The sequence below is a fragment of the Amycolatopsis xylanica genome, from assembly GCF_900107045.1.
GTDB classification, from domain to species: Bacteria; Actinomycetota; Actinomycetes; order Mycobacteriales; family Pseudonocardiaceae; genus Amycolatopsis; species Amycolatopsis xylanica.
The window spans coordinates 1087026-1144696 of record NZ_FNON01000001.1 but is presented as its reverse complement, the minus strand read 5'-3'; the positions used below and the strand labels follow the sequence as shown (position 1 = coordinate 1144696).

Annotated in this window: 37 protein-coding genes (2 of these 37 cut by a window edge); 9 read left to right on the top strand and 28 right to left on the bottom strand. The window is 69.2% G+C overall.

The annotated features are described in order from the left end of the window. On the top strand, positions 1 to 559 hold the 3' portion of the coding sequence (locus BLV57_RS04955) for a hypothetical protein (RefSeq protein ID WP_091287089.1). The gene continues 329 nt to the left of window position 1, outside the view; the window shows 559 of its 888 coding nt (coding positions 330-888); its start codon lies beyond the left edge, outside the window; it ends in the stop codon at positions 557 to 559. A gap of 262 nt (positions 560 to 821) precedes the next feature. On the opposite strand, the gene BLV57_RS04950 is transcribed toward BLV57_RS04955, so the two are convergent. From BLV57_RS04950 to mppP, 7 genes are all read right to left on the bottom strand, one after another. Beyond that, the gene (locus BLV57_RS04950) at positions 822 to 1379 is read right to left on the bottom strand and encodes an AAA family ATPase (protein ID WP_091287088.1); all 558 of its coding nucleotides are present in this window, start codon (positions 1377 to 1379) and stop codon (positions 822 to 824) included. A 47-nt stretch (positions 1380 to 1426) separates the two neighbouring features. Next, positions 1427 to 1690 (bottom strand): hypothetical protein, encoded by a 264-nt coding sequence (locus BLV57_RS04945; protein WP_143046984.1) that lies wholly within the window; start codon positions 1688 to 1690, stop codon positions 1427 to 1429. Positions 1691 to 1787: 97 nt separating this feature from the next. After that, complete coding sequence (locus tag BLV57_RS04940) at positions 1788 to 2402, bottom strand: hypothetical protein (protein ID WP_091287083.1); 615 nt, start codon at positions 2400 to 2402, stop codon at positions 1788 to 1790. A 1-nt stretch (position 2403) separates the two neighbouring features. Further along, complete coding sequence (locus BLV57_RS04935) at positions 2404 to 2754, bottom strand: hypothetical protein (protein ID WP_091287080.1); 351 nt, start codon at positions 2752 to 2754, stop codon at positions 2404 to 2406. Positions 2755 to 3046: 292 nt separating this feature from the next. Continuing rightward, the gene (gene mppR, locus BLV57_RS04930) at positions 3047 to 3838 is read right to left on the bottom strand and encodes an enduracididine biosynthesis enzyme MppR (protein ID WP_091287078.1); all 792 of its coding nucleotides are present in this window, start codon (positions 3836 to 3838) and stop codon (positions 3047 to 3049) included. After that, the gene (locus tag BLV57_RS04925; RefSeq protein ID WP_091287076.1) at positions 3835 to 4965 is read right to left on the bottom strand and encodes an aminotransferase-like domain-containing protein; all 1131 of its coding nucleotides are present in this window, start codon (positions 4963 to 4965) and stop codon (positions 3835 to 3837) included. The genes mppR and BLV57_RS04925 overlap by 4 nt, the downstream gene beginning before the upstream one ends. After that, positions 4965 to 6095, bottom strand: a complete 1131-nt coding sequence (gene mppP, locus BLV57_RS04920; RefSeq protein WP_091287074.1) for an enduracididine biosynthesis enzyme MppP — start codon at positions 6093 to 6095, stop codon at positions 4965 to 4967. Before mppP ends, BLV57_RS04925 begins: the two co-directional genes overlap by 1 nt. A gap of 292 nt (positions 6096 to 6387) precedes the next feature. On the opposite strand from mppP, the gene BLV57_RS04915 reads away from it, so the two are divergent. Then, positions 6388 to 7899 carry a glycosyltransferase family 39 protein gene (locus BLV57_RS04915; RefSeq protein WP_176968493.1) on the top strand — a complete coding sequence of 504 codons (1512 nt, stop codon included), beginning with the start codon at positions 6388 to 6390 and terminating at the stop codon, positions 7897 to 7899. 236 nt (positions 7900 to 8135) lie between these two features. On the opposite strand, the gene BLV57_RS04910 is transcribed toward BLV57_RS04915, so the two are convergent. The 10 genes from BLV57_RS04910 to BLV57_RS04865 all read right to left on the bottom strand — a co-directional run bounded on the left by BLV57_RS04910 (position 8136) and on the right by BLV57_RS04865 (position 36114). Further along, positions 8136 to 8792: a response regulator gene (locus BLV57_RS04910; protein WP_218134682.1), complete on the bottom strand. Its 657-nt coding sequence runs from the start codon at positions 8790 to 8792 to the stop codon at positions 8136 to 8138. After that, positions 8783 to 9973, bottom strand: coding sequence for a sensor histidine kinase (locus BLV57_RS04905; RefSeq protein ID WP_245757154.1), 1191 nt, complete (start codon positions 9971 to 9973; stop codon positions 8783 to 8785). The genes BLV57_RS04910 and BLV57_RS04905 overlap by 10 nt, the downstream gene beginning before the upstream one ends. Beyond that, on the bottom strand, positions 9970 to 11175 hold the full coding sequence (locus tag BLV57_RS04900) for an MFS transporter (RefSeq protein ID WP_218134595.1): 1206 nt from the start codon (positions 11173 to 11175) through the stop codon (positions 9970 to 9972). Before BLV57_RS04900 ends, BLV57_RS04905 begins: the two co-directional genes overlap by 4 nt. After that, positions 11172 to 12257 (bottom strand): serine hydrolase domain-containing protein, encoded by a 1086-nt coding sequence (locus tag BLV57_RS43610; RefSeq protein ID WP_091287067.1) that lies wholly within the window; start codon positions 12255 to 12257, stop codon positions 11172 to 11174. The genes BLV57_RS04900 and BLV57_RS43610 overlap by 4 nt, the downstream gene beginning before the upstream one ends. Beyond that, positions 12257 to 24016: a non-ribosomal peptide synthetase gene (locus BLV57_RS04890; protein WP_091287065.1), complete on the bottom strand. Its 11760-nt coding sequence runs from the start codon at positions 24014 to 24016 to the stop codon at positions 12257 to 12259. The genes BLV57_RS43610 and BLV57_RS04890 overlap by 1 nt, the downstream gene beginning before the upstream one ends. Next, entirely contained in the window at positions 24013 to 32985 is an 8973-nt protein-coding gene (locus tag BLV57_RS04885) for a non-ribosomal peptide synthetase (RefSeq protein WP_091287062.1), read from the bottom strand. Before BLV57_RS04885 ends, BLV57_RS04890 begins: the two co-directional genes overlap by 4 nt. 13 nt (positions 32986 to 32998) lie before the next feature. Beyond that, positions 32999 to 34027, bottom strand: a complete 1029-nt coding sequence (gene gntD / locus BLV57_RS04880; RefSeq protein ID WP_091287060.1) for a guanitoxin biosynthesis L-enduracididine beta-hydroxylase GntD — start codon at positions 34025 to 34027, stop codon at positions 32999 to 33001. A gap of 84 nt (positions 34028 to 34111) precedes the next feature. After that, entirely contained in the window at positions 34112 to 35035 is a 924-nt protein-coding gene (locus BLV57_RS04875) for a TauD/TfdA family dioxygenase (protein WP_091287058.1), read from the bottom strand. Continuing rightward, a complete protein-coding gene (locus tag BLV57_RS04870; protein WP_091287056.1) occupies positions 35032 to 35244 on the bottom strand; it encodes an MbtH family protein in 213 nt (70 codons plus the stop codon). Before BLV57_RS04870 ends, BLV57_RS04875 begins: the two co-directional genes overlap by 4 nt. 27 nt (positions 35245 to 35271) lie before the next feature. Beyond that, positions 35272 to 36114, bottom strand: a complete 843-nt coding sequence (locus BLV57_RS04865) for an ArsR/SmtB family transcription factor (protein WP_091287053.1) — start codon at positions 36112 to 36114, stop codon at positions 35272 to 35274. A 381-nt stretch (positions 36115 to 36495) separates the two neighbouring features. Here BLV57_RS04865 and BLV57_RS04860 point away from each other — a divergent pair, with 381 nt between their 5' ends. After that, complete coding sequence (locus tag BLV57_RS04860) at positions 36496 to 40206, top strand: nSTAND1 domain-containing NTPase (protein ID WP_143046983.1); 3711 nt, start codon at positions 36496 to 36498, stop codon at positions 40204 to 40206. A gap of 445 nt (positions 40207 to 40651) precedes the next feature. Here BLV57_RS04860 and BLV57_RS04855 read toward each other — a convergent pair whose 3' ends face one another. The 6 genes from BLV57_RS04855 to BLV57_RS04830 all read right to left on the bottom strand — a co-directional run bounded on the left by BLV57_RS04855 (position 40652) and on the right by BLV57_RS04830 (position 45198). After that, complete coding sequence (locus tag BLV57_RS04855) at positions 40652 to 41851, bottom strand: styrene monooxygenase/indole monooxygenase family protein (protein WP_091287049.1); 1200 nt, start codon at positions 41849 to 41851, stop codon at positions 40652 to 40654. A 204-nt stretch (positions 41852 to 42055) separates the two neighbouring features. After that, positions 42056 to 43303 (bottom strand): NAD(P)/FAD-dependent oxidoreductase, encoded by a 1248-nt coding sequence (locus tag BLV57_RS04850; RefSeq protein ID WP_091287047.1) that lies wholly within the window; start codon positions 43301 to 43303, stop codon positions 42056 to 42058. Beyond that, entirely contained in the window at positions 43296 to 43520 is a 225-nt protein-coding gene (locus BLV57_RS04845; RefSeq protein WP_091287044.1) for a ferredoxin, read from the bottom strand. Before BLV57_RS04845 ends, BLV57_RS04850 begins: the two co-directional genes overlap by 8 nt. Further along, positions 43517 to 44077 carry a ferric reductase-like transmembrane domain-containing protein gene (locus tag BLV57_RS04840; RefSeq protein ID WP_091287041.1) on the bottom strand — a complete coding sequence of 187 codons (561 nt, stop codon included), beginning with the start codon at positions 44075 to 44077 and terminating at the stop codon, positions 43517 to 43519. Before BLV57_RS04840 ends, BLV57_RS04845 begins: the two co-directional genes overlap by 4 nt. Continuing rightward, on the bottom strand, positions 44070 to 44798 hold the full coding sequence (locus BLV57_RS04835) for a DUF4142 domain-containing protein (RefSeq protein ID WP_091287039.1): 729 nt from the start codon (positions 44796 to 44798) through the stop codon (positions 44070 to 44072). Before BLV57_RS04835 ends, BLV57_RS04840 begins: the two co-directional genes overlap by 8 nt. Beyond that, the gene (locus BLV57_RS04830; protein ID WP_245757153.1) at positions 44782 to 45198 is read right to left on the bottom strand and encodes a hypothetical protein; all 417 of its coding nucleotides are present in this window, start codon (positions 45196 to 45198) and stop codon (positions 44782 to 44784) included. The genes BLV57_RS04835 and BLV57_RS04830 overlap by 17 nt, the downstream gene beginning before the upstream one ends. A gap of 371 nt (positions 45199 to 45569) precedes the next feature. On the opposite strand from BLV57_RS04830, the gene BLV57_RS04825 reads away from it, so the two are divergent. The 4 genes from BLV57_RS04825 (at position 45570) to BLV57_RS04810 (ending at position 49613) form a co-directional block, all read left to right on the top strand. Then, a complete protein-coding gene (locus BLV57_RS04825) occupies positions 45570 to 46130 on the top strand; it encodes a sigma-70 family RNA polymerase sigma factor (RefSeq protein WP_091287033.1) in 561 nt (186 codons plus the stop codon). A gap of 6 nt (positions 46131 to 46136) precedes the next feature. Beyond that, a complete protein-coding gene (locus tag BLV57_RS04820) occupies positions 46137 to 46880 on the top strand; it encodes a zf-HC2 domain-containing protein (protein ID WP_091287030.1) in 744 nt (247 codons plus the stop codon). 280 nt (positions 46881 to 47160) lie between these two features. Further along, complete coding sequence (locus BLV57_RS04815) at positions 47161 to 48624, top strand: DUF1996 domain-containing protein (protein WP_091287027.1); 1464 nt, start codon at positions 47161 to 47163, stop codon at positions 48622 to 48624. A gap of 47 nt (positions 48625 to 48671) precedes the next feature. Next, on the top strand, positions 48672 to 49613 hold the full coding sequence (locus BLV57_RS04810) for an SCO0930 family lipoprotein (protein ID WP_091287880.1): 942 nt from the start codon (positions 48672 to 48674) through the stop codon (positions 49611 to 49613). 604 nt (positions 49614 to 50217) lie between these two features. Here BLV57_RS04810 and BLV57_RS04805 read toward each other — a convergent pair. Continuing rightward, positions 50218 to 52035 carry a flavin-containing monooxygenase gene (locus tag BLV57_RS04805; RefSeq protein ID WP_091287024.1) on the bottom strand — a complete coding sequence of 606 codons (1818 nt, stop codon included), beginning with the start codon at positions 52033 to 52035 and terminating at the stop codon, positions 50218 to 50220. A 148-nt stretch (positions 52036 to 52183) separates the two neighbouring features. Here BLV57_RS04805 and BLV57_RS04800 point away from each other — a divergent pair, with 148 nt between their 5' ends. Further along, positions 52184 to 53359: a sigma-54-dependent transcriptional regulator family protein gene (locus tag BLV57_RS04800; RefSeq protein ID WP_091287021.1), complete on the top strand. Its 1176-nt coding sequence runs from the start codon at positions 52184 to 52186 to the stop codon at positions 53357 to 53359. Between the two features lie 49 nt (positions 53360 to 53408). Here the strand turns inward: BLV57_RS04800 and BLV57_RS04795 are convergent, their stop codons facing one another. Genes BLV57_RS04795 through BLV57_RS04780 form a run of 4 tightly spaced genes read right to left on the bottom strand, consistent with a single transcriptional unit; the run spans position 53409 to position 56836 of the window. Beyond that, positions 53409 to 53945, bottom strand: coding sequence for a hypothetical protein (locus tag BLV57_RS04795; protein WP_091287018.1), 537 nt, complete (start codon positions 53943 to 53945; stop codon positions 53409 to 53411). Between the two features lie 13 nt (positions 53946 to 53958). Continuing rightward, on the bottom strand, positions 53959 to 55128 hold the full coding sequence (locus BLV57_RS04790) for an ABC transporter permease (RefSeq protein WP_091287015.1): 1170 nt from the start codon (positions 55126 to 55128) through the stop codon (positions 53959 to 53961). Beyond that, positions 55125 to 55784 carry an ABC transporter ATP-binding protein gene (locus tag BLV57_RS04785; protein WP_091287013.1) on the bottom strand — a complete coding sequence of 220 codons (660 nt, stop codon included), beginning with the start codon at positions 55782 to 55784 and terminating at the stop codon, positions 55125 to 55127. Before BLV57_RS04785 ends, BLV57_RS04790 begins: the two co-directional genes overlap by 4 nt. Further along, positions 55781 to 56836 (bottom strand): efflux RND transporter periplasmic adaptor subunit, encoded by a 1056-nt coding sequence (locus BLV57_RS04780; RefSeq protein WP_091287010.1) that lies wholly within the window; start codon positions 56834 to 56836, stop codon positions 55781 to 55783. The genes BLV57_RS04785 and BLV57_RS04780 overlap by 4 nt, the downstream gene beginning before the upstream one ends. A 242-nt stretch (positions 56837 to 57078) precedes the next feature. Between BLV57_RS04780 and BLV57_RS04775 the strand changes: the two genes are divergently transcribed. After that, positions 57079 to 57671, top strand: partial view of a response regulator transcription factor gene (locus BLV57_RS04775; RefSeq protein WP_091287007.1) — the 5' portion only. The gene runs 109 nt beyond the window's last position; only the first 593 of its 702 coding nucleotides appear in the window; the start codon lies at positions 57079 to 57081; its stop codon lies beyond the right edge, outside the window.

Sequence of the window (57671 nt, the reverse complement as noted above, 5' to 3'; positions counted from 1 at the left end):
TGTGTACGACTCGTCCCACGACTACCGCAACGTCAGCGACGTCGGCGGCAACAACTGGGCGCAGCCCCAGTACGAGGTCGCGACGCACGAGGCGGGGCACGTGGTGGAGAGCATCGCGGCGGGCAAGCACGGGTCGCCCGCGTTCGGGCTGTGGCAGGACAGCAAGTGGATGGAGTTCTTCATCTACGACGTCTATGTCTCGCTCGGCATGACCGCTGAGGCTCAGTCGTTCTACAACCGGATGATGTCGGCGGATCACGTCGACGGGTTCCCCCGTGCGGGGACGCATTGGTTCCGCGACTGGTTCTACCCGCTGTGGCGTGACCGGGGGCACGCGCAGATCATGGTGAAGTTCTATGGGTTGCTCGGGCAGTACTTCCCGCGCAGTGGCAACGACTTCTCGCGCGGGATGAACTGGGGCGAGTTCGTGCACTTCATGAGCGGGGCGGCTGGGGTGAATCTGAAGTCGTTGGCTGCTAACGCTTTTGGGTGGCCTTCGTCGTGGGAGAGCCAGTTCCAGGCGGCTCGGGCGGCGTTTCCGGGGATCAAGTACCCGTGAGTGTTCCGGCCGGTTCTAACCGGCCGGAACACTCACGACCCCGGTCTCCGTGACCGGACCGTGGGCGAGGGGATCCCCGGCTGCACCCAACGCAGCAGGGGATCCCCTCGCCCAGGCGCGAAAAGCCTGCGCGAGTGGTAACACCGCTCCGTTGGATGCAGCAGAGGTACCACTCGCACATCGCCCGCGACTGCTCCGCCGCAGCGAAGGTGCCCCTGAGCGCCTACTACGCACTCGAGGGTCGTGAGTGTTCCGGCCGGTTCTAACCGCCCGCAACGCTCACGAGCCCTTCACGCCGAACCCGCAATCCGACGCCACGCGCGGTCACGCGCGCGGAGCTCCAGCCACGCGGAACCCCTTGCGCGAGCAGGAATCGGCGGAACCTCGAAGCCCGCCGGACATGCCGGGCGAACGAGCGCGGCCGGATCACCCGGCCGCGCGCCCGCTGCCCGGCCAACGCCTCTTCCGCGGTGACATCCAGCCACAGCAGGTGAATCCGGCGGCCGGTCAAGACGGCGACCACCGCGAGCAGCGCTCTCGTCGATGCCCGGGTCGACGGTTCGTGCACGATCACCGGGCCGCCCGCGCCGGCCGCGTGACCGACGACCCGCAGCCGGTGCCAGCCGTGCACCAACGGCCGGTACAGCCGATACGGCACCCGCGCGGGCAACAGCGCGCGCAGCCGGGCGCGGACCTGGTCGGAGTCGAGCACGGGTGGGTCGCGGACCTCGCGCAGCATCGTGGTCTTGCCCGCACCGGGCAGACCGGCGACGACCAGCAGGTCACGAGGGCCGAGCTCCAGCGTCAGCGGCTCCGTCATACCCCGGTCAACGTACGGCCGATGGTAAAGGTTCCTTTACCTCACCGCTAGCGGCGCGCCAGCCGGAACGCGAGCAGCACCAGACCCGCCAGGCCGACCAATACCGCGAGCCACACCCAGGGCGGCGTCGGGCCTGGAAGGTCCACGGTGAAGCGATATGAGCCAGTCAACGCGGCCTTGCCGGGCGGCGTCACCTGATACTCGACCTCGTAGACCCCGCTGCCCGGCGACTCGCGCAGCGGCACGGTCACCACGTTCCCGTCGACCGCGGCCATCGACCGATCCCAGCTTTCGCCGGTCTCGCTGGTCACGTGCACCCGGTAGGGCCCTCCGCCCCCTTTCGGATACGCAAAGATGCCCTAGTCATCGGATGATGACTAGGGCATCGGGCGGACTAAGGCAGTTTCGCTACCCGAGTGCCGCCTCGGCTCGCGCCGCGAAGTCGAGAACGGCCTTCGAGCTGAGTACCCACCCGCCGGGGCTCGGGCGGTGCAGGGTGCGCACGACAAGAAGTGCGCCCTGAGGCAACGGCTCGATCGCCAGCAGGCGCTCCACCTGCCAGGTGTGGTTCAGGTCGGGCCCGGCTTTCGTGACGGCCAGCGCGTCGGCCGTGGCCAGCAAGGGGGTCAGGAGGCCGGTGATCGCGGGCTCGCCTTCAAACCCCGACGCACCCAGCGAAACTCTGGACGGCACTGAAATCGCCAGCGGCACGGCGTAGAGCAACTGTCCTAAGCCGACACTCCGGCGAAGGCCCGAGCGTCCGCTCATGATCGAGGCGCGCAGTTCGAACGGCCTCGGCGCCGGTGCGTCCACGTAGACGAAACAGTGGGTCGGCGCGGGCATTCCGCTGAAACGCTCGCGAGGTGGCAGCAGGCTTCCGGCCGGGACACCGTCGCTCTCGGCTGACAGGGTCACGGCCAGCGGGGAAGAACCGAGGCCGAGTTCGGTGGCGAGTGCTCGGGAAATGTCGGCCGTGACCATGTCGAGGTCGCTGTTCCGGCCGGTCCAGACGGCTGCGGGCATCTCAGGCGTGCCCGGCCGTTTCCAGTTCGCTGAGGCGTTTCAAGGCCGCCCGCTCCTCGGCTTGGAAGCGCCCAGGCCTGGCCTGGGTGAGCTCGTGCCAGTGCTGAGCCGCCGCGTGCGCGTGGGTCATCGCTTCCGCCAGGCGACCTTGGGCGGCCATTTCGTCCCGGCTCCGGTCGAACTGCTGTGCCTGGCGCAGCAGTGCCTGCGAGCGATCCTCGACCGGCGCGGGCGCGGCGGCCTCCGCCTTGGCGACCTTCTTCTTGCGGACCGTGACGCTCAGCCAGCCGACCAGGCCGATCAGTGCCCCCGTCAGCACCAGTGAGACCAGCTTGTGCAACACATCGGACATGCGTGTACCCGTTCATTCGCAGCTCCGCCGGACGTGACCGGCATTCGGAGACCGCAGAGTAGAGAGCACGCATGAAATCTCGATGACACGTTTGGCGGAAAGGCTGGCACTACCTTCGATCGTCCACTGTCCACTACTGCTCGCGGAGGCATCCGATGCTTCACTTATGTGCAGGAGCTACCCCCCAAGCCAGCTCCCCCAGGTTCCCCAACGGCACGGGGAACGGGAGGGCTGCCCGCACCACGCTGTGAATCAGGCCCGGCGTCTGTGCGGGCAGCCCGATGGGGAAACTTCAGAGGAGCTTGCCGCCGCGCAACGTCTCCGCGTACGAGAACACATAGCCGGAGCCGATCTCGACGGGTGCGAGGCTCGCGAAGTCGGGATCCAGTGCGTCGAACAGGCGCAGATCCGCCGCTCCCGACCAGATTTCGGAGAACTCGACGTCCGTCACTTCGGACATGACGAGTTGCGTGAGCGGTGTCTCGCCGGGGATCCAGCCGGGGAAGAACCGGGTGTGCACCAGCGGCACGTCGTGCAGCAGCGGCGGCTTTTCGATCCGGCTCGCGGGACGCACGGTCACCTCCGCGACTCGCTTGCCGTGTACGGAAAGCGTCCCGTCGAACCGGCCGGGCGCGCCCGGACGGGGGCCCGCGCGGCCGACGGTCTTGGGCCGGATCTGGTGGATGTCGCCGATCTGCTTGGGCATGCCCTGGATCCAGCCGCGGACCATCGGCACCGGCGCGTCCACCCACGCGTACGGGCAGCGCGCGAGCGTGCGGCCCTCGTACTCGCAGGCGATCAGGATCAGGAACTCGGTGAACTGGCAGCGCGCCGGGTCGGCCAGCTCGGCGCCGTCGTCGGAGCACCACTGCCAGTCCGCGAAGACGGCCGCCGCGGCGCCCGGGTCGTCGCCCAGGCTCAGCTCCGGTGGCAGGAAACGCCTGGCGACCTCGGGGTCGATCCGGTAATCGACCATGATCACGTCGCCCGCGAAATGCCACGGCGGCGGGGTGATCATCGACGCGTCGCCGGTCGGGGAAAGCGGCAGGCTGTATCCGACGGGGCCCGCGATCGTGCTGGTCATGTCCGCTCCAAACTGGGGATCCACGAACCGGCCAGCGCGCGTCCCGCGGCGGCCAGTCGGTCAGGTGAGTTGAGGCTGTACGCCAGCCGGACGGCCGAGCCGGGACCGTCGCCGAACCGCGCACCCGCCGCGACGGTGACCTCGGCCGGGACGCGCGCCTCCTCCGCAAAGCGCAACCAGAGGAAATAGCCGCCGGCGGGCACGTCGAACTCGAACGGCCCGGTGAGGTTGCCGACGAGCGCGTCACGCCGCGCCTTCAGCTGAGCACGCAGCCAAGCCAGGTGCCGGTCGTAGTCGCCGGACTCCAGGAGGGTCGCGACAGCCAGCGACGTGACGTGGTTCGCGGACCCGCCGCTGGCGAACAAACCGTGATGTACCAAGCGTTTCACGGTCCGGGGATCGGCGATCAGGAAGCCGAGGCGCAGTCCGGGCGCGATCGTCTTGGAGAACGTCCGGAGGCGGATCACGCCCTCGTATCCGGCGAGTTCCGCCATCGACGGGGGCACCACGCCGTCGAGCGTGAGGTCGGCGTACGCGTCGTCCTCGACGACGAGCACCCCGTGCCTGGCGGCGACTTCGAGCAGCGCCCGCCTGCGTGCCTCGGGCACGACGATGCCGGTCGGGTTGTGGAACGTCGGGTTCAAATAGACGAACGCGACCCTTCCCCGCTCGGCGACGATCGCGTCGTGCAGCGCCTCCGGGTCCATGCCGTCGGCGTCCATCGCGACCGCTCGCGTGCGCAGACCGCGGTCGGTGAGGATCTTGCGGCCCAGGTCGTAGGCGTAGCGCTCGACCAGTACGACGTCCTCTTTGGACGCGAACATCGTCGCGATGAGGTACAGCGCGTGTGAAGTGCCCGCCGTGACAAGCACCTGCGCTTCGGTGCAGCCCGCGCGGCGCGCCGCCGCCGCCCGGAACGGCAGCGCGCCTTGATCATCACCGTACGCCAGCGCGGCGGAGCCGAACTCGCTGAGCGCCTCGCGGTAAGCCTTCGCTAAGAGATCGACAGGAAGCAGCCCGGGCTCGAGGTAGCCCGGCCCGAGGTCGGTCACCTCGGCCGGGCTGACCTGCTGGACGACCCCCTGGCTCCACCGTCGCCGATGAGACAGTGGTCCGGCGGAGTTCATCAGCCGAGCACGGCCCGCAGCGCGTTGGTGGCCTTGGTGACCGCTTCCGCCGAGCGGGACAGCGCGATGCGCAGCGAGTGCTCGCCTTCCTGCGGGCGCGCCCAGTGGAACTGGTGGCACGGCAGCGCGAAGACGTTGTGCTCGCGCAGTGCGGTCCAGACCTCAAGCCCGGTCCGCGAGCCGACGTCGAGCCGCTCGACGCTCGCGCGACTGTCCGGGTCGGGGAAGCTGATGTCCGGAATGCCCGCGAGTCCATTGCGGAGGGTCGCGCGGTTGGTCGCGATGAACCGGTGCAGCTCGGCGAGCCCGCCGCCTGCGGCGTCCTCCGAGAAACGCTTCACCATCGAGAGGACCAGCGGCGAAACACCGAGCAGGATGTCCGAGTAGACCTTGGCCAGCGGCAGGCCGACGTTCGCCGACGACGCGAGCCAGCCGATCTTGAGCTCCAGCGTCGGCCACAGCTTTCCGGTGTCCTCGATGACCACCCAGCGGCATCCGGACTGCTCGAGTATCGCGTAGTGGTCGTAGTGGGCGCGGGTGTCGAAGCCGCGGAAGGAAGTGTCCAAAGTGAGCACGACGCCGTATTCGGCGCACTGCTCGGCGAGGCGGCGCAGGCGCTCCTCGCTCACGACCTTGCCGGTGGGGTTGTTCGGCGTGGTGACGAACAGGCAGCCGAGCGAGCGGAGCAGGTCGGCGGGCAGGTCGTCGTCGTGCAGCCAGTGCTCCTCGACCGGCACCAGCCGCATGCCGACACCGCGCAGGATGTCCGGGATGTTGTCGAAGGTCGGGTGCACCAGCCCGATCGCGTCGGTCGTGGTGGCCAGCGCGCGGGCGAAGATCTCCATCGCCACCGAAGACGAGTAGCAAGCGAGCACCCGGCCGTCGGCGCCGGGGTGGCTGTGCTGGCCCAGCAGTTCGAAGTAGGCCCGCTGCGCGGAGCGTTCCACCTCTTCGACCGGGCGCTTGACCGCGTCCGCCCACAGGCTCGGCAGTTCGTCGATGATCCCGGCCTGGGCCGGGGTGAGGGCCTGGCGGGCGTGGCCGTCGGAAAGGTTCAACGGGCTGTTCAGCGCCAGGTATTCGAACTGGGTGAGGTTTCCGGGGCTGGTCGCGATTTTACTGTCCTGCATTCGGATCACAAGCACCTTTACGTTGGAGGTTTAGGTTTTGTCGTGCTTGGAGCCCACCGGTCACCGAATGTCCATTGGTATTCGGCCGGGAAACTCACCGGCGACGCATTCGGTCACCGGGACGTTTCCGAGGCTAGCAGGAAAATAATCAACAGCAATCAAATCTCACAGAGCACACCGTCAACTTCGCGCTGACCTGCACGTTTTACCTAGAAATCAAGACCATTGCGCATTTCGGTGACAGTGGAGGATCCTGCCGGACAGACAATTTTCGTTCCGGAGGTGCATGCCCGTGTCGGCCACCACAGCGATTCCCGATACATCCGCCGAGGCCGTCACCGGTATCCCGAGATTCCACTGGCGGGCGGTGCTCGGCGTGAGCGTCGCACTGACCGCCGGATTACTCGCGCTGGCGAGCCGCTACGGCTATTACATGGACGAGCTGTACTTCCGCGTCGCCGGTCGCAACCTCGCCTGGGGCTACATCGATCAGCCGCCGCTGGTCCCGCTGCTCTCGCGGGTGCAGACGTTCCTGTTCGGCGACACGCTGTTCGCGATCCGCGTGATTCCCGCGCTGCTGACCGGCTTGTCGGTGTTCGTCGCCGCCTTGATCGCCCGCGAACTCGGTGGCGGCGGCCGCGCGCAGGTGCTCGCCTCGATCGCCGCGTCGGCTTCGCTCGCGACCATGGCCGCCGGGCACGTGCTGCACCCGACCGCGGTGGACCACGTCGTCTGGGTGACGGTCTGCTGGCTGCTGATCCGCCTGCTCCGCACCCGCGACACCCGGCTGTGGCTCGCGATCGGCGCGGTCGTCGGCGTCGGCATGCTCGCGAAGTATCTGGTGGTACTGCTGGTGATCGGCCTGTTCGCCGGACTCCTGATCGCCGGTCCGCGCCAGGTGCTGCGCAGCCGGCACCTGCTGGGTGGGCTCGCGGTCGGGCTGGTCATCGCGGCGCCCGTGTTGATCTGGCAGGGCGCGAACGGCTGGCCGCAGTTTTCGATGGCGTCGGAGCTTTCCGGCTCATTCGGGCTGGACACCGCGATCGGCTTCGCGATCGGGCAGCTGATCATGATCGGGTTGTTCCTGACCCCGCTGTGGGTGACCGGGCTGGTCTGGCTCTTCCGGCGCCCGGCGTACCGGTCGCTCGGCGTGGCGTACCTCGTGCTCGTGGTGCTGCTGATCGCGATCGGCGGTTTCGCGCGGTACACCGAGGGTCTGCTGACCGTTTCGCTCGCCGCCGGCTGCGTGCCCGCGGTCGCCTGGCTGAAGTCGTTGCCCCGGCGCGTGCTGATGACCGTCGCGATCGTCGCCAACGCCATTCTCGCGGCGGTCATGTCCGTGCCGGTACTGCCGATCGACGCCTATGGCGCCGATTCGCCGCTCGGCGGGGTCGGCGACGCCCAGCTCGGCCAAGCGGGTTGGGACCGGCTCACCGACCAGGTCGCGGACGTCTACCTCTCGCTGCCCGAATCGGACCGCGCGCACACGGCTTTGCTGGGCTGGAACTACGCGGAGGCGGGCGCTTTGGACCGCTACGGCCCGGCCTCGGGGCTGCCCGCGGCGTACAGCCCGCACAACTCGTACTACGACTTCGGGTTCCCGGCGCAGGACAAGACCGTCGTGATCGCGGTCGGCACCGACGCGGCGACGCTGGCCCCGCACTTCGCCCAGTGCGCGGTCGCGGCTTCCCTCAAGTTCGACCTGCCCCACCTCGACGAGGGCAAGCCCGTCCTCGTCTGCCGGACGCCGGCCGAGCCCTGGTCCGCACTCTGGCCCAAGCTCCGCTGGGTCGGCACCTTTTAGGGCTCGTGCGCGTTGCGGGCGGTTAGAACCGCCCGCAACGCGCACGACCCCCTTTGACCACGTCAAATCCCACCCCGCCCCCGTACCCGAAGGGTCGGCGCGCGTGCCTGCAGAGTCGGCGCGCCTGCCGCCCCTCCAGGTCCGCGCGCCGACTCGTCGCGTACGCGTGCCGACCCTTCGGGTACGCGGTTGCGAGGGTCGTGAGTGGCGCGGCCGGTTCTAACCGGCCTAAACACTCACGAGCCTCGGAGGTAGGTGAGGACGGCTAGGACTCGGTGGTGGCCTTCGGAGCGGGAGAGGTCGAGCTTGGTGAAGATCGCGTTGATGTACTTCGCGACCGCCGCTTGGCTTACGCAGAGGGACTCCGCGATCGCCGCGTTCGCGCGGCCCTCGGCCATCAGCGCGAGGACCTCGCGTTCACGGGTCGTCAGCCGGGTCAGCGGCTGGTCTTTCTGCTCGCGCCGCAGCAGCTGCCGGACGACCTCGGGGTCGATGATCGTCCCGCCCGCCGCGATGCGCTCGACCGCGTCGACGAACTCGCGTACCGCGCCGACCCGATCCTTCAGCAGGTAGCCCAGACCGCCCGCGCGGCCGCGGCCGTCCGCTTCGAGCAGCTCGAAGGCGTAGGTCGTCGCGACGTACTGGGTGAGGACGAGTACCGCGAGATCCGGATGGCGGGCGCGGAGGTTGACGGCAGCGCGGAGGCCTTCGTCGGTGAAGTCCGGGGGCATGCGGACGTCGGTGACCATGATGTCGGGCTTGATCTCGTCGACCACCTCGGTCAGCTCCTCGGCGTCGCCGACGGCGGCGACCACCTGGTGGCCGAAGCGTTCGAGCAAGGCCACGAGGCCTTCGCGCAGGAGGACGGCGTCCTCGGCGATGGCTATGCGCAGGCCCATGGCAACTCCACTCGCAGTTCGGTCGGTCCGCCCGGTGGGCTGGACAAGGTCAGCCTGCCGCCGACGACCGCCACCCGGTCGGCGAGGCCTTGCAGGCCGGTGCCGTTGGCGGGGTTCGCGCCGCCGACGCCGTCGTCGCGCACGGTCACGACCGCCGTGCCCGGGGCGAAGACGCCGGTGACGTCGACGCGTTCGGCGTGGCTGTGCTTGACGACGTTCGTCAGCGCCTCGCTGACGGCGAAGTAGGCCACCGCCTCGACCGCGGACGAAGCACGCGGGAGGTCGAGGTGGACTTCGACCGGGATCGGGCAGCGGTCGGCGATCTCGGCGACGGCCGCTTCGACGCCTCGGTCGGTGAGGACCTGCGGGTGGATGCCGCGGATGAGCTCGCGGAGTTCGGCGAGCACACATTCGGCTTCAGCACGGGCTTTTGACACCAGGCGCGGCCCTTCGCCACCCAGGCCGGCGAGGTCGAGTTCCGCGATCCCGAGTGTCATGGTGAGCGCGACGAGACGTTGCTGCGCGCCGTCGTGCAGGTCGCGCTCGATGCGCTTGCGCTCGGCTTCGAAGGCGTCGACCAGGCGGGTGCGGGACCGGGTCAGTTCCGCGACGCGATCCGCGAGACCGGTGTCCGGCTCGGTCAGCAGCCGCCGCGCGAACGCCGCCTGGGTGCGGGCGACCATGCTGATCAGGTAGGCGGCCACCGGCATCAGCGCGATGCCGACCAGCACCACGATCGGGCTGGGCACCGGGCCGTCGTCGAGGTTCACGATCGAGCCGAGGTCGAGCACGAACTCGAGCAGCGGTGACAGCGGCACGATCAGCACGCTCAGCGCGACGATCACGACCAGGAAGTCGAGCACCGCGATGACCGCGGTGAACGCGACCGCGTAGCCGAGCTCGCGCCACAGCCGGTTCTTGCCGAGCGGCGCCCGCGACCCCGACCGCCGGTCGATCACCTTGAGCCGCCGCCGTTCCATGGCCGCCAAAGGCGCGGACAGCAGCACGTTCACCATGACGATCAGCACCACGCCGGTCAGGTAGCCGATCGGCGTGTTCGTCTTGAGCACCCATTTGACCAGCGCCAGCATCGGCAGGGCGCCCACCGCGCCGACCCCGAGGTACCACAACGAACGCCATGGCCTGGTGGAGCCGAGACAGCGCAGCACGGTCACGCGAGTGCTGCCTCCGGGAACCGCCGGAACACCGGGCTCACCGTGGTGCCGGCCGCGACCAGGCCCAGCGCGCCCGCGCACACGAGCACCCCGGTGGTCGTGCCCGTCGAAGCCAGGAATCCGCCGAGCAACGGGCCGAGCGCGCCCGCGCCGCCGGAACAGAAACCGGCGATGCTGCTCAGCCGTCCGCGCAGCGCGTCGGGCGTCGTCACCAGCTGATACGTCATCACCGTCGTGTTCGCCACCGGTACCACGAACATCGCCGCGCCCAGCAGCACGCCGAGCAGGATTCCCGGTGGCACAAACGCCATCGCGACGATCAGGGCCGTGGCGACCCAGCCGAAGCCGATCAGGATCACCGGCGCGGTGAGCAGGCTACGCAGCCGGTCCGCGAAAATCCCGCCGAGCAGGCCGCCCGCGCCGAGGCACGCCATGGTCAGGCCGATCTCGCCTGGCCCCACCTTCTCCTCACCGGACACCGCCAAGATGATAATGATCAACGCGCTGAAAACGAGGTTCACGAAGATCATCCACACCAATGTCGTACGGATCAGCCGCTGGCCGAGCACCCAGCGGACGCCCTCGGCGATGTCGCCGCCCACACTCCGGTCTTCGGCAGGCGGGACTGGCCGGTGCGGCAGGCGCAGGAAACACAGCGCGACGAACGACCCGCCGAGCATGATCGCGTCGGCGGCGAACGGGTTGACATGGTGGACGGTGAACAGCAGCCCGGCCGCGGCGGGCCCGACCAATGTCGCGATGAACGGCCGAGCGGTATTGCGCGCGACCGCCTGTTCCAGCTGCTCGGCGGGCACGACCTGCGGCAGCGCGGCGTGCTCGGCCGGATCGAACACCGAGCCGAGGAACCCTTCGAGCACCGCGACAACCAGCACCAGCTGGAACGAGGCCGCGTCCAGCAGCACGGCGACGGTCAGCGCGGTCATCACGGCGGCCCGGATTCCCTGGCACACCACCATGACCTTCTTGCGGTCCCAGCGGTCGGCGATCACCCCGGCGGGCACGATCGCCGCCATGTGCGCGGCCATCAGCACCGACGACACGAGCCCGAGCTGCAGCGGCGACCCGGCCATCGCGATGATCAGCAGCGGGAACGCGACCTGCGTGATCTCAGTGGCCAGCTCCGAGAACAGCTGGCTGCTCCACAGGATGTTGTAGTCGCGGTTGCGCGAAAGCGGGATCACGCCCGCCTCCGCGCCAAGCGGCCGGTGACCTGCAGCAAGTCGCCGGGCAGGAACCGGCCGCCGAAAGCCGTGCCGGAGTTGTCGCGGATCTGAAAGGTCAAGTCCTCGTAGCAGGTGAGCGGAACGCCGCCCATGGACAATTGCCCGTCTGCGGCTTCGATGACGAATTCCGCGTCGCCATTGAGGTAGACGCCCGCGCGGTCGAGCGGCGCGGCAACCGGAACGCGTTCGACCTTCGGCTGGGCGAAATCGAGTTCGGCGAGCACGTCGGCCCACAAAGCAGGCGCGGTTCCCGCGTTCGCGGTCAACGCGACCGCGAGATCGCCGGAAAACCGCAGGTGCGCGGACGTGCCGTCGCCGGTTCCGTCGTGACCCCAGCATGAACCGAAACGGGCCCAGCCAAGGCCCCAGCCGTCCGCCAGCCCGAACGGCCCGATTTCGACATCATCGAGTTGTTCGTCGCACATCTCGGCATTGATGTCGTTTTCTAGGAACTTCACTAGATTCGACGCGCTGAGCGCGAGCCCGCCATTCGGCGCCTCCAAAGCCGACATGACCTGCTCGACCGGGATTCGCCCGCTGTGCCCGCTGACCGTGGGGTCCTCGGCCGCGACGCCGAGAATCGCCGTCAAGGCCTCGGCCCAGTCCATCCCGGTGACCTCTTCCGCGAGGTGCCCGGCGAGGACGTATCCGACGTTCGAGTACGAGAACACCGTCCCAGGCGGGAAATCCGGCTGCCGCCGGTACTTCGCCGCCCAGCGCGACCGTGCCCCCTCCTCGTCCACATTGGACTCCAGGCCGCTGGTGTGACTGAGCAGCTGCCGCAATGTCACCGGAAGCCCGGTCAGCGGTTCGTCGAGATCGAGGTCCTCGTCGGCGACCAGCGTCATCGCCAAGGCGGCCGTGAACGGCTTGGTCAGCGATCCGAGCGGGAACCGCGACTCGGCGGTGACCGCGCGCCCCGAACCGAGCCGCTCCTCCCCCGCCGCCAGCGAGAGGGTCTCATCGCCGCGGCGGACGACGAGCTGCGCGCCGGGAACGCCGTGTTTGGCGAGCAGGCCGGTGAAGGTCTCGGTGTCCATCAGCGTCCCGTCACGTAGCCGGCCATGGCGCGCAGCGCGTCCCGGAAGTCGGCGGCGACCCGCTCGACCGTCTCGGCCGTGTGCACGTTTTCCGAGTAGTACCAGGTGAATTCGAGCTTGCCGCCGACCGCGGCGCCGACCACCTCGAGCAGGTGCGCGACCCGTTCGTCCGGGCTCTGCTCGCGGCCGAGCGGCCCGGTCTCGTCCGCTTCGCCGACCTGGCCGTGGTAGTTGAACACCACTTCCGACCGGCGTTCCGGCAGCGACCCGAGGTAGCGCAGCGCGCCGTAGCCGAGCCCGTTGCCGGGCACCGCGCGCACCTGCCGCCGCACGGCCTTGACCAGCGACGGCCAGTCCTTCGCCGCGGCGGGCAGCACGACCGGGTACAGCGTCGTGAACCAGCCGGCGGTGCGGGACAGGTCGATGTCGTCGAAGATCTCCTCGCGCCCGTGGCCTTCGAGATCGATCGACACCTGCTCGTGGCCCGTCCATTTGCCCAGTGCCGAGGCGAGCCCGGCCAACAGGATGTCGTTGACCCGGGTCCGGAACTTCCCGGCGGCCTGGTGCAGCAGGACCTCGGTGTCCTCTTCGGACAGCGTGACCTTGACCGTGCGCGTCGACGCGACGATGTTCGGCCCGGTGCCGTCGACCGGCAGCAGACCCGTTTCGGGCAGCGAAGTCCAATGCGAGACCTCGTCGTCGAACCCACCGTCGGCCACGTGCTGCGCGAGCCGTTCGGCCCAGGCCTTGAACGACGAGGTCTTCGGCGCCAGCTTCTCGCCCTTGAGCAGCAGCTCCAGGTCTTCGAGCAGGATGCGCCACGACACGCCGTCGACCACGAGGTGATGCGCGGTGAGGAAGAGCTGCTTGCGCGTGCCGAGGTCGAACAGCAGCGCGCGCAGCAGCGGACCGTGCTCCAGGTCCAAAGTGGAGTCGGCTTCGGCGGCCAGCTCGTTCATCGCCAGGTACTGGTCGTCCGCCTCGGCCAGATCGTGCTGGGCCAGCGCGATCGGCTCGACCGGGCCGTAGTGCTGACGCCAGCCGTCACCGTCGCGGACGAACCGCATCCGCAGCGCGTCGTGATGCTCGACCAGCGCCGAAAGCGCGGCCTGGACGTCGTCCGCGGAGGCGGTGACGTCGATCAGCATCGACTGGGTCAGGTGATGCGGCGCGACCGGGTCGTTGTCGAGGAAGTCGCGCTGGATCGGGATCAGCGGCACCGGTCCTTCGATCGGGCCCTGGTCCGCGCTCGCGTCGACCGCCGGGACGACGACCGTGCCGAGCTGCGCGATCGTCTGGTTGAGGAACAGGTCCTTCGAGGTCATCGCCAGTCCGGCCTGCCGGATCTTGGACACGACCTGGATGCTCAGTATCGAGTCGCCGCCGAGGTCGAAGAAGTTGTCCTCGACCCCGACCCGCTCCAGCCCGAGCACCTCCGCCCAGACGCCCGCGAGCGTCGACTCGACGTCCGACCGCGGCGCGACGTAGCCGTCGTCCGGCTCGGCGTCGGCCTCCGGGGCCGGGAGCGCGTTCCGGTCGACCTTGCCGCTCGAGGTCACCGGGAACTCGTCCAGCACCACGAAAGCCGACGGCACCATGTAGTTCGGCAGCGACTGCCGCGCGAAGTCACGCAGCTCCGGCACCGCCGGGGCGTCACCGGTCACGTACGCGACGATCCGCGGGACACCGGCCGGACCGGTGCGGACCACGGCCGTCGCCTGCGCGACACCGGGATGCGCGGCGAGCACGACCTCGATCTCGCCGAGTTCGATCCGGTACCCCCGCACCTTGACCTGGTCGTCGACCCGCCCGAGGTACTCGATCGCGCCGTCGGCCGTCCACCGCGCGAGGTCGCCGGTCCGGTACATCCGGCCGGGCCCGAACGGATCCGCGACGAACCTCTCGGCCGTCAGCGCGGGCCGGTTCAGGTACCCACGAGCCAGCTGGACGCCCGCGAAGTACAGGTCGCCGGGCACACCGACCGGCACCGGCCGCAGCCAGCGGTCGAGCACGTAGACCTGGGTGTTCCAGACCGGCTTGCCTATCAGCGGCCGTTCGGTGGCGCCGACCTGGCAGTACAGAGTGTCCACAGTGCACTCGGTCGGCCCGTAGAAGTTGTAGCCGGTGCTGCCGGACGCGCGCAGGTCGCGCCAGAGCTGCTCGCCTGCCGCCTCGCCGCCGAGCATGACCACCTTGGGGTTGTGCTTCGGCGAGTCGACGAGCCCGGCCGGGACCAGCTGCTCGGCGTAGGACGGCGTGAGGTCGAGCAGGTCGATCCGGTGCGACTCGACGTACGCGACCAGCGCTTCGGGGTCGCGCCGGGTGAGATCGTCGATCACGTGCAGCTCGTGACCGTCGACCATGGCCAGCACGCCTTCGAGCGAGGTGTCGAACGAGAACGCCGCGGTCAGCGCGACGCGGAACCGTTCGCCCGCGCTCTCGGGCCGGAAGAAGTCCCTGGTGTGGTTGAAGAACAGGTTCGTCAGGCCGCGATGCGGCAGGACGACACCCTTGGGCTTCCCGGTCGAGCCGGACGTGTAGATCACATACGCCGGGTTCTCCGGATGCGGCCGGACACCCGGGTTCGTGCTCGGGCCATCCGACGGCAGATCGTCGCCCAGCACCAACGCCGGAGCCGCGTCGCGGATCATGTAGTCGAGCCGCTCGTCGGGCAGATCGGGGTCGAGCGGCAGGTAAGCGGCGCCTGCCTTGAGGACGGCGAGCATCGCGATGACCGTGGTCAGCGACCGCGACGAGGTCAGCCCGACCACCTGCTCCGGGCCGACGTCTCGGGCGATCAGGTGATGGGCGACCTGGTTCGCGTGGGCGTTCAGCTCGGCGAAGGTGAGTGAATTCCCTTCGCACACGACCGCGGTCGCGTCCGGCGTCGCCTCGGCCTGATGCTCGAACAGCTCGGACAGGGTGATCCGCGGGACCTCGCGCTCCGGTCCGTGCCACGCGGGCAGGTCCACTGTGGAGAGTTCACTGAGCCGCGTGTCCGGGGCGGCCACGACTGTGGCGAGCAACGCCTCCAGGTGACCGGTCATCCGCGAGATGGTGCTGTCGTCGAACAACGCGGTGCTGTAGCCGATCGCGAGCAGCAGCTCGCCCTGGCGCTCGAAGAAGTCGAACGTGAGGTCGTGGCTGACGTCGCCGCTGACGATCGGCAGCTCCTCGGCCTCCAAGCCCGGCATCGCGAGACCACTGGACTGGCTGGTCTCCAGGCCGACCATGACCTCGACGAGCGCGTTGCGGCTCGGGTCGCGTTCGGGCTTGAGCACCTCGACCAGCCGCTCGAACGGCACCTCTTCGTGGGTGAACGCCTCCAGCGCGGTGTCACGCACCTGGCCGAGCAGTTCGCCGAACGAGACCGACTCGTCCACTGTGGACCGCAGGACGACCGTGTTGACGAAGAACCCGATCAAGCCTTCCAGCTCGGCCCGGTTGCGGCCCGAGGTCGCGGTGCCGACCGTGATGTCCTGCTGACCCGAGTACCGCGCGAGCAGCAGCTGCACGGCTGCGGTCAGCACCATGAACAGTGTCGCGTCGTGCCTGCGCGCCAACGCTTTCAGTGACCCGGTCAGCTCCGGCGAGAACTCGATCATGCGCATCTCGCCTGCCGCCTCGCGGACGGCGGGACGCGGGCGGTCGATCGGCAGCTCCAGTGGGACAATGCCGTCGAGACGGCCGCGCCAGTACTCGATGTGGTCGTCGAGCGCGAGGTGTTCCCGTTGCCAGACCGCGTAGTCCGCGTACTGCACGGGCAGCTCGGGCAGTTCGGCGCGGGCGCCGGTCAGTGCCGCCGCGTAGCAGGCGCTCAGCTCGTTCGCGAGGATGCCCATGGACCAGCCGTCGGTGGCGATGTGGTGCATGACCAGCGCGAGCACGTGCTCGTCCGGCCCGGTCTCGAACACCGTGGCCCGGAAGACGCCCTCGTGCAGGTCGAACGGCCGCGACACCTCGGCTTGCAGGTCGCCGTCGCTGACCACGAGTTCCACCGTGGCGGGCTGGATGATTTGTACGCCCAGGCCGTCGACCGTGCCGAAGGTGGTCCGGAGTGGTTCGTGGCGTTCGACGAGCTGGGTCAACGCCGACCGCAGCGCGCCGAGGTCGAGCTTGCCCTTGAGCTTGAGCGCGAACGTCGTGTTGTACTCGGTGCTGTCCGGCTCGAACTCGCTGAGGAACCACAGCCGCTGCTGCGCGAACGAGAGCGGCAACGGGCCATCCCGGTCGACTCGCACGAGCGTGGTGTCCGCTGTGGACGGTTCGACGACCTCGGCCAGAGCGGCCACGGTCGGCGTGTCGAACAGCTGCCGGGGTGACGGCGCCGCGCCCAGGCGGGACCGGACGCGCGAGATCACCTGGATGCTCAGGATCGAGTCGCCGCCGAGATCGAAGAAGTTGTCGTGCACACCGACACGCTCGGCCTTGAGCACCTCGGCCCAGATCTCGGCGAGCACGGTCTCGGTCGCGTTGCGGGGCGCGACATAGGGTTCGCCGGTCTCGATCGCCTTGTCGGGCGCGGGCAGCGCACGCCGGTTGACCGTCCCACTCGGACTCAACGGCAACGCGTCCAGCACGACGAACGCCGACGGCACCGCGTGGACCGGCAGGTTCTCGGCCGCGAACGCACGCAGTTCCCGCACCTCGGGCGCCTCATCCCGAGCCACGATATAGCCGACGAGCCGCGCGGGACCGTCGTCCTTGCGGGCCGCGACCGCGACTTCGGCGACCGCGGGATGCCGGGCGAGCGCCGACTCGACGTCACCGAGTTCGACACGGAAGCCACGGATCTTCACCTGGTCGTCGGCGCGGCCGAGGCATTCGAGGTTCCCGTCGGCACGCCAGCGCACCAAGTCACCGGTCCGGTACAGCCTGCCGGGTCCGAACGGGTTGTCCAGGAAACGCTCTGCGCTCAGCTGCGGCCGGTTCCAATAACCGCGCGCGATGCCGTCGCCGCCGATGTAGCACTCCCCCGCGACACCGACGGGCACCGGGCGCATGTTCGCGTCGAGCACGTAAATGCTGGTGTTGCGGAACGGCTTCCCGACCGGGACGTAGGCCGCATCGCCGAGTGGCTCGGCGCCGACCTGGAACACGGTCGAGTCCACTGTGGTCTCGGTGGCGCCATAGGCGTTGACCAGAACGGTGTCCTCGCCGACGGCGTCGAGGATCTTCAGCGCGTCGGCGGCGGGCCAGCCTTCGGAGCCGACCATGAGCACCTTCAGCGTGTCCAAACCGCCCTCGGCGGCCAGTGCCTTCGCGAGGGTGGGCACGGTGACCATCAGCTCGGCCCGGCTCGACCGGATCAAGTCGAGCAGCGCGGGCGGATCGGCGACCAGCTCGGTCGGGCAGACGATCATCGTGCCGCCGAACAGCGCCGAGAGTACGAAGTCGCCGAAGAACAGGTCCACCGACAGGCTCGACACCGACAGCGCACGCGGCTTCAGCTCGGTGAGGCCATACCGCGCGTCCCAGGCCCGCATCATGTGGCAGAGGTGGCGGTGTTCGACCATGACGCCCTTGGGCTTGCCGGTCGACCCCGAGGTGTACACCACATACGCGAGATCCTCGGTCGTGACCGCGGTCTGAGGCGGTGTGTCCGGGTGGTCGAACTCGCCGTCGACGTCCACGAGCACCGCGCCGGACACCCGGTCCGCCAGGTGCTCCTGCGTGATCACGACCGGAGCGGCCGCGTCTTCGAGCATCGTGCTCAGCATCTTCGGCGGATAATCGGGATCGAGCGGCACGAACGCGCTGCCCGACTTGAGCACGGCCAGCAGCGCGACGATCGCTTCGACGCCGCGTTCGACACAGACGCCGATCAGCACGTCCGGGCCCGCGCCGAGTTCGACGAGCCGATGGGCGAGGCGGTTCGCGCGCACGTCCAGCTCGGCGAAGGTCAACGCCTTCTCACCGCGGTTGACGGCGACCGCATCGGGGTTCAGCGCGGCCTGCTCAGCGAACAGCTCGTGGATCAGCCGCGCCGGCGGGAATTCCGCGGCGGTGTCGTTCCAGTCGAGCAGCAGCTGGTCCCGCTCGGGTTCGGTCAGCAGCTCCAGCTCGCCGAGAGAGACGTCGTCCGCGATCGAGACGAGCAGCGTCTCCAGGTGCCCCATCATCCGGTCCACAGTGGACTCGTCGAACAACTCGGGGTCATAACCCAGCAGCAGCTGCAACTCCTCCGCCGCGAAGGCGGACAACGTGAGCGCGTAGTTCGTGTTCTCGTCGCCGGAGTAGTCGCTGACGCCCAGCCCGTACCGGGCGGCCGCGTCGTCGTCATACGGGTAGTTCTCGAAGACGACGATGCTGTCGAACGGCGTCGTGCCGCGCGGGACGTCGCTGAAGGCCTGGATCTGCGCCAGCGAAAGGTATTCGTACTGCCGCGACTCGACCTGCGTGTCCTGCAGCCTCCGCAGCCACGGGATCACGGCGTCGCCCGCGGGGACGTCGACGCGCACTGGGACCATGTTGATGAACAGGCCGACGATCGACTCGGAGCCGGGCAGGTCGGCTGGCCGCCCGGACACGGTCGAGCCGAAGCAGACGTCGCGTTCGCCGGTGTAGCGCGACAGCAGGATCGCCCACGCGCCTTGGACCAGCGTGTTCATGGTGAGCCGCGCCTTGCGGGCCCGCTCGAACAGCCGCTGCGATCGCTCGGGCGAGATCGTCAGGCGGACATCGCGCGACGACCGGCTGCGGTGGGCCTTGACCGGGGATCGGTCGAACGGCAGCGGGGTCGGCGCGGCGAAACCGGACATCAGGCCACGCCAGTACGACTCGGCCGCGTCCTGGTCCTGCTCGGCGAGCCAGGCCACGTAATCGCGATACGGCCGCCTGATCACCGGGGACAGCGTGCGGTCGCCCGCCAGGATCGCGTGCTCGGTGAAGACGTCGGTCAGGACCTGCGCGAAGCTCCAGCCGTCGGCGAGCAGGTGATGCGCGGTCCAGAACAGCTGGACGCGGTCGTTCGTGAGACGAACCATCGTCATCCGCAGCAGCGGCGCGGTGCCGAGGTCGAGCCGTTCGCCGGTCCGGTTCGCCCACAACTCGGCCAGCGCTTCGGCCTGGTCGGTCCGGTCACGCCAGTCGAGATGGGTTATCGGCAGCCGGACACCCGAATGCACGACCTGCAAGGGCTCGGGGACGTCCTCCCAGACCACGGCCGTCCGCAGCGCCGGCGTGCGGTCGAGCACCCGCTGCCAGGCTTCGGCCAGCAATGCCGGGTCCTTGACGCCGTCGAGTACGGCGCCGAAATGTCCCGCGTAGACGTCGGTTCCCGACTCCGCCAGCGAGTGGAACAGCATGCCGCTCTGCATCGGGGTGAGCGGGTAGACGTCCTCAATGGACTTGCCGAGCCGGTCGACGGTGGCCTGGTCGAGCTTGGCCAGCGGGAAGTCCGACGGCGTGCAGCCGCCCGCTTCGGGCCGCGCGCAGTGCTCGACGATCTCTTCGAGCGCCGCGATGAGCCGCTCGGCCAGGCGGATGATCGTGTCCTCGTGGTGCACCTCGGCCGAGTACGCCCAGCGGAACTCCAGCTGCCCGTCGAGCACGACGCTGTTGATCTCGATGAGGTGCTGCCTCGTCTGGTGCGGCACGCGCTCGGCGCCGCCCGGGTCCGGGCAGCGGCCGGCGTACAGCGCGCCGTCGATCGAGTTGTCCATCCGCCCGAGGTAGTTGAACGCGACCTGCGGTTGCGGCCCCTCGATGCCGAGGTAGCCGTAGCCGATCCCGTGCCGGGGCACGGCACGCAGCTGCTCTTTGACGGACTTGAGCACGTCACCCCAGTCACCCTGCGGGAGCGTGAGCGCGCACGGGTACATGGTGGTGAACCAGCCGACCGTGCGGGACAGGTCGACGTCGTCGAACAGCTCTTCGCGGCCGTGGCCCTCGAGTTCGACGAGCGCGGTCTCCCCGTCCGCCCAGTCGGTCAGCACGCGGGCGAGCGCGCTGAGCAGCACGTCGTTGACCTGCGTGCGGTAGACCTCGGGGACCCTGCGCAGCACCGCGTCCGCGTCCATTCGCTTGGTCACGGTCCGCATGGAGCCGACGGTGTTGGCTCCGGTGCCGTCCACAGGCAAGTCCACTGTGGACGGCACCGACGTCCAGTATTCGCGTTCCGCTTCGAAGTCGTGGGTGGTGATGCGGTGTGCCCAATCGCGGAACGAGGTCGTCTTCGGGCCGAGGTCGATGCGGTGACCGCGGCTCGCCTGCTGATAAGCCCGGTCCAGATCACCGAGCAGGATCCGCCACGACACGCCGTCGACGACCAGGTGATGCACCACCAAGTACAGCCGCTTGCCGCCGAACAGCAGCGCCCTGATCAACGGCCCACGGCCGAGCTGGAACCCTTGCTGCGCCTGGAGAATCGCGTCTTCATCGACCTCGTCGAAGCTGGTCAGCAGCTCGACGGGCTCGGGTGCCGCGTTGTACTGCCTGCCGTTCTCGACCCGCAGACGAAGCGCGTCGTGGTGTTCGTACAGCGCGTTCAACGCCTTGCCGAGCGCCGACTCGTCCAGGTCGTCGATCAGTTCCAAGTAGACAGACTGGTGGAACCGGTCGACGCTGTCGGCCAGCTGGTCGAAGAACCAGTGCTGGATGGCCGTCAGCGGAACATCGCCGGTCACCGGCCGCTGGTCGACCTCCGTCGCGACCTCGGACACGGCTTCGGTCGCGAGTTCGGCGACGGTCTGGCGCAGGAACATCTGCTTGGGCGTCAGCTTCAGCCCGGCCGTCCGCGCGCGGGCCACGACCTGCAAGCCGAGGATCGAGTCGCCGCCGAGGTCGAAGAAGTTGTCGTGCACGCCGACCCGGTCGACACCGAGCAGCTCCGACCAGACCTCGGACAGGATTTTCTCGTTCAGCGTGCGGGGTTCGACGTAGCCGTCGGCCTCGCGGACACCGGTCGGCTCCGGCAGCGCGCGGCGGTCGATCTTGCCGTTGACCGTCAGCGGCAGCTTGTCGAGCAGCACGAACGCGGCGGGCACCATGTGCTCCGGCAGCCGGTCACGCAAGTAGCCGCGCAGCTCGGCCAGATCCGGCGAGCCGACGACGTACCCGACGAGGCGGCGATCCTTGACCGCGGTCGCGGCCTGGCTCACCTCGGGATGCTGGGACAGCACGGCCTCGATCTCGCCCAGCTCGATACGGAAACCACGCAGTTTGACCTGGTCATCGGCGCGGCCCGCGAACTCCAGCCTGCCGTCGGCGAGCCAGCGCGCGCGGTCGCCCGTGCGGTACATGCGCGATCCGGGCGGCCCGAACGGGTCGGCCACGAACCGGGTCGCGGTCAGCCCGAGCTGATGCAGATAGCCCCGCGCCAGGCGGGTTCCGGCGAGATACAGCTCGCCGGGCACACCGACCGGCGCGGGCCGCAGGTGGTCGTCGAGCACATAGGTGCGCACGCTCGGGATCGGACGGCCGATCGAGACGACGCCGGTCCGCGCGTCGGCCGGAGTCAGCGGTTCGCTCAGGGTGGCGCAGACGGTGGACTCGGTCGGGCCGTAGCCGTTGAACATCCGCCTGCCGGTCGACCAGTCCTCGGCGAGCCCCGGCGGGCACGCCTCACCGCAGACGACGAGGTTCGCACCAGCCGGGATCGCGTGCTGGGGCAGCGCGGCGACCGCGGTCGGCGGCAGGTTCAGGTGGGTGATCCGCTGGTCGGCGATCAGCTCGACCATGGCGTCGCCGGGCAGGCGCTGCTCGGCCGTCGCGAGCACGAGCGTCCCGCCCGACAGCAACGCCATCGCGATTTCCCAGAAGGCGCCGTCGAAACTGAGCGACGCGAACTGCAGCACCCGCGCGTCAGGCCCGGCACCCATGCGTTCCCGCTGCGTGAGCACCATGTCGTGCACCCCGGCATGACTGACGACCACCGCCTTCGGCCGCCCCGTCGAGCCCGACGTATAGATGACATACGCCGCGTTCTCCGGCCTGACCCCAGACGGGATAAAGCGGGCTTTATCCCGCACTGGCATAAAGCCCGCTTTATCCCGTTCTGAGATAAAGCCCGCTTTATCCCGGTCGTCGAGGACGAGGATGGGCTGGGCGTCGTCGGTCATCATGCGGAGGCGGTCGGCCGGGTAGTCCGGGTCGAGCGGGAGGTACGCGGCGCCCGCCTTGTGGACGGCGAGCACCGCGATGATCATCTCGAGCGAGCGTGGCAGCGCGATGCCGACGAAACGTTCCGGCCCGGCGCCCTGGTCGCGCAGGTAGGCGGCGAGGTGATCGGAACGTTCGTCCAGCTCGGCGTAGGTGAGCGATTCGCCTTGGAAGACAACGGCTTGCGCGCCAGGGTTCGCCGCGACCTGCTCGGCGAACAGCTCCGGCACCGTCTTGGTCTCCGGGCCGATGCCGTCGCCCGGCCAGCCGCGGGTCAGCGTCTCGCGGTCGGTGAGCATGTCCAGGTCGGCGAGTTTGGCCTGCGGGTTCGCGGCGATCGCGGTCAGCAGCGTGAGCAGCTGGGCCACGACGCGGTCGGCGGTCGCGTCCGTGAACAGGCTCGTGTTGTAGCGCAGGTACGCCGTGAGCCCGCCGTCCACCTCGGTGAAGTCGAACCCGAGGTCCAGGCCGGACACGACCGTGGGCGGCTCGATCTCCTCGACCCGCAGGCCGGGCAACCTGGTGGTCACCGCGGGCGTGTTCTGCAGGTTGACGATCACGTCGACCAGTGGCGGGCGGCTCGGATCACGGTCGGGACGCAGCGCCTCGACCAGCCGCTGGAACGGGACGTCCTCGTGTGCGGACGCGTCCAGCACGGTCTCCCTGACCGAGTCGAGCAGCTCGGTGAACGTCGTGCGCTCGTCCACTGTGGACCGCAGGACGAGCGTGTTGACGAAGAACCCGACCAGGTTCTCCAGCTCGACCCTGGTCCGGCCCGAAGTCGCGGTGCCGACCGCGACATCGGTCTGCCCGGAGTAGCGGGCCAGCAGCACCTGCGCGGCGGCGACCAGCGTCATGAACAACGTCGCGCCGCGCTGCCCGCCCACCGCCTTGAGGCGGGAGACGACCCGTTCCGGCACCTCGAAGGAGCGTGCCGCGCCGATCGGGTTGCGCACCGCCGGACGCGGCAGGTCGGTCGGCAGCTCCAACGGCGACAACCCGTCGAGCCGGTTCTTCCAGTACGTCAGATCGACGTCCTGGTCCCGTTGCCAGGACGCGAAATCCACATACCTCAGCGGTGTCGGCGCGAGCAGGCCACCGGTGTAGAGCGTGTTCAGCTCGTCGACGAGCACGCCCATGGACCAGCCGTCGGTGACGATGTGATGCATCGCCAGCACGAGCACGTGTTCCTGCTCGGCAAGCCGCAGCAGCCGCGCGCGGAACACGCTCACCCGGAGATCGAACGGCTTCTGGACCTCGGCGAGCAGCTCGGCCGCGAGATCACTCGTCGAGGTGACCGGGATGTCCACTTCGGACGGCGCGTGGATGAACTGGACACCTTGGCCGTCGACCGCGTCGAACGTGGTGCGCAGCGAAGCGTGCCGCGCCACCAGCCGGTTGATCGCGAGCTTCAGCGCTTCGACGTCGAGGTCGCCGGTGAGCCGGAGCACGCGCGGGACCAGGTACTCGATGCTGTCCGGGTCCAGCTCGTACATGAACCAAAGTCGTTGCTGCGCCGAGGAAAGCGGCAGCGGCCCGTCACCGTCGACCGGGGTGATCTCGTCGTCGATCTCCTCCGGAGCCTCGCCGGCCAGCCGGGCGAGCAGCTGCTCGCGCAGGTGCTCGGGTATCGCGGCCATCCGGTCGTCGATGCTCATCGAGCGTCCCCAATCGTGGCGAGAATGCGGTCTTGCACGGTCATGGCCAGGTCACCGATGGTCGGCGCGTCGAACAGCTCGCGCGGCGAGACCTCGACGCCGAACGCCCGCCGGACCCGGGAGACCAGCCGGAGCGCGGTGATCGAGTCGCCGCCGAGCGCGAAAAAGCTGTCGTGCACGCCGATCCGGTCGGCCTGGAGCAGTTCGGCCCAGATCCGGCCGATGGCCTTCTCGGTCGGGTTGCGCGGCGCGACGAACTCGGTCGCCGCTTGCAGCGTCGGCTCCGGCAGCGCCTTCCGGTCGACCTTTCCGTTGCTGGTCAACGGCATCCGGTCGAGCTGGACGAACACGGACGGGATCATGTACTCGGGCAGCACGCCGGACAGGTCCGGCGCCTCGCCCACGACATAGGCGGCGAGGTACTTGCGGCCGTTGTCCTCGCGGGCGACGACGACACCTTGCTGCTCGCTCAGCGCGGCCTCGATCTCGCCGAGTTCGATCCGGAACCCGCGGATCTTGACCTGACCGTCCGCGCGGCCCACGAACTCGAGCTGACCGTCGGCGGTCCAGCGCACGATGTCACCCGTGCGATAGAGCCTGCCACCGGTGCCGAACGGGTCGGCGACGAACCGTTCGGCCGTCAGCGCGGGCCTGCCGTAGTAGCCGCGTGCGAGGCCCTCACCGGCGAGATACAACTCCCCCGGCACGCCCGGCGGCACCGGATTGAGGTGCGCGTCGAGCACATAGGTCCTGGTGTTGTCCATCGGACGGCCGATGGGCGCCGTGGCGCCGCCCAGCTCCCCGCAGGTGGCGAAGGTCGTGTTCTCGGTCGGGCCGTAACCGTTCAGCACCGTCGTGTTCGGACAGTGCGCGAGGACTCGCTCGACCGCCGCTGGCGAGACCACGTCACCACCGGCGAACACCTCGCGCATGCCCGCGAAGCAGTCCGGTGCTTCCTCGGCCAGTAGCGCGAACAGGGCCGCAGTGATGAACGTCGAGGTGACGTCGTGCTCGGTCACCAGCGCGCGCAGCGTCGCCGCGTCCAGCTCACCGGGTGCGACGATCACCCGGCCGCCGGTCAGCAGCGGCACCCAGATCTCGTAGGTGGCGGCGTCGAAGGCGTGCGGCGAGTGGAACAGGATCCGCTGGGGCTCGTGCCAGCGGCGGTCGGCCGCGAGGCTCACGATGTTGCGGTGACTGATGGCCACGCCCTTCGGCGTCCCGGTCGACCCCGAGGTGAACATGATGTACGCCAGCCGGTCCGGGCCGACCGGGACGCCGGGGTTTTCGGCGGTGCCCGGCCCGACCGTGAGCAGCGGCAGCCCGGTCGCCCCGGCCTGCGTGGTCAGCTCGCGATCGGTCAGCACGAGTTCCGCGCCGATGTCCCGCACGACCCAGCGAAGCCGGTCCGGTGGGTAGCTCGGGTGCAGTGGCACGTAGACCGCACCCGCCTTGAGCACGCCGAGCATCGCGATCACCGCGTCGGCCGACCTGCCCAGCAGCAGGGCGACCCGCGACTCGGCTGTCACCCCGCGCTCGATCAGCTCACGCGCGACGGCGTTGGCCCGCCCGTTCACCTCGGCGTAAGTGAGGTCGTCCACGGCGAGCGCGTCGGGCGTCTCGAGCGCTTGCTGCTCGAACAGCCCGTGGACCGTCCCGGCCGTGTACTCCGCCGTGGTGTCGTTCCACTCCGCCAAGGCGGCCCGGTCGGCCTCGGTGAGCATCGGAATCGTGCCGATCCGGCCGCTCGGGTTGTCCGCGATGCCGGTCAGCAGCGCGACCAGGTTCTCACCGAGCCGCTCCAGCGTGGCCGCGTCGAACAGCGCCGGGTCGAACCGGAACTCGAAGGACAACCGCTCGCCGGGGTAAACGACGAGGTTGAGCGGATAACCGTTGATCTCCTTGGCGCTGACCTCACGCACATGGGCCGCGGAGGTCACCCGCTCGATCGGATAGTTCTCGAACACCACGATGCTGTCGAACAGCTGCGCGCCCGTGCTCCACGCCTGGATCTGCGGCAGCGAGACGGACTCGAACGCCCGCGACTGCGCCTGGGCGTCCTGCAGCGCGAGCAGCCACGGCACGACTTCCCGCGCACCGTCGACGTCCGCGCGCACCGGCAGGGTGTTGATGAAGATCCCGGCGATGTCCTCGGCGCCGGTCAGCTCGGGCGGCCTGCCGGACACGGTCGCGCCGAAGCAGACGTCACGGTCACCCGTGTACCGGGACAGTGTCATCGCCCAGGCGCCTTGGACCAGCGTGTTCATCGTGAACTTGTGCGTGCGGGCCAGTTCGGACAAGCGTCGCGTGACCGGTTCGGGCACCTTGACGGCGACGCCGTCGGTCGAGCGCGGCCGGTAGGTCGCGGCGGGCAGCCGGTCGAACGGGAGTTTCGTCGGCGCCGAGAACCCGTCGAGCGCGGACCGCCAATGTGCTTCGGCGACCGTCTGGTCCTGAGCGGCCAGCCATTCGACGTAATCACGGAACGGGCGCCGCGCCGGGCCCGCCGGAAGTCCGGAGTAGGCCGCGCAGACATCGCCGAGCAGGCGATGCCCGCTCCAGCCGTCGAGCAGGATGTGGTGCGAGGTCCAGATCATCCGGACTTCGTTGTCCGGCAACGGGATCAGCGCGACCCGCAGCAGTGGCCGGTCGGTCGGCCTCATGCCTCGCGCCCAGTCCTGTTCCAGGACGCCCTCGGCCGACTCGTGGTGCGTGATCGGCACGCGAACCTCGCGCCGGACCAGCTGCAACGGCTCGTCCACGCCTTCGGTGACGAGTTCCGTGCGCAGCACCGGGGTCCGGTCGACGACCCGTTGCCAGGCCTCGCCCAGCGCCACCGGGTCGGTGACCCCGGCGACGACGACATCGAACTGCGCCACGTAGGCGCCCGAGTCCGGCGCCATCATCGAGTCATAGAGGATGCCGCTCTGCATTGGCGTGAGCGGGTAGATGTCCTCGACCTCGCGGCCGTCGCCGACCAGGCGGTCCACTGTGGACTGGTCGAGCTGCGCCAGCGGGAAGTCGGACGGTGTCCGGCCACCCGCGCCGGGCCGGAGGCAATGCTCGACCAGCGCCGCGACCTGCGCGGCGAAGGCGGTCGCGAGCCGTTCGACCGTGGCGGCGTCGTGCAGGTTCGCCGAGTAGCTCCAAGTGAAATCGAGCCGCCCGTCCTTGACCAGGCCGACGATTTCGAGCGCGTGCACCCTGACCTCGGCCGGGTCCTGCGCCAGTCCGATCGCGGTGTCGAGCTGACCGAGGTAGTTGAAGCTCACCTGGGGACGCGGGCCGTCGCCGAGCGCGCCGAGGTAGCGGAGCGCGCCGTGGCCGATGCCCTTGCGCGGGATCGCTCGCAGCTGCTCCTTGACCGACTTCAGCAGGTCGCCGGGTTCGCCGCGCTCATCGGCGAGCGAGACCGGGAAGTAGCTGGTGAACCAGCCGACCGTGCGGCCGAGGTCGACGTCGTCGAACAGCTCCTCGCGGCCGTGCCCCTCCATCGCGAGCAGCACGCGATCGCCGTCGGTCCACTCCGATAGCACGCGGGTGAGTGCGGCCACGAGGACGTCGTTGATTTCCGTGCGGTAGACGTCCGGCACGTCACGCAGCAGCGCGCGGGTGGTTTCGGCGTCGAGCCCGGCGGTGGCGATGCGAACGCTGTCGACGGTGTTCGGGCCGTCGTTGTCCTGGGGCAGTGCCGGGCCGTTCCCGATCGTGGTCCAGTGCACGAGTTCGTCGTCGAAGCCGCCGTTCTTGACGTACTCGGTCAGCCGCAGCGCCCACTCGCGGAACGAGGTGCTCTTCGGGCCGAGGTCGACCGGCCTGCCCGCACGGATCTGGTCGTAGGCGGTACGCAGGTCTTCGAGCAGCACTCGCCACGAGACGCCGTCGACTACGAGGTGGTGGATGCTCAGGCGCAGGCTCTCGCCGATGATTTCGGTTTTCAGCAACGGCTCGTCGAGGAACCGACCGGCCGCGGTTTCGTGGTTGACCTGCGACCAGACGCCGTTGTCTTGCGTGTACTGCATGCGGAGCGCGTCGTGGTGCTCGATCAGCGCGTCGATGGCCTGGCGCAGCGCGGCCTGGTCTTCGGGCAGGTCGATGACGACGTACTGATCGAAGACCTCCGGCACGGTGAACCGGTCGAACAGGAAGTGCTGGATCGGCGTCAGCGGCGTCGGGCCGGACACGGTTCCGGTGCGGTCCACGGCTTGTTCGGTGACGACGTGCGGCGCGAGACCCGCGATCGTCTGCCAGCGGAACAGGTCCTTCGACGTCATCCGCAGACCCGCGCGCTGCGCCTTGGACACGACCTGGATGGCGAGGATCGAGTCACCGCCAAGCCCGAAGAAGTTGTCCTCAATGCCAACGCGTTCGACCCCGACCGCTTCGGCCCAGATGCGGCACAACTGTTCCTGCACGGCATCGGCAGGCGCGACATAGCCGTCGGCGGATTCCGGACGCGGATCCGGCAGCGCGCTCCGGTCGACCTTGCCATGCGCGGTCAACGGGAATTCCGTCACCGTGACAAAAGCGGCCGGGATCATGTACTCGGGCAGCGAGCGGCTCAGGTACTCCTTCAGGTCCGGAATGGACTCCCCGGCCGGGATCACATACGCGACAAGGTGTTTACGCTCGTCGTCCCCCCGGACCACGACCACCGCTTCGGCGATCCCGGGGTGTGTGCGCAGCGCGTTCTCGACCTCGCCGAGTTCGATGCGGAACCCGCGGATCTTGACCTGGCCGTCGGCGCGGCCGAGATACACCAGCTCGCCGTCCCGGGTCCAGCGGGCGAGATCGCCCGTGCGGTACAGGCGGCCGTCGCCGAACGGGTTGGCCACGAACCGTTCGGCGGTCAGCGCGGGCCTGCCGAAGTATCCGCGCGCGATCCCGGTTCCGGCGAGATACAACTCGCCCGGCACACCGGGCGGGACCGGTTCGAGGTAGCCGTCGAGCACGAAAGCCTGCGTGTTGTCCATCGGCGTCCCGATCGCGTCGGCCGTCGGATGGGAGGTGACGGCGACGGTCGCTTCGGTCGGACCGTAGGAGTTGGTGACCGTCGTGCCGGGGCAGTGTTGCCGGACGCGGTCGAACGCGGCCACGGAAGCCGCTTCGCCGCCGGTCACGATCTCCTTGAGGCCGGTGAAGCAAGCGGGGTCGATGTCCGCGAAGAGGTTGAACACGGCTGTCGGCACTACGAGACAGGTCACGCCATGCGTGGTGATCTGGGAGGCCATCAGCTCTGGCGTGACTTCCTCGTCCGGGGCGATCACGGTCCGGCCGCCGTTCAGCAGCGGCACCCACAGCTCGATGGCGGCCGGGTCGAACGAGTACGGGATGTGGGCCAGCACCCGCTCGTGCGCGGCGCCGCGCCATCGCCGGTCCGCGGTGAGCGCGACCAGGTTGTGGTGGGTGACGCCGACGCCCTTGGGTGTGCCCGTCGAGCCTGAGGTGTAGATGACGTACGCCAGCTGTTCGGCGTGGATCTCGTGATCAGGGTTTTCGGCCGGCTGCGCGGGCTCGTCCTCCACGACGATCAGTGGCGCTCCGATCGACCGCGCCTTGTCCAGCATGGTCCGGTCGGTCACGAGGAGCGTCGCGCCCACCCCGTCGAGCACGAACCGCGCCCGTTCTGCCGGGTAGCTCGCGTGCAGGGGAACGTAGGCCCCGCCCGCTTTCATGATGCCGAGCATGGCCACGACGCTGTTCGCCGACCGGCTCAGCAGGACCGGTACGCGTGATTCGGCGCCGATGCCACGGGACCTGAGCAGATGCGCGAGACGGTTCGCGCGGACGTTGAGTTCGGCGAAGGTGAGGGTTTCCGCTTCCGAGACCACGGCGATCGCGCCGGGTGTGCTGCGGACGCGTGCCTCGAACGTGCTCACCACCGTGCCGCCGGGGTCGGCGGTCGCGGTGTCGTTCCACCGCGCGAGGAGCGCGCGTTCCCCGGCCGCCGCCATGGGCAGCTCAGCCATCGGCCGGTCTTCGGCGTCGAGCAGGCCGTTCAGCAGCACCTCGAGGCGCTCGCACATCCGCTCGATGGTCACGGTGTCGAAGAGATCGGTGTTGTAGCTGACGATCGCGTCGATTCCGCCGTCGTGCTCGGTGAACTCGATCGAGAGGTCGCAGACCGCGGACACGCGCGCCGGTTCGAAGCGCTCGCTGACGGCGCCGTCGAAGTCGAGCGAACGCACGAGTCCGGTCTGCAGGCCGACCATGGCCTGCACGAGCGGGGTGCGGCTGGCGTCGCGGTCCTCGCAGAGTTCGTCGACAAGCCGCTCGAACGGCACGTCCTGGTGGGTGAACGCCTCGAGCACGGTTTCCTTGACCTGGGCGAGCAGATCGGCGAAGGACTCGCGTCCCTCCACAGTGGACCGGATGGCGATCGTGTTGATGAAGCAGCCGACGAGCCGTTCCAGCTCGGGCCGGATCCGGCCGGACACGATGGAGCCGAGCGCGACGTCCCGCTGGCCGGAGTGCCGGGCGAACAGCAGCTGGCAGGCGGCGACCAGGGTCATGAAGAGCGTCGCCCCGTGCTTCGCGCTCAGCTCGTTGAGCCGCTTGGTGGTCTCCACGGAAAGGCTGAAGCGGTGGTCGCGGCCGACCGAGGTCATCACGGCGGGCCGCGGACGGTCGGTCGGGAGCTGCAGCGGAGCGAGCCCGTCGAGCTTCTCGCGCCAGTAGCGCAAGTGTGGTTCGAGCGCGGTTTCGGTGAGACGGCCACGTTGCCAGGAGGCGTAGTCGGCGTACTGCAGCGGCAGTGCGGGGAGCTTCTCCTGGTTGTAGAGCGCGCTGAGGTCCTCGGCGAGCAGGCCGATGGACCAGCCGTCCACCGCGATGTGATGCAGGCCGAACAGCAGGAGGTGCTCGTTCTCGCCGCGCAGCACGAGGAACCGCACGACCTGGCCGTCGCGGATGTCGAAGGGTACGGTCACCTCGGCGCGCACCTGCGCTTCGAGGTCGTCGAGGTCCTTAATGGACAGATCGGGCTCGCCGGCGGGGTGGATCACCTGGACCGGTTCGTCGTCGACGAGCGTGACCGTGGTCCGCAGTGACTCGTGGCGCGCGAGCAGCTCGCGGCAGGCGACACGGAGCCGGTCGATGTCGAGGTCGCCGGTGATCCGGAATCCGAAGTGGACGTTGTACTCGACGGCGGCAGGGTCGAACTCGTGGAAGAACCAGAACCGCCGTTGTGAAGCCGAAAGCGGCAGCTTTCCGGTGCGGGCGACGACCGGGATGACGGCCTCTTCACCGCTGGCGGAGGTGTCGACCTTCGCCGCGAGGTCGGCGACGGTCCTGGTGTCGAACAGCACCCGGGTCGGCAGCTTGACACCCAGTGCCGCACGCATCCGCGGCACCACGCGGAACGCGAGCAGCGAGTTGCCGCCGAGTTCGAAGAAGTCCTTCTCGACGTCGATGTCCTCGATGCCGAGCACGTCGGACCAGATGTCCGCGATGGTCTGCTCGGTGGCGGTGCGCGGCGCGTTCGCCTGCGCTTCGCCGGGCTGCGCGGGGTCGGGCAGCGCGTCGCGGTCGAGCTTGCCGCTCGGCGCGAGTGGCAGTTCGGTCAGCGTCACGAAGGCGCTGGGGATCATGTGCTCCGGCAGGGTCGGCGCCAGGAATTCCCGCAAGTCCGGCAGCTCGGCGGCCGGCACGATGTAGGCGACGAGCCGCTTGTCCTCGTCTCCGCGCGCGACGACCGCGACGTGGTCGACGGCCGGGTGCTTCGCCAGCGCGGCCTCGATCTCGCCCGGCTCGATCCGGTACCCGCGGATCTTGACCTGATCGTCGGAGCGGCCCAGGTAGTGCAGGTTCCCGGCGTTGTCCCACCGCACGACGTCGCCGGTGCGGTACATGCGCTCGCCCGCCCGGAACGGGTCAGCGACGAACCGCTCGGCCGTCAGCGCGGACCGGTCGTGATAGCCGCGGGCCAGTCCGGCGCCCGCGACGTACAGCTCCCCCGGCTCGTCGCCGCGCACCGGCCGGAGCCGCTCGTCCAGCACATAGGAACGGGCGTCCCGCATCGAAGCGCCGATCGCGACCGCGCCCGCCGCGAGGGCGTCACCGGGTTCGATGCGGAACGCCACGCAACCGACCGTGGCTTCGGTCGGCCCGTACTCATTGATGACGGTCGCGCCCGGATGGCGCGCGCGCCATCGCGCCACGACGTCACCCGGCAACGCCTCGCCGCCGACGACGAGGTCGACGCTCGGCGAGTACTCGTCGGGCAGTCCCAGCAGCAGCGGCAGGTGACTCGGGGTGGCCTTGACGAACGTCGGCCGCCAGCCGGGGTTCGTGTCGTCCAAGTCGCCGACCACCACACAGCCGCCGACGGTCAGCGGACCCCACACGCTGGTCACGGTCAGGTCGAACGCGACCGAGCCGTGCAGCAGCGCGGTTCCCTTGAGCCCCGGGTAATCCAGCTCGCAGCACGCGAGGTAACTGGCGAGCTGCCGGTGCTCGATCTGCACACCCTTGGGCCGCCCGGTCGAACCCGAGGTGTAGATGACATACGCCAGATGCTCAGGCCTCACCCGGACCGGGATAAAGCGGGCTTTATCCCGGTCTGGCATAAAGCCCGCTTTATCCCGGTCGTCCTCGAGGAAGACCAGGGAGTCCGGGGAGACGGGCAGGCGGTCGGCCAGGTGGCGTTGGGTCACGACCGTGGTGGCGCGGGCGTCGGCCAGCATGAATCCCAGGCGGTCGGCTGGATGCGCCGGGTCGAGCGGCAGATACGCGCCGCCCGCCTTGACCACCCCGAGCAGGCCGACCACCAGGTCGATCCCGCGCTCGGCGCAGATGCCGACGAGCACGTCCGGCCCGACCCCGCGCCCGGCGAGGTGCGCCGCGAGCCGGTTCGCCCGCGCGTCGAGCTCCGCGTAGCTCACCGAGTCCGTGGCGGACTGGACGGCCGTCGCGTCCGGGACGCGGCGGACCTGCTCGTCGAACGACTCCAGCAGAAACCTGAGATTCACGCTGCCCCCTAGCTCAGTAGATGACGCGGTTGTCCGCGCTCAGCCGGAATTCCCGCGACTTGCGCACATCGCGCGCGATGTTCAGCCGTCGCAGCCACCGGTCGGTGCCGTCGAACCGGGCGCGGAACGGCTTGCGGCCGTGCACCACGCGGTAGTTGTCGATGAAGAGGATTTCGCCCGGCTTCAGCACGACCCCGCCCATCGCGGCGTCGACGGCCGCGAAGAACTTGTCGAGCACCTTCTGCTCTTCCTCGCCCTGCACGTCCTGCATGTAGAACGGGTCGCAGACGAGGTACGGGTCGTCCGGCGAGCCGAAGAGCACTGCCACCGGCTCCGGCTCGTTCAGCGCCTTCTCGACGCGCTGACGGCTGCGCAGCTTGAGCTGCGCGATCTGAGCGTCCTCTGTGGACGATTCGACCGCGTTCTCCGGGCGGTGCGAGTTGTCGGGGAGGATGAAGTACCGCTCCTCGGACAACGCCTTCTTGAGGTCGTCGTCGATCCGCACGTCCGCGATGTCGGCTGCCGTGGTCTCGACGTCGTCCGGGTTGCGCAGGCACATCAGCGCGAGGTAGTCGGTGCGCAGCGGGTGGAACGCGTCCTCGGTGTGCCAGGTGAGCAGCTCGTCGCTCCCCCAGCCGATCTGCTCGCCCGAGTGCTCCTTGATCGGGAAGATGTCGTGCATGATCCGGCCGTCCTGCTGGGTGGCCCAGCCGATCGGCTCGCCCAGCAGATGCGAGATCAGGAAGAACGCGATGTCGTAGCGCAGGGTCGGGACCTGCGCGGGCTTGTCCTTCCAGTGCTTCGGGGTCGGCCCGAGGTCGGCGTCGTCGACCGGCAGGCCGGACACCACGAAGACGCCGGTCGGTTCGGTGAGCCGGAAGTCGTTGAGCGCGCGGCGCACCCCGCGCGGCAGCTCGTCGGCGAAGACGCGGGCCTCCGCCTGGAACTCGGCGGACTCGACGGTGTCGTAGCGGCCTGCGAGCTCGTCGACGATCGTCCAGATCGCGTCGACGTCCTCGGCTGACAGGTTCAGGCGTTGCACGTGCTTTCCTTTCTTAGCTCCAAAGAGCCTGGCCGAAGCGGGCGCGGGGCTCTACGCCTTTGACGCTCCAGCGAAAAGGCCCGGTCAGGCGTTCGACGGTTCGGCCATCGCGACGGCGATCCGGCGCGGCCCGGTGAACGGCTCGCGGGCGTGGGTCGAGAGCATGTTGTCGACGACCAGCAGGTCATCGCGCTGGTAGTCGAACCGGGTGGACGCGGCGCGGTAGCACGAGCGCAGGTGCTCGACGACCTCGTCCGGGATCGGCTCGCCGTCGCCGTAGTAGGTGTTGTTCGGCAGGTTCTCCTCGCCGCACATCTCGAGCAGGCCGAGCCGGATCTCCTCGGGCAGCGTGCTGACGTGGAAGAACGTGGCGTGGTTGAACCAGACCCGCGCACCGGTCACCGGGTGGTCGTGCGACGGCTCGCGCACGGCTCGGGTCCGCAACCTGGTCTCGTCGAGCCATTCGGTCTCGATGCCGTTGCGCGCGCAGTAGGCGTTGACCTCGTCGCGGTCCTCGGTGTTGAACGCCTCGCTCCACGGCAGGCCCAGCTCGTCGCTGTAGTTGCGCACGATCATCCACTTGCGGCGCTCGAACTCGGCGCGGATGTCCCGGTCGATGGACTCGTAGACCGCGCGGGTCGACGAGAGCGGGGTCGCGCCCTGGGTCAGCGGCGGCTCGATGCAGTAGAAGTACAGCGTCAACGGCCACACGGCCTGGTAGGAGTTCTCGTTGTGGGCGAAGATCTCCTCCTGCGGCGGGTAGTCCGTCGAGGTGTAGACGTTGCCGCTGATCCGGCTGCGCGGGGTCGAGCGCTCGGAGTAGGTCAGCGGCGCGCCGGAGAGCTCGCGCACGGCCTGGTCCAGGCCTTCGACCCCGCCGACGTCGAAGCCGCGGAAGAGCACGGCGCCATGCTCGGTGAGCGCCTTGCGGATGTCCGGGCGGTCGAGCTGGATCCGGTCGTGGATCGACGCGCCGCCACCCTCGATGACCAGTGGCAGCCCGCTCATGCGTTCATCGCCTCGATCAGGCTCTTCGGGCGCAGGTCCGTCCAGTTGGCGGTGATGTGGTCGAGCGCGGACTGGCGGTCCGTCTCGGCCAGCGCGACCGTCCAGCCCTCGGGAACCGGCGCGAACGACGGCCAGAGCGAGTGCTGGCCCTCGTCGTTGACCAGCACCAGGTAGGTGGCGTCGGGGTCTTCGAACGGATTGGTGCTCATGATGCGTTCCTTTCGGGAAGGGGATTTTCAGACGACTTCGGGCTGGCGCACGCGCGGCCCTCGGCTCTGCAGCAGCGCCACGCCGAGCCCGGTGAGCGAGTGCAGCACCGAGTTGCGGCTGCGTGCGGTCATCACCAGCCCGGCCTTGCGCAGCACGGTCGCGTGCTTGCTGGCGCCGGCCAGCGAGATGCCGAGGCGCTGGGACAGCTCACCGGTCGTGCAGCTCTCGGTGAGCGCCTGCAGCGCGGCGGCCCTGGTGTGCCCGACCAGCGCCTCGAGCGCGTGATCGCCTCGATCCTCCGCGCGCAGGAGATCCCCGGTGACGGGAACGGAGAACACCAGCGCGGGGATACCGGTCGTCCGCTCGGATTCCAGCACCACCGAGGTGCGGCCGAACAGGAACACCGACGGGGACAGCAGCAGGCCGCGGCCGTCGAGCTGGATGTCGCGGTCGGTCTCGCTGGGGATCTCCAGCACCGGCGCGACCCAGTTCAGTTTGGGGTGCAGCGCGCTGAGCAGGCCTTCGACACCGTTGGTGATCGCGACCCGGCCGAGCGCGTCGCGGACCGACTCGAGATGGGCGCGCACCTGGTCCCAGTACGGGATCACCGCGGCGGAACAGAACTCGAACACGCTCGCGGCCAGCCGGTCATCGCTGTCTTGCTCCAGCAGCGACAGCAGCTCGTCCAGCGGCGGGGTGTCCTTCGCCGCACCGAGTGTGCCCCGCACCTGGCGACGCCACCGGAGGAACGGCACGCTGCTGGACCGGCCGAACTGGTCGAGCGCGAAGACACTCTCCGCGACCGGGCCCAGCCCCGCGACCATGCGTAATCGCGCCAAATCCTCCACGGTGAAATGGATTCTTAACATTCAGGCCTCATTTTGTTGTCCAAGGCCGCCGTGAAAGCCCACCGCATACAATTGTGTGTTCCCGGCCCAGGACGGCACTCCTGGAGAACACGGTGTACACGGAAAGCGGGAATTCACCGCCGCCTCGCGGCGCAGTGACACCGGCGAAGCCGCCGGCGCCGAGCCCCCAAAGCCCGGTGCGCCGCTACCCGGTCTAGCAGCCGGGGAGTTGTCCGGGGCGCGCACCGGCGTCCGGACAAACAATGCCCCGGACAAAACGCGGCCGAACGGACCCCTATTCTTGGGCCGTTCGGTGGCATTCGCCCCATCGGCTCGATACCTTGAGCAACAGTCGTGTAACACGGGTTCTGGGGAACTGTTCGCCATCTGGGGAAGGACGACGTGGGACGGCCTGAGCGCGCCATCGATCCCACCGCGGGCCCACTGCAGGCATTCGCGGTCGAGTTAAGGCAATTACGGGAGACCGCCAGAAGACCCAGCTACCGGGAACTCGCCCGGCGTTCGCACTACTCGGTCACCGTGTTGTCCGAGGCAGCGGGCGGCGACGCGCTCCCGACGCTCGCGGTGACGCTGGCCTACGTTCGTGCTTGCGGTGGCGACGATTCGGTGTGGGCCGAACGGTGGCGCGCACTGGAGGCCCAGCTCGGCGTCAAGGACAGTCCAGAACGGACGGACAAGACCGACCTCGCCCCCTACCTGGGGCTCGCGACGTTCCAGAGCGCGGACGCCGAGCGTTTCTTCGGCAGGGGCAAATTGATCGACGAGCTGTGCAAAAGACTGACCGAATCGCCTTTTCTCGCTGTATTCGGCCCATCCGGAATCGGCAAGAGCTCGCTTTTGCGAGCCGGGCTCATTCCCGCTTTACAGAATGACCACAGTGGCGACGGACGCCATTGGCTGCCCGTGGTGATCACTCCCGGTGAGTATCCGGCGGCCGAACTCTTCGCCAAGTTGACGGAGTCACAGGGCGCGCCCGTCACCGGTTCTCGTATCAGAGACATACTGGAGGGAAAATCCGCGCAAACCGGACTGCTCATCATAGTCGACCAGTTCGAAGAAGTCTTCACATTGTGTCGCGATCGACGGGAACGTGACGAATTCATCAGTACTCTGCTGGACGCGGTCGACGAGAGAGACGGACGTATTCGGGTGGTTCTCGGCGTGCGTGCCGACTTTTACGCGCACTGCGCCGAGCATCCGCCGCTGGTCGCGGCGTTACGCGACCGGCAATTGCTCGTCGGGCCGATGGCCGAGGAAGACCTGCGCTCGGTGATACTCGAACCAGCCTCGATCGCCGGCCTCAAGGTCGAGCAGGCGCTCGTCGAGGCGGTGCTCGCGGACGCGGCCGACCAGCCGGGCGCGTTGCCGCTGGTGTCGCACGCACTGCGCGAGACCTGGTCCCGCCGCCGCGGCCGGATCCTCAGCGTCGCCGCCTACCGCGACACCGGCGGGGTGCGGGGCGCGCTCGCCCGCACGGCCGACCGCGCGTTCGGCGCGCTGGACGCCGACGGCCAGAAGCTCGCCAAACAGCTGCTACTCAGGCTGACCTCGCTGACCGACGGCGCGGACTACACCCGCCGCCGCGCCCGGCATGGCGAGCTGCTCGACAACCCCAACGGCGTCGCGATCGCCCGGGTGCTGGAGCAGCTCGCGCAGGCCAGGCTGATCTCGATCGACGAGGACAACGTAACCATCGCGCACGAGGCGCTCATCCGGAACTGGCCGCTGCTGCGCACCTGGCTGGCCGAAGACCGCGAACTGCTGCGCCAGCACCGCAAACTCACCGAAGCCGCCGCCGAGTGGGACAAGCACGGCCGCGACGACGGTTTCCTCTACCGCGGCACCCGCCTGGCGTCGTATCACGACTTCCCTGCCGACCGCCTCAACGACCTCGAGCTCGCCTTCCTCAGCGAAGGCCGCGCGACCGTCGCCCGTGAACGCGCGGCCCGCCGCCGGCGCCTGCGCATCACCAGCATCACCTGCGGCGCCGCGGCCACGGTCGTGCTCATGCTGGCGACGCTGGCCGGCATGGCGTTGATGCGCGCCGACCGCGCCAACGCGGGCAAGGACTCGGCCTACTCACGCCAGCTCGCCGCTGCCGCCCGCGTCCAGCTCCAGATCGACCCCGAACTCGGGCTCCTGCTCGCCAAGAAGGCCGTCGACGCCGCGCCGACCGAAGAGGCCGCGACCGCGTTGCGCCAGGCGATCGTCGACACGAAGGTCCGCGCCGTGCTCCCCACCGGCCACGGCCCGACCTACGGCATCGCCTACAGCGCCGACGGCCGCCTCGAAGCCACCAGTGGCGAAGACGGCACCGTCCGGCTTTGGGAACGCACCGGCCACAGCATGCCCGGCAGCACCCCTCGCCTCCTGTCCGGGCACAACGGCCCGTTGCGCACCCCCGTGTTCAGCCCCGACAGCCGCTCGGTCGCCGCGGCCGCCAACGACGGCGCGATCCTCATCTGGGACGTCGCAGCGGGTGGCGAGCCTCGCGTGCTTCGCGGGCCCGCGGGCACCACGTGGGCCGTGCGATTCAGCCCGGACGGCAAGCAACTCGCCAGCGCGCACAACGACGGCACGGCCCGCCTCTGGAATCTCGCCACCGGCACTGAAGCCCGCGTGCTGCGCGGCCACACCCGCGCGCTCGCGCTCGCCTTCAGCCCCGACGGCACCGCGCTCGCCACCGGCGGCAGCGACGCGACCGTCCGCATCTGGGACCCGGCCACCGAAACCGAACCGGTCATCCTGCGCGGGCACGGCAACACGGTCGGCGCCGTCGCCTTCAGCCCCGACGGCAAGCAGATCGCCAGCGGCAGCACCGACGGCACGGTCCGCCTCTGGCAGAACCCCGGCAAGGACCCGGTGGTGCTCCGCGGCAACAACGGCACGGTCGACGCGGTCGACTTCAGCCCCGACGGCCAGCGCATCGCCAGCGCGGGAGGCGACGGTTCGGTCCGCATCTGGGACACCACCGCCAGCACCGACCCGCTGGTGCTGCCCGGTCACAAGGGTTCGGTGCCCGGCATCGCGTTCAGCCCGGACGGCCAGGAACTCGCCAGCGCCAGCATGGACGGCACGGTCCGCATCTCCGACCCGACCGGCCTCGGCGCCCCGCAGGTGCTCCACGGTCACGAAGGCGCCGTCTGGAGCGTCGCGGTCAGCCCCGACGGCAGGCGCATCGTCAGCGGCGGCGACGACGGCATCGTCCGCGTCTGGCCGTCCGACGGCCGCGATCCCCTCAACCTCAAGGGCCACACCAAAGCCGTGCTCGCCACGGCCTTCTCCCCCGACGGCAAGCGCGTCGCCAGCGCGGGCGAAGACGGCACACTCCGGATTTGGCCCCTCGACCAACCCGGCGCGCCGGTCGTCCGCACCGCCGACGACCGAGGCCTCGTCTGGACCGTCGCCTTCACCCCCGACGGCCGCCACGTCATCACCGGCGGCAACGACGGCATCGTGCGCGTCTGGTCCACCGATGGCTCAGGCACGCCGTTGTTGTTGCGCGGCCACGAAGGCGGCGTCCGCAACGTGGCGGTCAGTCCTGATGGCAAGCGCATCGCCAGCGCCGGGTACGACGGCACGGTCCGCATCTGGAACACCGACGCCACCGGCGTCCCGATGGTTCTGCGCGGCCACGAGCGCGGCATGGTCTGGAGCGTCGCCTTCTCCCCCGACGGCAAGTGGATCGCCAGCGGCGGCAACGACGGCACGGTCCGCATCTGGAGCGCCGACGGCGCCGGAGCGCCGTTGGTATTGCGCGGTCACCAAGGCGGCCCCGTGTGGAGCGTGGCCTTCAGCCCCGACGAGAACTGGATCGCCAGCACCGGCGACGACGGCACCATCCGGATCTGGGGCGACGAAGGCAACCACTCGTCCTTCGCGGCCCGTGGTTTCGGCGCCCCGGTCAACCTGCTCGCCTTCGCCCCCGACAGCCGCCAGCTGGTCACCGCCAACGGCGACGGCACCATCCGCGTCTGGCACTGCGAAGCCTGCGACTCCCTCGACCTCGTCCGGTCCCTCGCCGACGCGCGGACCACCCGCGAACTCACCCCGGCCGAACGCCGCCTCTTCCTCGGCGACGCCACCGGCTAGCCTCTCGCGCCGGGGTCGTGAGTGTTCCGGCCGGTTCTAACCGGCCATACCACTCACGACCCCGAGCGGCAAGGCAACCCAAGGCCCGGCATAAAGCCCGCTTTATCCCGGCCCCACCCACCGTGCAAGTCGGGATACAGGACTGGTCAACACGCCCTACCGCAGCGTGGGACACGAGCTACCGGACTGGTCGACACGAGATACCCGAGTGGTCGACACGGCGCACCGCGTGTCCCACACTCGGGCACCGCGTGTTCCACGCTCCGGCACCTCGTGTCCCACACTCGGGCACCTCGTGTTCCACGCTCCGGCACCTCGTGTCCCACACTCGGGCACCTCGTGTTGCACGGTCGGGGGCGGGATAAAGCCCGCTTTATGCCGGGTGGGCGAGGGGGTCGTGAGTGTTCCGGCCGGTTAGAACCGGCCGCAGCACTCACGACCCTGGTCATGCGAAGGACTTCAGGTAGCGCAGGGACTCGGCTTCGTCGGTCAGCCAGCCCTCGTAGTCCGACGGGTCGTTGAAGAGCTGGGCGAACCGGTGCGCCACCGCGGGCACCGACTGCGCGGTCTCCAGGGTCGCCAGCACGTGCGGGGGCGGCGGCGCGAGCAGGTCGTTGCTGAACCGCGTCGTCACCCGCGCCAGCGGCCAGAAGTCGGCGAAGCCGCGCCGCATGAACGCCTCGTCGAAGGGTGCGTCGCCCTGTTCGAGGATCCGGGCCTGGTAGGCGGCGGCGCAGTGGGCGGCCAGGTTCGCGCCTTGGCCCGCGATCGGGTCGTTGGTGACCGCGGCGTCGCCCATCGCGAGCACCAGCGCGCCCGACGGGAGCCGGCCGATGGGGTCGCGCACGATCGGAGTGATGCGGCCGTGGAGGTGATCGAGCGGGCCGTTCGGCGCCGCGTGGTCCAGTATCTCCTTGGCCCACGGGAAGAACTCGGCGAGCAGGCGTGCGGCGATCTCGAAGTGCTGGTCGATGTCGGTGACGCCGTCCCAGCAATCCAGTGGGCCGCCGGGGATCCCCGAGAAGTACATCCCGTAGGCTGGGCCGCGAGCCGTGAGAACCGGGAGCGCGAAGTACTCGCCCTCCGGACCCAGGCTGAAGTCAACGCCCGGGAAAACCCGGTCCGAAATACCGCTGACATACATCATCGAGATCGCCCGCTGGGGCTCCGAGTACGGCGAGAAACGGTCGTCCCGCGCGAAAAGCGAGTCGAACTGGGGCCCGCGGCCCGCCGCGACGAGTACCAGGTCGAACTCGCGCGCGTAGGACTCGAGGTCGTCGGGGGTGACCTTGTGGAGCCTGACTTCACCGCCCAGGTCGGCGAACTCGGCCAGCCAGTCCGACATCTTCAGGCGCTGGTCGACGGACTGCGCCGGATGATCGAGCGGGGTCTTCCAGGTGATCGGGCCCGAAGTGAAGGCGACGCCACCGATCGAGGGGACGATGTCGTCCCAGAAGTTGACGCCGAGCGCGCGTTCGTGGCGCAGCGCGGGCTCGAACACGCATTGGTTGGACAGGACGCGGCCGCCGAGGATCGCCGGGGCGTCGCGGTCGGTGATGACCGTGATCTCGTAGCCCTGTTGCTGCAGGCCGAGCGCCAGCAGCAAGCCTGCCTGTCCGGCCCCGATGATGCCGATGCGGCGCATTGCTTTTCTCCCTCCGGCGGTTGCCCGCAACTGTGGACCGGAGGGCACGCCGCCGAACAATGACTTCGGGCGCATTCAAGGGCGGTATTCGCTGCCCGAAAGGGAAAGCCGTGCGGGCCGTATTCGGGATGTCCACAGTTTCCCGAATACGGCCCGCACGCCGGAAACGCGCGAGTGGGCCGGTCGCGCGCCGGTTCTGGGGCCTCAGACCGCGCTGAGGGTTTCCGCGACCCGCTGCCAGACGGGTGCGGGCTCCGCGACCGGTTCGGCGGGCGCGCCGACCGAGGTGGGAGCGGGCAGACGGCGGTCGAGCTCGGCCGTCCAGTGGAGCATGGTGCGGGGAATGTCCCAGCCCGCGAGGCCGACCAGCCTGCCCGCCCTGACGAAGCCGGTGAGGCCGTCGGCGAGGCGGACCGTGTCTTCGCCGAGCGAGGGCATGCCGACCATCTGCAGGCGGACGTCGTACAGCGTCGACCAGGCACGGGGCAGCGGGGTGAACGGCTTGGCGGCCGCGCGGCCCGCCAGCAGGTTCTCCGCGGCGGCGCGGGCGGACTCGACCGCGTTGATCCAGTGCTCGACGCGGCGGGGTTCCTCGTCGAAGCGGAGGTTGGGCCAGCGGGCCACGTCACCCGCCACCACGACGTCCTGGGCGTTCGCGGCGAACAGGTTCGCCTCGCAGAGGACACCGTCGGACAGGTCGAGGCCGGAATTGCGCATCCAGTCGACCGCGGGCACGCTGCCGATCGCCAGTATGACGCAGCTCGCCACGATCAGCTTGTTGTTGGTCAGATGCATGCCGACCGTGTCCTTGGTGCTGATCCAGTGCCGCACCGAGCTGTTCATCGCCAGCCGCGCACGATGGTTCTGCTGCAGTTTCGTCACCGACTCCGAGATCATCGGCCCGAACCGGTGCAACGGCGCGTCGGAATGCCCGACCAGCGTCACGTCGCGGCCCATCTGGCGCATGCTCGCGGCGAACTCGCAGCCGATGAGGCCGCTGCCGATCACCACCGCGGGCTTGGTGGAGACGCCGAGCGCGCGCTTGACGGCCATGGCGTCGTCGACCGTGCGAAGGATCCGTACCCGGGGGTCGTGCCGGGGCGCGCCCGGCAGGTGGCGGGGATACGAGCCGGTCGCGACGATCAGGCCGTCGTACCAGAGCGACTCGCCGCCGGGCAGGTACACGGTGCGCTCGGCGCAGTCGAGATGCGTGGCCCTGGTGCCCAGGCGCCAGCGGACATCGATGTCACGGTAAGCCTGCAAGGACACGTCGATCGGGCGGGCCGCGCCGATGATGAGCTGTTTCGACACCATCGGGCGGTGGTACGGGCGGCGGGGCTCGTCGCCGACGATCACGATCTCGCCGTCGAAGTTGAGCTCCCGTAGCCGTTCCGCGGCGCGCAGGCCCGCGACCCCCGCGCCGACGATGACGATCCGGTCGCCGTCACTCATCGGCCAGGCCTTTCACTCTGACGGCCTGCATCGGGCAGCAGCGGGCCGCGGCGATCACCGGCTCGACGTCGGTCTCGGTCAGCTGGCGGCGGAACCGCAGCCGGCCGTCGCGGCCGAGCTGGAAGATGTCGGGTGCTTCGTACTGGCAAATGCCGTAGAGCTCGCAGCGGTCGTTGTCGACACTGACCCGCGGTCCGGCACGCAAGGTTAATTTCATGCGACTTGCTCCTCCACCAGGCCCATGCGCTCGAGGGTGCGCACCGGCAGGAACCTCAGTACTGCCAACGTCACCGTCGGCACGAGCAGGGTGATGCCGCCCAGCCACAGGATCGCGATGTTGCCGTTCGCGATCGCGCCGAGCAGCGAATGCAACGCGGTCAGCGCCACGGCCGGATAGGCCGTTCGGTGCAACCACAGCCAGCGACGGTACGAGGTGAACCGGTGCAGGCCGGCGGTGATCGCGATGGCCAGCATCAGCTCGAGGCCGATGATCCCGATCGTGTGGCGCGCCATGGTCCCCGGCAGCAGCGGCACGGTCAGCATCGGCAGCGTGAACGCGCCGGTGGACAGGAACAGGAAGCTCAGCGCGTGCACCACGCCGAACGACAAGGTCAGCACCGCGAGCGCGAGATGTCCGCCGCGCAACGCCTTGCGGCCGGTGACATTGCGGACCCACCCGGTCGCGGTGAGCACGCCCCAGCACAAGGTCAAGCACATGAACGCGTAGGCCAGTCGCGCGGACATCTGCGCGATGGACCGGACGCCGTCACTCATTCAGTTCTCCCGGTCGAAGTTTGAGGCGGGTCCGTGAGTTGCGGATCAGCCAGAGCAGCAGCACGGTGGCGCCGCCCAGCAGCAAGGCCAGCACGACCACGGTGATGATGTCGGTGGCCTTGAGGTCGAGCGCGGCGCTCGCGGGCACCGAACTCAGCTGCGGCTGCGGGAGCGCGTCGAATTCGGCCAGCCCGGTGCTCTCCAGCAGCGTGATGTGCCGCAAAACCGCCTGGTTCGCCGTGGTGGCGAACGCGCGGATGCGGTCGTTCCGGGTGCCAGCCCGGATCTGCGCGATCGCGCTGAAGATCACGCCGTGCGCCGCGCGCAACCGGTTCACGAAGATCCGGTCGAATTCGGCGGGCGTGCGCGCGTTCTGCATCTCGTCGAGCCAGCCCTGCTGCTCGGCGGTCGGCCGGTCGGGCAGGCCGATGCCCAGCTCGGCGGCCAGCGCGCGATCCTGCACGTCGAGCCTGCCGTGGTCGACCATGATGGACATGCCGACCTCTTTGACGCGCGGGCTCGCGCCGCGGGTACGCGCCCAGTTGCCTGCGGGCATCTCCCACAGTCCGGCCAGGCGCACCTTCACGATCAGCGTCTCGTCCGTCGAGGTGACGGGCTGGGCTTGCTGGGCGCCCGCGATCGCGGCGAGGGCGAACTGGCCGAGTACCAGCAGGACCAGCAGCACCGCCGCGGCGCGAAGACGTTCAGAAACCGAGCGCATTGGCCTGCCGCGCATCCACCGTGGTCGTGATCTTCTTGCCGTCCGGCGCGATCGGGTACCAGACCTGGTCGGCGCCCATCCCGCCGGTCTCGCCCGGCATCTCGTCCTTGACGTACCGGTAAAGCGGCCAGCCCGCGAGCGTCAACTGGTCACTACCGTCAGTCCTCGTCACCCGACCTATCAGCGCTTTGTCCATTCCGGTGACGTCGAGGTCGTCGTTCGCGCGCGCCGGAATCCACACCTGGGCGCAATTGCCCTGGCAGTTGGATTTCGGCGGGCTCGCGGTGTCCTTGTCGGACCGGTAGAGCGTGAGCCCCTCGGTGTCGACCACCAGCGTGCCCAGGTCGAACGCCCGCACCGCGTGGATGGCGGGCTTCTCGTTCGGGTCGGCCTTCGGCATCTGCATACCGCCGTGACCTGCGCCTGTTCCTGGGTTGTAGGTGTTCGAAGCTCCGGAAGATCCGGTGGCACCGCACGCCGTGGCAAGTGTCAGTGCGGCGAAACACGCCGCGAGCGACACGGTGGAGCGGAGTTTCATGACTTCCTCCTGTCGGGGTCCGGGGAAGCACGACGACGCACCGGGAAAACGGCGCGTTTGATCCACTTTGGACAGTCAGGGTCCATAGTGGATTTTTTTCGGCGTCGCGGGGGAACAACGCTTGTCGGGGGCCTTCGGACGGGGATACGGTCACAGTCCCGACACGGTTCAAAAAACATTCAGCCTGTTTTGCCACTAGACGCGCAACCCCGCCGCCGTAAGGATGTCGTTCCGTGGGACGCCACAGCCGAACTCTGCAGCCCGTCGTCGACACTGTCGATCATGGCGCCGTTTCCGGCGTCCATGATGACCTGGCAAAAGCGTTGTACGCCGAGTTCGGCGGACCGCTGATGGCCTTCACTCTCGGTTTAACCGGACATGACCGTCAGTGGGCCGAGGACGTCGTGCAGGAGACTTTGATCAAGGCGTGGCGCAACGCCGACAAATTGGACCGCCAGCCGGAAATGCTCCGCGCGTGGCTGTTCACCGTCGCCAGGCGCATCGTGATCGACGGCTGGCGCAGCCGCCGCGCGCGCCCGCAGGAAGTCGAGGAGGCCGACGCGGACACCATCGGCGTTCCGGACGAGTCGGAGAAGACACTCGCCGCGTTAGTGGTCTACGACGCCTTGCGCAACCTGTCCCCGGAGCACCGGGAGGCACTCCAGCAGACGTACCTGCGTGACCGAACCGTGAACGAAGTGGCCGCGACACTTGGTGTCCCTCCGGGTACGGTCAAGTCTCGGATCTATCACGCCGTACGGGCCTTGCGCCGCGCTTTGCAGGAACGGGGGTGAGCTGAGGTGGGCGGGACCACCCATACCGACGTCGCCGCTTACGTTCTCGGCCTGCTCTCCGAGAAGGAGAACGCGGCGTTCGAAGAGCACCTGCTGGATTGCCCGAACTGCCAGCTCGACCTGCTCGAGCTGCATCATCTCCCCGATGTGCTGGACCGGGTCAAGGCCACCTGGCCGCGCCCGCCGGTACCGGAGCCCGCCCCGAGAGTGCTGGGCGCGCTGCTCGAGGAGGCCGCGGCGACCCGCCGCAAAAGACGGCGCAGCCGCCAGTTGGCGGTCGCGGCCGCCGTCGCGCTCATCATCGCGGGCCCTGTGGTCACGCTGACCTTCTTCACCCCCTCCTCGGTCGACGGCACGACGCTGGTCGCGCCCATCGAGTCGCCGCCGGCGGCGCCGAGTTCGGCCAAGCCCCCGGCGCCCGGCAGCGGGTCGAGCTCGTTCGGCTGGTCGGACGCGGGCAGCGCGGTGGGCGCCGAGGTCGTCGTGCAGGGCCGCGAGTGGGGCAGCACGGTCGACCTCGAACTCCGCGGCATCGTCGGCCCGAAGCGCTGCCAGCTGCTGGCGATCGCACGCAGCGGCGGCGCGCCGTGGGTGGTGACCACCTGGACCGTGCCGGTCAAGGGCTACGGCGTCGACGGCTCCCCCGACCCGCTGCGGGTCACCGGGAGCACCGCGCTGAGCCCCGGCGAGATCGAGCGGTTCGAGATCCGCGGCGAGAACGGCCAGCTGCTGGCGAGCATCTCCACCTAGCACTCGTTCACACAAAAGCCCCGTTTGTCACTGTGCGGGTGACAAACGGGGCTTTTGTGCGACCGCATCCAGCGCAGATAACGGAACGATAACGGGCGGGTCGCGTTTTAAACCGATCATGGTCGGCCGCCGTATCCATCTATGCCACACCAAAATGGCAACCGGAACCGCCGCTTTCCCGGCCACGGTCCGGATTCCCAGGTTACGAACCATCCGTTAGCTCATTCCCGGGCGGCGCCGTCATGCCCCCTGCCCGGAAGCCGAACGAGGTGAACAGTCAATGGCCCGAAACGAAGGGCGACATCGCATTGCCCGCAGGACGAAGATCGCCACCGGTGTTTTCGCACTGGCGATCGCGGCGGGCGCGCTGGTCGTGAATGTCACCGCCGGTTCACCCGGCGAGGCGAAGGCAGACGGTGCCGACAAGTCCCTGTTCGTGGACATCACCACCGTCAAGCCGAACGTCGCCAAGCCGCAGCCAGGCCGGGGTGCTTCGAAGGGCACCTTCACCGTCAACTGCGGGAAGAACGAGAACGGGCACTTCAACCCCGACAACTTCATCGCACAGCCCGGTGTCCGCAACGGTGCCCAGCACCTGCACGACTACGTCGGAAACCTGTCCACCAACGCGGATTCCAACAACAAGAGCCTGCAGGCAGCGGGCACCACCTGCCGCAACGGGGACAAGTCCGCCTACTTCTGGCCGGTTGTCCGCATCGACACCGGGGACGAGGAAGAGGCCAAAAAGGACAATCCCAAGGCGCAGAACCCGGACCCGCAAAGGGAACAGGCGAAGAAGGCCGACGAGGTGGCCCGCGTCGAATGCCCCGACGTGGCCAGCCAGCTGCCGGAAGAGGTGCCCGCGGCGGCCGAGCAGGAGGTGGGCCGTGAGCTCGACGCACTCGACGCCCAATCCGCACAGGCGGACAAGGACATGGCGGCCGCCGAAGCCGGCGGTGCCAACGGCTCCGCCGAGAAAGCGGTCCTCGATCCGTTGAAGGACAAGCGGGACGCGTCGATCAAGAAGATCAACGACACCATCGCCAAGAACGGCGGGAAGGCCGAGCTCGACCCGGCCGACCTCAAGGACTGTGCGGTGAAGGACAAGAAGAAGGGCAAGAACGGCATCGACAACGGCGACGAGAACAGCCAAGGCGCCGACGCCGCGGCGAAGCTCCCGCCCGCGAACCCCGACAACGAACTGCCCGGCAACGACGGCGTGATCCAGCGGCCCGCGAACGTGGAGCTGACCTTCCAGGGCAGCACCGCGGGCAAGGTCCGTGCCATGCCGAAGTTCCTGCGCGTCCTCTACGGTGACGCCAAGGTCACCACCAACGGGCCCAAGAACGCCAGGGTCAGCTGGACCTGCACGGGGTTCGAGGACCGCCTGATCGACAAGTACCCGATCTGCCCGGATGGCAGCAAGGTCAAGCGGATCCACACCTTCCCGAGCTGCTGGGACGGCAAGAACATCGACAGCGCGAACCACCGCACCCACATCGTCTTCCCCGACGCCAATGGCAAGTGCGGCAACGGTTTCTCGGCGGTCCCCCAGCTGCGCGTCAGCCTCACCTACAACATCCCCCGAGCCATCCAGCTCGCCGGTCAGTACAAAGTGGACGCTTTCCCCGAGGAGAAGCACAACCCGGCGTCCGACCACGACGACTTCGCCAACGTGATGTCCCAGTGCATCATGAGCCGGGTCGTGAACTGCCTCAACAAGGGCCGGACGTGCCGGGAATGACGGCCTGCCGGATCACCTGGACGTCACCGAAGAAGGAGAAGTTTCCCATGCCCCGTAAGAGTGTCGCGGTCACGGCCCTGCTCGCGGTGTCCGGTCTCGGCGCGCTGTCCGCCTGCGGCACCACGGCCGACGACGCACCGCCCGCGGCCGTGCAGATCAAGCCGCAGGCCGCCATCGAACAGCCGAAGCTGGTCGCCACCGAGGTCGAAGGGGTGGGCCAGGTGCTCACCGATCAGACCGGGAAGACCTTGTACCGCTTCGACAAGGACACCTCGAAACCACCGAAGTCCAATTGCGACAATGCCTGCGCCACCGCCTGGCCGCCGCTGCTCGCCGACGGCGCGCCACAGCTGACCGGCGTCGACGAGAAGATGGTCGGCACGGTGACCCGCACCGACGGCACGAAGCAGGTGACCGTCAACGGCTGGCCGATTTACCGGTTCTCCAAGGACACCGCGCCAGGCCAGGCGACCGGCCAGGGCAAGGACGGTGTGTGGAGCGCGGTGACTCCCGCGGGCGGCAAGGCCGTCAAGAGCGGCGAGAAGAAGTCCGAGGAGGCCGCCACCGCGCTCAACGCCGCGGAGGTCGCCGGGCTCGGCCAGGTGATGACCGACCAGAACGGCATGACGCTGTACCTGTTCACCAAGGACGGCGCCAAGCCGCCGCGCAAGGCGACCTGTGAAGACGCCTGCGCGAAGACATGGCCCCCGCTGCTTTCCCAGGGCGAGGTGAAGATCAACGGGGTCGACCCGAAGCTCATCGGCAAGGTGAAGCGGTCCGACGGAACCGAGCAGGTGATGATCGGCGACTGGCCGGTCTACCGCTACTCCAAGGACACCGCGCCCGGTCAGGCCAACGGCCACACGGTCGGGAACACCTGGTACGCGATCGAGCCGAACGGGTGCAAGGTCGCGGCCGACAAGAAGCCGGCCGTCGTCGAATCAGCGACGAGCGCTCCCGCTCCCCCCGACGGGAATGGAGGTTACTGAAGTAGCGACAGGTAGCACCCCACCACCCCGACTCCGGCCCGGCGGGTAGCGCCCTGCCCGTCGGGCCGGACCATCATCCTCGGCGGTCTCACTCTCCCAGCCCCCCGAAGACCGCCGGGCCGGTTGGCGCCGGGTAGGAGGACGCCTCACTTCTCACCCGGCGCCGTTCCAGGACGCCTTCCCCGCTGCCAGCGCGGGGAAGGCGTCCTTCTCTGTGGAGCTCGTGCGCGTTGCGGGCGGTTATTGAGGGGAAGGCCAAACATGGCGTGTCGCAGGGCAGCTGGGTGAGGGCCTCCCTCACCCAGCCCGAGTGGGTCAGGGCCTCCCTCACCCGAATATCCGGGTGAGGGAGGCCCTGACTGCCCGGATTGGGTGAGGGAGGCCCTCACCCAATCCGGGCTACGCGGGTAGTCGGGCGAGCCTGCCGAGTGGGGAGTCGTGAGTGTTCGCCGGTTAGAACCGGCCATACCACTCACGACCCCCATGCCCAAGCGTCGTTCAACGCCTCAAATCCCCCTCAGTCAAGCTGCTTGTCTTGTTCGGCTGGGGTCGTGAGTGTTCCGGCCGGTTAGAACCGGCCGGAACACTCACGACCCCTCGGTGCCTAGGCGCGGTGGTGGACCTCGGGCGTCCCGTAGACGGGGGTCGCGATCCCCTCATATCGGGCTTTCAGTTGCAGCGCAAGGTAAAGCGAGTAGTGCCGCGACTGGTGCAGGTTCCCGCCGTGGAACCACAGGCCCTCCTGCCTGGTCGGCTTCCACATGTTGCGCTGCTCGCCCTCCCACGGCCCCGGGTCCTTGGTGGTCCCCGAGCCCAGCCCCCAGCACTTGCCGACCCGATCGGCGGTCTCCTGGTCGACCAGGTCGGCCACCCAGCCGTTCATCGAGCCGTAGCCGGTCGCGTAGACCACCAGGTCGGCGGCCAGCTCGGTGCCGTCGGCGAGCACCACGGAGTCGCGGGTCAGGTGGTCGACCTGGCCGTGCGCCAGTTTGACCTTGCCGTCGGCGACCAGCTCCGACGCGCCGACGTCGATGTAGTAGCCGGAGCCGCGGCGCAGGTACTTCATGAACAGGCCGGAGCCGTCGTCGCCCCAGTCGTGGCGGAAGCCCGCGGCTTCGAGGCGGGCGTAGAAGTCCTTGTCGCGCTCGCGGATCGCGTCGTAGACCGGGCGCTGGAAGTCGGCCATGATCCGGTACGGGATGGACGCGAACACCATGTCCGCCTTCTCGGTGGTGACCCCGGCGCGGACCGCGCGCTCGGAGTACAGGTCGCCGAGGCCGAGGTCCATCAGCGAGTCCGACTTCACCACGTGCGTGGACGAGCGCTGCACCATGGTCACGTCCGCGCCGTGCTCCCACAGCGCCGCGCAGATGTCGTGCGCGGAGTTGTTCGAGCCGACCACCACCGCCTTCTTGCCCGCGTAGGCGTCCGGTCCCGGGTGCCGCGACGAGTGGTGCTGGTCGCCGGCGAACACGTCCATGCCGGGGAACGACGGCACGTTCGGCTTGCCGGACATCCCGGTCGCGAACACCACGTGGCGCGGGGTGAGCACGAGTTCCTCGCCCTCGCGGACCACGGTCACCAGCCATTGCCGCCGCTCGGCGTCCCACGACGCGGAGGTGACCTCGGAGCTGGTCCAGTACGGCACCTCCATCAGGCGCGTGTACATCTCCAGCCAGTCGCCGATCTTGTCCTTGGGCGCGAAGACCGGCCAGTTCTCCGGGAAGGGCAGGTACGGCAGGTGGTCGTACCAGACCGGGTCGTGCAGGCAGAGGTTCTTGTACCGCTTGCGCCACGAGTCGCCCGCGCGTTCGTTGCGCTCGAGCACGAGTGTGGGCACGTTCAGCTGGCGCAGGCGCGCGCCGAGCGCGATGCCGCCTTGCCCGCCGCCGATGACCACGACGTAAGGCTGCTCCTCATACCCGAGGCGAGACGCTTCGTCGGCGCGCTTCTCCGCCCACGACTTGCGTCCGCGCACCACGCCGTGTTCGACGCCCTTGGGACGGCGATCCCGTTGCTGCTCCTCGAAACCGCGCAATTCGCGCAGGCTCGTGAGGAACGTCCACGCGCCCTCTTCCTTGAGCCGGAGATGGCCTTTGCCGCGTCCCGCCGCCGTCTCGAACTCGAACCAGGCATCGGTGATCCCGCCCGCCTCCGTCGGCGGCTCGGTGGTGCGGAAGCCGGACGGGTCGATGTGCTCCAGGCACGCGGACAGCAGGTCCTGCACGCCTTCGCGGCCCTCGACCGTCTTGATCGTCCAGGTGAAGGCCACCAGGTCGCGCCAAAAGCCGTCGACGGCGAACAACGCGGCCGCCGCCTGGGTGTCGCGGGCGGCGAGTGCCGCTTCGAACTCGCTCAGCCAGGCGTCGGCCCGGGCTTGCGGCGTCGCCTGCGCGTCGGTCCGGCCGACCGTCTGCGTCATGTCCACTCCCCTGCCTCGGTGATGTGCTGGAAGCCCGATCACACGCCCCGGCGCCCGCGCGCGGCAAGGGTTGCAGCGTGTTGCACGGCTTGGCCGCACGCGTGCGGCGACTTATGCTCGGGCGACGCGAGGGCGCGGGAGGTGACCGATGAGCACGCACAGCTCGGTCCCGCCGGGCGCCAGCCTGCCCGCGCATGCCCGTGACCTGGTCCGCATGCACGAGGCCGTCATCGGCGGCGCGCGGCCACGCGTGCCGCCCCGTCCACTCGTCTCCCGCTCGTGGTCGCGCGCGCTCGGTCACGGCCTCGCCGCCGACGGGATCAACGCGCGCGCGTCGATCCCGCTCGAAGAGGTCGAGCACCGCCGCGAGAGTTCGCCGTTGCGCCAGGTCATCGGCGATCTCGGGCAGGTGATCGACAGTACGTCCATGCTGCTGGTCGTCACCGACGCGCAGGGCGTCATCCTGTGGCGCGCGGGGTCGCCCGCGATCCGCCGCCGCGCGGACTCGCTCGGGTTCTCCGAAGGCGCGGACTGGACGGAGTCGACGGTCGGCACGAACGCCATCGGCACCGCGCTCGCCGAGGCCGCGCCGGTCGAGTTGCTCAGCGGCGAGCACTTCGAACAGAACCAGCACCCGTGGTACTGCTCCGCCTCGCCGGTGCACGACCCGCGCACCGGCGAACTGCTCGGCGTGATCGACGTGAGCGGCCCGGCGCTGACGTTGCACCCGGCGATCGGCGCGCTGGTCGAGACCGGCCGCAGGCTGGTGGAGGCCGAACTCTGGCGGCACCACCGGGAACGCCTGGATCACCTGCGCCGCGCGGGCGAGCCGTTGCTCGCCGCGTCGACCGGCCCGGCGCTGCTGATCGACGACGACGGCTGGGTCGCCACCGCGACCGGCATCGCGCCCGGCGAGCGGGTGGCCGCGCCGCTCGACGGGCAGGTGCTCGCCGTGCCCGGCCTCGGCGCGTGCCTGCCGGAGCGCGTCGCGGGCGGCTGGCTCGTCCGCCGCGCCGACGCGAGCCGTCACGTCCGGCTTGACCTCGAACTCGGGCGCTCCCCGGCCTTGCGGACGCAGGCGGGCGAGACCGGCTGGCGCCGCGCGATCACGCCTCGCCACGCGGAGATCCTGACGCACCTCAACGCCGCGGGCCCGGCAGGACTGTCCGCCGAAGCGCTCAGCCGCGCGCTTTACGGCGACGCCGACCATCTGGTGACCGTGCGCGCGGAGGTGTCGCGGATGCGCCGTCTGCTGGGAGCGATCGTCGACACCCGGCCCTATCGGCTGGCCGACGGAGTTGTGCTCACCGTGCTGGAGTCGTGAGTGTTCCGGCCGGTTCTAACCGGCCTAAACACTCACGACCCCGGCGGGGCTACTTGTCTTGCGGGCCGAGGATTTCGACTTCGCAGGCGCGCTCGATCTTGTCGGCGTCGGCGGGCTGGTTGCTGGAGCCGTAGTGCCACGGCGATTCGCTGTCACCGACGTTCTCCACGACGTTCATGCCGCGGTCGTTCATGCACTTGACCCAGCGGTGCATGTTGTCGCGATACGCCGGGTTCTCCGAGTCGAGACCCCACGCGGGCAGCGGCAACTTGTTACGACAGGTGTCGCCCGCAGCTTTGTGGTCCTTGCTCCACTGCTCGGCGCCCGCGATGGAGTTCGGCTGGGTGTCGAGGTCGGCGCCGTTGGCCTTCATGCAGGCCAGCCACGGCGCGATCATCCGCTTCGACTCCTCGGGCGTCTCGTCGATGCGGTGACGCGGGCGTTCACCCTCCACAGTGGACGTGGGCGCCGCGCTGCTGCTGGTCGTGACCGACGACGAGATCGTCGCGACCTCGGGTTGCCGGGGATCCTCGGTGGAACAAGCGGTCAGCAGGAGCAGCGAACCGGTGATGAGCAGTGTCCTCATGGAAACCTCCAGGTCAGGTGGACGCGAGTGCTTGGGTGGGGGTGAGCCGGGCCGCGCGGATCGACGGGTGCAGGCCGGCCGCGGCGCCGACGACGATCGCGCCGAGCACGCCGCCCGCGACCGCGAGCGGCGGGATCACCGGGGGCCAGCCCTGATACGTGGCGTACCCGAGCGCGGCGAGCACGCCGATGGCCGTCCCCGCGAGGCCGCCGAGCACGGACAGCGCGACCGCTTCGGTGAGGAACTGGCCGCGGATCTGGCCCCGGGTGGCGCCGAGAGCGCGGCGCAGGCCGATCTCGCGGCGGCGTTCCAGCACCGAAATGAACATCGTGTTGGCGACGCCGACACCGCCGACCAGAAGCGCTATCCCGGCCAGGCCCAGGAAGAGGGCCGAGAAGGTGGTTTCGGCGGCGCGTTTCGCGGCCAGCGCGTCCGAGGGCCTGCTGACCTGGATCATGCCCGGCAGCTCGGGGTACAGCGTCGCGGGCAGCACGGCGCGGACGTCCTCCAGCGCGGATTCCCTGGCTTTGACGTACATGACCGTGGGGTGGCCGTCGAAGCCGAGCTGGGTGCGTGCGACGCCCCAGCCGACCATGACCGCGCGTTCGATGTCCGGCGCGAGCGGCATCGGGTCGAGGATGCCGATCACCGTGAACCACGAGTGTCCGATGTAGACGACCGGTGGCCTGCCCGGCACGAGCTGGTTGATGCCGAGCCGGGACGCGGCCACGTAGCCGAGCACGACGGCTGGCAGGTTTTCGGTGGACTGGTCGAGGAAGCGCCCGGTGTGGACCTTGCCGTTGAGCGCGTCGAGGAGGCCGAGGCTGCTGGCGAGCACGACCAGGCCCGAGCCGTCGGCGGGATCGGTTTTGTCGGACCTGCGGACTACCGTGTGAGTGTTCGCCACCGCGGCCGCGTTCGTCACCGGGCCGATCCGGCCGACACCGGCCAGTGCGGTCTCCGGCATCCGCACCGGCTGGTTGGGCGCCGGTTCGGCGCGCAGCATGTTCGTGCCCAGAGAGGAGAGTTCGGTGAGCAGAGCGGCCTGACTGGACGCCGGGATGCCGGTGACCACGATCATGGTCGCGATACCGATGGAGATGCCCAGCGCCGACAGCGCGGCACGGGTCTTGCGGGTGCTGATGCCCAGCAGCCCGAGCCTGAGCAGGTCGGACAACTTCATAGCAGGCTCCCGTCCCGCATTTCGACCTGACGCGGCAGCCGCGCGGCGATGTCGCGGTCATGGGTGATGACCGCGATGGTCGTGCCGTCGGCGTTGAGCGCCATGAGCAGATCGAGCACGGCCAGGCCGTTGGCGGTGTCGAGCGCGCCGGTCGGCTCGTCGGCGAGCACGAGCGAGGGCGCGTTGACCACCGCGCGGGCGATCGCGACGCGCTGGCGTTCCCCACCGGAGAGCTGATGCGGCAGGTGGTCAGCTCGCGCGGCCAGCCCGACGCGGTCGAGCGCCTCGAGTGCGAGTGCGCGGCGACGGCGACGTGGCACGCCCGCGTACAGCAGCCCGGTCGCGACGTTCTCGGTCGCGTCGAGGCCGTCGATGAGGTGGAACTGCTGGAACACGAAGCCGAGCCGTCGCCCGCGCAGTGCGGAAAGGCGCCGGTCCGGCAGCCTCGTGACGTCCTCGCCGCCGATCTCGACCGTGCCGCGGGTGGGCAGGTCGAGCGTGCCGATGATGTTGAGCAGCGTCGACTTGCCCGAGCCGGACGGCCCGACGATGGCGAGCAGTTCGCCTTCGCCGATGGTCAGCGTGACGTCGTCGAGCGCGGTGACGTCGCCGGGGTAGATCTTGCTGACCCCGCGCAGCGCGAGCACCGGGGTCATGAGGCGGTCACCACGAGCATGCCGGCCGCGATGCCCGCGCCGCTGATCTCGACCTTGTCGCGGGAGAACATGCCGGTTTTGACGGCCTTGAGCGTGCCGTCGGGCAGCTGGACGGCGTAGCCGCCTTCCCGCAGCGCGAGCAGCGCGCCGACGGGGACCGCCAGCACCCCGGCGTGGCTTTCCATGGTGATCTGGACCTGCACCGAAGCCGAGTCGAGGTCGGCGACGGCGCCCTCGTCGTCCGGGGTGACGGTGATCGAGATCTTGGGCGGGCCTTGCTGCTGCTGGTCTTTCGAGTCCTCGACGGTGGTGCTGACCGCGGTCACCTTGCCGGGGATCTCCTTCGCGTCCGGCCGCACGATCGTCACCTCGGCGCCCGCCTTGATGGCGGCGACCGAGCCTGCCTCGACGGGCACGGTGATCACCTTGTCGGTCGGGGTGACCGTCATCAGCGGCCCGGCCGCCGGGTCGCCGAGCACGGCGGACACGGTGTTCACCCGGGTTTTGCCGGGGAGCACGACGAGCTGGCCGACGCCGAGCGTGCCGGTGTCGTCGAGGCCTGCCTTCTTCTGCCACTTCTTCACCGCCTCGGACAACGTGGCCGTGTAGGCGGTCTTGGCGCGGTCTTTGGGCCGGGTGCCGACCTTGTAGCCGAGCGCGGCGAGGTTGTCGGCGACCATCGCGACGTCCGTGCCGGTCAGCTCCGGGTTGTCGAGGGTGCGGAACAACGGCGTGTCGCCGTAGAACACCGGCACCGGTTTGCCGTTGACCGCGTAGAAGGATTCGCCGCGCGCGGCCGTGTCGCCCGGCTTGGGCAGCTTGGTGACGATGCCCTCCCCCGCGCCTTTGAGCGTCTGGGGCGTTCCGAAGCCGAGGGTGCCGGTGAACGTCCGGCTGTCGGTGAGGTCGGTCTGCTCGATCGCGACGGTCTTGACCGACGCGGGCGGGCTCGCGGCGGGTGCCTTCGATTCGCCGTGCGCGATCACCACGAACCCGCCCGCGACGAGCGCGAGCACGACGCCCGCGGCGAGCGCCCATTTCCACTTGACCATGGCCGACACTCTCGGCGACGGATGTCAGCGACTTGTCAGGAACCGGTTCGCGACCGGTGTTCGTCCTAGGTCGTGTTTCTCGGATCTGGTGCGTGAGAGTCGTGATCCAGGTTGTTCCTGGCGGTGCCGTGGTATCGCCCTCGTACCGGGTTGTACTCGGGTGATGGCGCGGTGCCGCCAGGGACGACCTGGGCGCGGCTATCGCGTGCCCGATCCGAGAAACACGACCTAAGATCACGGTCATGTGCGCCCACATCGTGCTGGCCGAGGACGACGAGAAACAGGCCGAACTCGTCCGCAGATACCTGGAGCGGGAACGGCATTCGGTCGTGGTCGTGCCCGACGGGCGTGCCGCACTGGACGAGGTCCGCCGCGCCTCACCCGACCTGCTGGTGCTCGACGTGATGCTGCCCAAAGTGGACGGTCTGGACGTGTGCCGGATCCTGCGCGCCGAGTCCGACGTGCCGGTGCTGATGCTCACCGCACGGTCCACAGAGGACGATCTGCTGCTCGGCCTCGATCTCGGCGCCGACGACTACATGACCAAGCCGTTCAGCCCACGCGAGCTGATGGCGCGCGTGCGGACGTTACTCAGGCGCACCAGCCCGTCGACACGCCAACCGGGTGCGCCGGTCCGGGTCGGCACGCTCGTCATCGACCCGGTCCGGCATGTGGTGACGAACAACGGTCACCCGGTCGAGTGCACCCCGGGCGAGTTCCGGCTCCTCGAAGTGATGGCGTCGCAACCCGAACGGGTCTTCACGCGGTCACAGCTGCTGGAACAGCTGCACGGTTTCGACCGCTACATCACCCAGCGCGCCATCGACGTCCACGT

Coding starts and splice junctions, on each gene's coding strand:
- BLV57_RS04870 (WP_091287056.1), bottom strand. CDS start 35,244: ATGAGCACCAATCCGTTCGAAGACCCCGACGCCACCTACCTGGTGCTG.
- BLV57_RS04780 (WP_091287010.1), bottom strand. CDS start 56,836: ATGGTCAAGTGGAAATGGGCGCTCGCCGCGGGCGTCGTGCTCGCGCTC.
- BLV57_RS04940 (WP_091287083.1), bottom strand. CDS start 2,402: ATGCCCGCAGCCGTCTGGACCGGCCGGAACAGCGACCTCGACATGGTC.
- BLV57_RS04835 (WP_091287039.1), bottom strand. CDS start 44,798: ATGCGCTCGGTTTCTGAACGTCTTCGCGCCGCGGCGGTGCTGCTGGTC.
- BLV57_RS04850 (WP_091287047.1), bottom strand. CDS start 43,303: ATGAGTGACGGCGACCGGATCGTCATCGTCGGCGCGGGGGTCGCGGGC.
- BLV57_RS04815 (WP_091287027.1), top strand. CDS start 47,161: ATGGCCCGAAACGAAGGGCGACATCGCATTGCCCGCAGGACGAAGATC.
- BLV57_RS04950 (WP_091287088.1), bottom strand. CDS start 1,379: ATGACGGAGCCGCTGACGCTGGAGCTCGGCCCTCGTGACCTGCTGGTC.
- BLV57_RS04855 (WP_091287049.1), bottom strand. CDS start 41,851: ATGCGCCGCATCGGCATCATCGGGGCCGGACAGGCAGGCTTGCTGCTG.
- BLV57_RS04785 (WP_091287013.1), bottom strand. CDS start 55,784: ATGACCCCGGTGCTCGCGCTGCGCGGGGTCAGCAAGATCTACCCCGGC.
- BLV57_RS04790 (WP_091287015.1), bottom strand. CDS start 55,128: ATGAAGTTGTCCGACCTGCTCAGGCTCGGGCTGCTGGGCATCAGCACC.
- BLV57_RS04800 (WP_091287021.1), top strand. CDS start 52,184: ATGAGCACGCACAGCTCGGTCCCGCCGGGCGCCAGCCTGCCCGCGCAT.
- BLV57_RS04890 (WP_091287065.1), bottom strand. CDS start 24,016: ATGAGCATCGACGACCGGATGGCCGCGATACCCGAGCACCTGCGCGAG.
- BLV57_RS04925 (WP_091287076.1), bottom strand. CDS start 4,965: ATGAACTCCGCCGGACCACTGTCTCATCGGCGACGGTGGAGCCAGGGG.
- BLV57_RS04875 (WP_091287058.1), bottom strand. CDS start 35,035: ATGAGCGGGCTGCCACTGGTCATCGAGGGTGGCGGCGCGTCGATCCAC.
- mppP (WP_091287074.1), bottom strand. CDS start 6,095: ATGCAGGACAGTAAAATCGCGACCAGCCCCGGAAACCTCACCCAGTTC.
- BLV57_RS04840 (WP_091287041.1), bottom strand. CDS start 44,077: ATGAGTGACGGCGTCCGGTCCATCGCGCAGATGTCCGCGCGACTGGCC.
- BLV57_RS04795 (WP_091287018.1), bottom strand. CDS start 53,945: ATGAGGACACTGCTCATCACCGGTTCGCTGCTCCTGCTGACCGCTTGT.
- BLV57_RS04810 (WP_091287880.1), top strand. CDS start 48,672: ATGCCCCGTAAGAGTGTCGCGGTCACGGCCCTGCTCGCGGTGTCCGGT.
- BLV57_RS04865 (WP_091287053.1), bottom strand. CDS start 36,114: ATGTTAAGAATCCATTTCACCGTGGAGGATTTGGCGCGATTACGCATG.
- BLV57_RS04935 (WP_091287080.1), bottom strand. CDS start 2,754: ATGTCCGATGTGTTGCACAAGCTGGTCTCACTGGTGCTGACGGGGGCA.
- BLV57_RS04830 (WP_245757153.1), bottom strand. CDS start 45,198: ATGCCGAAGGCCGACCCGAACGAGAAGCCCGCCATCCACGCGGTGCGG.
- BLV57_RS04805 (WP_091287024.1), bottom strand. CDS start 52,035: ATGACGCAGACGGTCGGCCGGACCGACGCGCAGGCGACGCCGCAAGCC.
- mppR (WP_091287078.1), bottom strand. CDS start 3,838: ATGACCAGCACGATCGCGGGCCCCGTCGGATACAGCCTGCCGCTTTCC.
- BLV57_RS43610 (WP_091287067.1), bottom strand. CDS start 12,257: ATGGACACCGAGACCTTCACCGGCCTGCTCGCCAAACACGGCGTTCCC.
- BLV57_RS04845 (WP_091287044.1), bottom strand. CDS start 43,520: ATGAAATTAACCTTGCGTGCCGGACCGCGGGTCAGTGTCGACAACGAC.